Source organism: Companilactobacillus halodurans (assembly GCF_009600985.1).
Classification (GTDB): Bacteria; Bacillota; Bacilli; order Lactobacillales; family Lactobacillaceae; genus Companilactobacillus; species Companilactobacillus halodurans.
In genome coordinates this window covers 57,672-115,342 of the sequence record NZ_VDFP01000004.1, presented here as the reverse complement: position 1 = coordinate 115,342, position 57,671 = coordinate 57,672, and the positions used below count along the sequence as shown (strand labels likewise).

Here is a 57,671-nt window from a genome sequence, read left to right as displayed (position 1 = left end):
AAAGAATAACTCCTGAAATCATGGTTCATTGAACCTACAGAACAAATCTTGCCATCAAAGACTGATGTTTTAGCGTGCAAAAAGCCTTTCTGGTAGCTATAAATTTTAATCCCATAAGTTGTTAATAGATTAGCATAATATTGCGTAGCACGATAAATAAAGGGGTGATCAGGCATGCAAGGAATCATGATCCTCACATCAACACCGGAGCGAGCGGCAATCGTCAAAGCTGTAAACATTGGATCATCAGGCACCAAATAAGGCGATTGAATCCAGACGCTCTTTTTAGCTGCCACGATCATATCAATGAAGCCGTCTTTAAGAACTTCTTCACGATTGTCAGGTCCATCAGAGATAATTTGAATCGGCACGTTAGAAGTATTGTCGAATTTGTCAGATGGAAAGTATTTTTCCAAGAAAGCTAGAGGTTGAGCTTTGTTATCTAAAGAAGCATTCCAATCTCTAAAGAAACGTTCTTGCAAAAGTAAGGTAGCAGCACCAAAAATTCTTGAGTGGGTGTCACGCCAGTAACCAAACTTATCAGTCACATTAACGTATTGATCGCCAACGTTGAAGCCACCAATCCAACCAGTTGTCCCATCGACGACTACGATTTTACGGTGCAAGTGATAGTTCAAACGCGTTTTGGCAATCACATTTTTGGAAGTGATGAATGGTAAAACTTCGCCGCCAGCAGCCTGAAAATCTTTGAAGTATCTAGGCCTTGTCCCGCCAGAACCCCATGGATCATAGAGCAACCGGACTTCTAAGCCTTCTTTAGCTTTTTGGGTCAATAAGTCTAAGAATTTGTCTCCAATGTCACTTTTGATAAAAGCATAGTATTCAACATGAACGGTATCCTTAGCATTTCTAATGTCTTCAAACAGACGCTTGAATTTTTCCTGCCCATCGAAGAACAATTCGATTTCATTATGACGCGTCAAAGGAGCTTCTTCGGTCTCGTTGAAGAATTTAATGATATGGTCAGCATAATGCGTTTCATCATAGCGTGACGCATTTTGGGGCTTTTTTTGTGCAGCAATTGCCATTTTTTTCAATTGGCTTAAACTGTAGTGCTCCTGATTGCTGATATTAAAGATTTTCTCTTGAGCAATCCCACGGCCCAAGAATGCGTAAATTAGAAATCCTACGATTGGTAATAAGACAAGGACTAAAATCCAAGCCCAAGTAGTAACGATATTACGAGGTCTGTGAAAGACAGTAATTAACGCTGAAATTGTATTGACTACTAAGATAATGAAGATTAGCCAGATGATCCAAACATCAATCATAAAATAAATCCCCTCTATTATTCTTAATAGAAATTTTACTTCAAAATACTAATAAAATCTAATTTTATAAATTTATATAGAGAAACAAAAAAGATTCCCATCACGCTAGGCGAAATATGAATCTTCATTAAATTTAATTTTTATTAATTGCGATTGTCACCGAAGATAATAATCAAACGCAATAATTGTAGCGCAGTTGAAATAGCTGCTGCTACATAAGTCAAGGCCGCTGCAAATAGTACTTGCTTGACCATAGGAACTTCATCGCTATCTAATAAGTCGCCAGTCTTTAAAATGCTGACAGCTCGACCAGACGCATTGAATTCGACTGGTAAAGTAACTACTTGGAATAAAACGACTAAGGCAAATAACCAAATACCAATCGTAATCAAAGTATGGTTCATACCTAATAAAGCACCAACGATAATCAAAGGAATTGAAGCATTTGAACCAAGATTGACCGCTGGAACCAAGGCTGCTCTGAGCTGCATTGGCAAGTAATTTCTTTGGTCTTGAATAGCGTGACCACATTCGTGGGCGGCAACACCGATGGCAGCAACCGAAGTTGAGCCATAAGTAGATTCAGATAGACTTAAGGTTTTATTGCCCGGGTTGTAATTATCGGTCAATTTTCCACCGATTTGTTGAATTGCAACATCTTGTAAACCGGCATTGTCCAAAATAAATCTAGCAGCATCCGCACCAGTAGTCCCGTGATGGCTAGTAAATTGATCGTACTTTTTGAAATTATGATTTACGTACCATGAGGCCCACAAACTGATAACAAGACCAATAATTATCAGCAAGTAACTGGGACCAAAACCGTATCCATAACCATATCCAAACATTAAATTAGCTCCTCTTTAGAATATTCTCGTTAGAAGCATTATAACCATTATTTATGAATTTTTCTTGAACTACTTGATCTAAATCGTTGACCAAAATAGTTTTTAGTGAAATCTGATCACGAAGAAAGATAAGCAATCTATTTGATATTTCAACCTTTTCAGCTTCAGAAAGGTCTTTAAAAGTGACCATTAAAGCAGCTTGATGATTTTTTAAATCGACGTCGCTTAGACTAATCAAAGAGACAAGTTCTTTATTAGACTTTTTTTGAACGAGCCAATAAATACCATCGTTACGCATGATGATTTTGGCACTGTCAGAAATATATTTTGTCGTAGGGTCAATTTCTAATCCTAAGAACTCGCTAACGTCTTTTAAATTGAATCGTGTAGGAAAATCCCAAAAGAAATTTTCGGTGATGAAAGGTCGATAAGATCTCATTTTTATATCTGTCATTAAAATACTTTCTCCCTTGTGAACGAATTATTCGATGATCATACTCTTCTTAGCACTCTTGTGTAGTTTGTGCATCCATGGCTTCAACTTCTCTGTAGTCAAAAGTCCAAGTAGATAGAAAACAACACCAAAGGCTACTAATATAATAATATCTTTTGTAGCGTTAGGCCAATATACTCCTCCGACTGCTTCACGAATTAAATTGACGGCATAAGTAAATGGCAAGTAAGGATTGATAACTCTAAAGAATCCGTCTGATAGGACGACTGGGAAGTTACCCCCGGCACCAGAAATCGACAGAACTAAAATGATGATTCCTAGTCCCTTACCGACCGTTCCAAACATTTGTACCAGTGAATACAGAATCGATATAAAGACGAAACTGACTAGCATACAGAAGAGAACTAAGAGAATTTTTTCTTTCGTATAAGTATGCAAGATGAAAATATTACCAAGTGCTGCCGAAATGGCTTGTAATTGATTTAAAAAGCCAAAGGTCAAATAACGTCCATTGAAACGTTGTTTGAAGGTATAACGATACTTTTGACGGTCGCTTAACTTGAAGTGGACTGTGAAGACACTTGATAATAGTAAAGCACCAACCCAAATACATAGAGCCAAGTAGAATGGAGCACTGGCAGAACCGTAATTAGGGATGTCGTAGAGATTTTGTTGCTTTAACTTAACTGGGTTAGAGAAGAAGTCTGATTCCTTATTGGCATCTGATTTCATCAATTTAATCAAGGCACCAAGGTCAACATTCTTTTCACCCTTTTTCAAGAGCTTAGCAGAATGATGAATATCTTTCTTTAATTGAGGCCAATCGTTGACCGCAAAGTCATTGGCAGTTGAAAGAGCTTGCTCTAACTCAGGTGTTTTAGAATTGACCAAATTCAAAGTTGTTGTCAGTTCATTTTCAATTTGTGGCAATTGATATTGCACAAAGAAAGTGGCCGTTGAAAGTTTCTTCTTCAGATTTGGATAATCATTATTGTAGAAGTCATTGGCAAGATTGATACCAGTGGTGATGTTACTCATATTTCCATTGAGCAACTGATTGGCATCGTGAATCTCATTACCAACTGCAGGCAACTGTTTTTGATACTTCTGCAAGTATGTTAAAGCAGTTTGCAAAACACCTTTAGTGTTATTCAAAAGTCCCGGAATGGCAGGAATAACATTCGTATTGAGTTCTCCTAAGGTTGAACTAGCATCTTTTAAGAAAGTATTGATGTTATTGATGGTGTCCGAAACGCTATCCAAAATGTTCAGACCTTTAAGAGAAGTGATGCCGCTAGCAACTTGGTCAGCTTGATTTGAAAGGTCGGTTAATTTATCTTGCAACTGTGTCGTATCTAAATCGTCATAGTTGTTCAAAATATCGTTTGCTTTGTCTGATAAACTGTCGCCCAGGTTAGCAAGATCATTTAGATGCTGAATAGGTTGATCAAAAATATTTGTCCGATCGTTTCCTAATTGGTCAGCTAATTGGTTGAAAAGATTTTGTAAATCAGTTAATGATGAAGCAATTTGACGACTGATTTTTGACAATTGAGCAGCGTCTGAAGCAACGTTTTGAATAACAGTCTTTAATTGTTCCTTTAATTCTTGATTCTTAGGATCTTCTTTGACTTTGTCGATTAAGTCATTGATGTTATCCATAGAATTGCTGATTTGAGTGGCAATGTTGTAAACCATCGACAAACCAGTGTCGACCGTCGTTTTGATAACTGGCAGAGCTTGTTGAATCTTTGGAATCAAATCGTTTTGTGCTTTATCAGTTGCATTTTGTGCATCTTCGCCTAATTTTTGAATATCTGGAACAACAGCTTGGACTTTGTTAACAACTTCGATGCCGTTTTTAACTTGGCTAATACTGCTGTCCATTAAATTGGATATTTGGCCAAAATCATTATCGACCTGACTGATTTGGCTACCGGCACTTTGAATTTCTGGAATCTTATTTTGTAACTGCTTAGCAGCCGTGCCACCCGAGTCAACCAGTGGTAAGAAATTATTGAGATTAACTAGTTTTTGCGCATCAGAATTGAGTAATGGCAAATAACCATACATATTGTTGGCTTGTTGTAACTTTTGGTTTAGATTTGGAACGACCGTGTTAGCTTTTTGGACTTTATCCATAATATTTTGCAGTTCTGGCAAGTTGTCGTCAGAAGTAGTTAATAGGGAAGAAAGTCTTCGAAGCATCGGTAAATTGTGTTGAATATCGACACCAGATTTATTTAAGACTTTGGTGATAGTCTTACTGATCGTTCCAATAAATTCATCTGAGATAGTTCCTTGTAACGTCGTTGCACCTGTCTCAGTCAGCTTCGGGGCAATGGCGTTTATTTTCTGATTAACAGAAAAGACCAATTTTGGTTTTTTGATATTACCAGATAGGAAACTAACAATATCTTTAGAGAAGTTCTTAGGTACGTAAATACTGGCGTAGTAAGAACCGTCTTTAACCCCTTTATCTAGTTGGGCTTTTGAATCGACAAAAGTCCAGCCTAGTTTATGATTCTTTTTCAAGTTGTCGATCAATTGATCACCAATCTCGATTTTTTGTCCTTCAAGTTCGACTGATTGGTCATCTGAATAAACGGCAACCTTTAAATCACTCGTGTTTGAATAAGGATCCCATAGAGCCCAAACGTTGAACCAACAATAAAGACATGGCAAAATTATCATTGCCAACATCAAAAGTGTAGCGGGTTTGGATTGTAAGGTCCTTTTAAGATCTAGTTTAAATAACTCCCAAGCTTTGATAGAAATCCCCTCCAAATCTCTGTTAAAACTATATACGTAAGGTCATTATATAACGTTACGATAACGGATTATAGTAAATGAAATTGTTTACCATATCCAAGATTTCAGAATCATCATGTAACATTGAGTGTTCCGCGTTGGAACCCTTAATTAAATATTCTCGATATTCTTTAACTCGCGGTTTGAGTATGTAAGATATAGATTCTGCAGATGTAACGGAGATATATTTGTCACTATTAGAGTGATCTCCGACGTTGCCATAAATATTTATAACCCTTAAATCATCTGATATACTGTTACGATTAATGAAAATTCTAAAATAGGTAGGGCTCATAAAAGCTGGCCGTCCGTTGGGCGTGATTCGGTTGACGTTGGGAAGGTCACCCAAACCAAGAACACCATTGAACGGACCTGCGATGAGCACTAACTTTTTGAGTTTAGGCATATAAGGGCGCATTTTTTCTTTTAAGTTCACGAGCACTAAGGCTACGGCACCTAAAGAATGTCCGATGGCATCATATGTAGTAAATTTATGTTTTGAGCGCAAGTCAAATAGAAGTTTAGCTAACCAATATGCAATTTGGTTACTGCCAACCCATTTATTCTTAAAGACAACTTGAACAATGGGATGTTCATCCTCAGTTCAAGTCCCTTCATATGTAACTTTGCCTCTCCAGTCGATATTGGCTTTGAGAAATTGATCGTACTTCTTATTATTAGCTTTTAAAGCAGATGCAATCATTGTCTGTGTCGTATAATCTCCGCCACGAAAACCGTGGATATAGAGAATTGGCCATTGCCCATTTTTCATAAATTCACCCCAACAGAATATTATTATATAATTATTATCGAGAAAGTTTAACTAAATGAGGTATGACAGTGCAAAAATATTATGCAGTACGACGAGGCAAGAAGCTAGGAATCTATCAAACATGGGCCCAATGCAAGGCACAAGTCGATGGATTTGCTGGAGCCAGATATAAAAGTTTTTTAAATAAAGAAGAAGCACAAGCCTTTTTAGAAGGAAAAGATTCTTATAAAACTACGAAATCTAAAACTGCTTCTAAAAAGAAGGTTTCCAATATTAGTGATTTTGACGTGGTTGTTTATACCGACGGTGGGTCAAGAAATCACGGTAACTTTAAGGGTGGCCATGTAAAAGAATCAGATAAAGCCGCTTGGGCTTATCATATCAGTAACGATGGTCAGACATATGAAGGGACGAGCGGAGAATTTGGAGCAACGAATAACCGCATGGAGATAATGGCCCTAATTCAGAGTATTATTCGATTAAATGAGTTAAAAATCAACAAACAAAATGCGATATTTGTCTTAGATTCTCAATACGTCTTAAATGCAATCACGAAGAATTGGTTGACAGGCTGGAAAAAACGAGGTTTTAAAAAGGCTGATGGCAGCGTCCCAGTAAACGTTGAATTGTGGAAGCAACTCGATAAATTGTTGCCAACGGTTCCTAAAAAAACATTTGAGTGGACTAAAGGCCATGCTACAAATGTGGGAAATAATCGTGTTGATGAACTGTTGAATGAAACTATGGATAAGATGTAAAAAAATAGCTCTCAGTAATCAAAAAAAGATTACTGAGAGCTATTTATGTTTTGATTAAAAATTAAGGAATCGCCAAGACTGCTTAAAAAGTTTAAAATATAAGTAAATCGTTTTCAAAATTATAGTGTTTAAAAACAAAAATAGTGTTGAAAGAAGGTTGCTGGATGACAAAAGCAGTTGATAAAGTTTTGAAAATAATTCAAGATAAATATTCTAAGAATTGGGTCGATACAAAAACTATTGCTGAAGATGCAGGTTTAAGTAGAAGCGTAATCAGTATTTATCTATCGCAATTATATAAAGAGAATAAATTGACTAAAAAAAATGGCCGCCCAGTTCTGTGGAAACTTATCGCTGAGAAAAATCCTTTTCAAGATATGATTGGTTCAACTGGGAGTTTGAAAGAAATCGTTAAAAGGTGTCAAGAGTCAATAGTTTATCCGCCCAATGGCTTTCCTATCATTATTACTGGTCCCAGTGGCGTTGGAAAAAGTTTTCTTGCTAAAAATATTTATAAGCAGGCTAAAAGTATTAAAGCAATAGATTCGCAAGCCAAATTTATAACTTTAAATGCAGCCGATTATGCCAATAATCCGGAATTACTCTCTTCAGTCTTATTTGGATATAAAAAAGGCGCCTTTACAGGTGCTAATGAAGATACCTTAGGTTTGATTGATCAAGCAAATAATGGTTATTTCTTTTTAGATGAAGTACATCGTTTGCCAAAAGAGAGTCAGGAAAAACTCTTTTCACTCTTAGATTCGGGACAATTTTACCCATTAGGTGAAAATAAAATAGCTCATAAAGTTAAAGTAAGATTCATTTTTGCAACTACTGAAGAATTAGACAGCTTTTTACTCAAAACTTTTATGAGAAGAGTTCCATTACACGTCAAGTTGCCAGCCTTTAAAAAAAGACCATTAGTAGAAAGGCTGTCTTTAATCTTCGATGCCTTTAAAAATGAGGCCATTAGAACCAATAAGGAATATTTTATTTCTAATCAAATAATTGAAGAGTTATCACAAAATAAAGCGGCTGGGAATATTGGAGCTGTTGAAAATGCTATCAAACTCCTTTGCGCGGCTGTTTATACTGAACACACGAATGACAGTAAAATCTATATAGGAACTAAAGATAATAGAGATTCATATGTTGCAGTATCGAAAGATTTTGATGTTAATAATTATTCATCCTTACAAAAGCGTGATTATGACTTACTATCTAATGTTCATCAAGAATTATTGAATTCTGTTGAAAACAATAATAATATTTCAGACCAGGTTTTGTTATTGATGAAGTTTTTAAAGAAGATAGATTATTTAAAAGATGATGTTCTGATAGAGAATATTGAATTTAAAGTAAAACAGGCCATAAAAAATGTTTTAACACGTAAATACGGGGTTAAGTTATCATTATCAGATGATGAATTATATCAAATTAGCTTTGGGATGTCCTTGTATTACTTTATATCTAATAATGATTTTAAAATGGATCAACTCGTTAAAAAATTTGAAAATTTATATCCAAGAACAATGTATATTTATAATCGTTTCTTAGATGAAGTGAATTCTGATGAGAAATTTAAAGAACTATCGATTCCTTGGTTATTGCTATTATTTAAAGATAAAATCAAGATGATTGAGAGTATTAAATACACTGGAATTATATTAGCTCATGGTGATAATACAGCTACAAGTATTCAAAGCGTCGTCAATAATCTTTGTGGAAATTATATTTTTGAAGCATTTGATATGCCAATCGATGTTTCGATTCATGAAATAAATGAATATGTTCAAAAGTATATTAAGAGTCAAAAGGATCGTGAACATAAAGGGATTTTCGTCTTATTTGACATGGGTTCGTTGACACAAATGTTCACTGAAATTAAGAAGTATTCAAATTGTGAATTGCTTGTTATCAATAATGTCACGACTGCTACCGCCCTGGATACTGGCATACGAATTCAAAGAAATGATACTTTCAATGACATAACGAAGGCGGCTAATAGGTTTGGAAAGGCTTTTGGTACTCAATACTATGAGGGACTTTCTGATAAACTTAATATCATTGTGTCATGTATGTCTGGAGTAGGTTTGTCAGAAGAAATAAAACGGATGATGTTGGAAAGCTTATCTAATAAATTCGAAATTATCACAATGGATTATAAAGATTTGAAACAGACTTTGGAGAATCATGAACAAAAGTTTTTTGATAAAACAAAATTTGTCGTGACGACAACTGATATCGATACAAATCTAGATATAGATATTATTAATATTTACGACATTATGGAAAAGTCTGGATATAATTATTTGGAAAGATTGCTTTTAGATTCAGGAGAGCAAAAGCCCAATATTGAAGCATTAATGGATAAAATGTTGAAGTTCTTTACGATTGAGGGTATAAAAGACAGACTACAATTTCTCAATCCAGATGTAGTTATTGATGAAGTTCAATTAATTACTCAAAAATATCAAGAATATTATGATATTTCATTTGATGGTAAAACAAAATTGAATTTATATATGCATTTATCACTGATGATTGAAAGAATGTTAGTTAATGCGCGTAAAGAAGAAAACTCTAATGTTTCGTTTGATAGCGAGAAAGAAAAAGAGTTTTATTCAGTATCAAAGGCAATTTTTAAGAGTATCGAGTTGAAATATAATTTTAAAGTTAATGATTACGAAATATCATTGATGTATCAATTACTACATAGCTATATTTAATAATGTAAGTGCTTAATAAAAATTAAGCACTTATTTTTTTGGAAAATCAAAGCCTAATCTAGAGGCTTTTTTAAAAGTTGGCACGGAACTTGCTTATATAAAAGTGAGGAGGAAGAAAAGATGAAAAAAATAATTGTGGCCTCACATGGAAACATGGCTGAAGGCATGAAAAACACGATTGAACTTTTTGCAGGGCATAACAACAATGTTAGTTACATTTCAGCGTATACAAAAAAGGATGATGATCTTACTGAGACCATTGATAAATTATTTGATTCATTTGATTCAGATGATAAAGTGATTATTTTTACTGACTTGATGGGTGGAAGTGTAAATCAACGTTTGACTGTTAAGGCACAAGATAAAAGCAACGTGTTCATTATTTATGGATTTAATTTACCAGTTGTAATTGAAGCAATTTTGTCAAAAGAAGAAGTAAATAATGAATATATTAATAAGTTGGTCGACGTCGGTAGAACTAGCTTAGGAACTATTGATACGAAGAAAAACGCAGTAAGTTCAAAAAATGATAATTCAGATTTTTTCAATTAGGAGGAAATAAATAATGATTAAAGTTATGAGAGTTGATGAAAGATTAATACATGGACAAATTGCAATGGTTTGGTCAAAGGAAATGAGTATTGACGGAATCGTCGTAGCCAATGATGATACAGCTGCCAATCCAACTCAACAAATGGCATTGAAAATGGCTGTTCCATCAGGGATTAAGGTTATCGTTAAAACAGTTGAAGGAGCAATATCATTATTGAATGATCCTCGTGCAAAGGATATGAAATTATTTGTTTTAGTTAGAACTGTTGGAGATGCACAGAAGGTCGCTGAAAAGGTAAACGATATTGAGTATGTCAATTTGGGAAATGTTGGGAAAGCATCAACTGATCCAAAGACAACTTTGACTCAATTCGTAATGTTAACAAAACCTGAAATTGAATCATTGAAAAAGTTGGTAAAACTTTATCCAGATACAGCTTTACAAAATTTGCCAACTGATAAGAAAGAAAAAGCAACAGATTTTATTAATAAATTGAATCTATAAATTATTGCAGAAGAGGAGAAATGAACATGTATGAAGCATTTGCTGTTGCATTAGTTGTTTTCCTGACCGTTGGTGGTCAAGAATTACTAGGCTTTTCAATGTTAGGAAGACCAATTGTTATTGGTCCATTAGTAGGACTATTACTTGGAGATGTAAAGACAGGATTGATGATTGGTGCATCTCTTGAAACTATTTTTATGGGTATTGTAAATATTGGTGGTGCCAGTGCTGCAGAGCCTGGGCTTGCAAGTGCATTAGCTGTTGCCTTTGCCATTATGATGCATGGTGGTTTAGGTGTAGCTCTACCACTAGCTATTCCTTTAGGTATTATTGGATTACAAATTAAAACATTAATCTACGTTCTAATTGTTGGACCTTTCGCAAGTAAATTTGACAGTATGGCTGCCAAAGGAAATCAAAAGGGTATCGTCAGGTTGCATTATGGATTATGGACTCTTCAATGGTTCATTTATTCATTAATTCCATTCTTTGCTATGTTGTTTGGTTCAGAAGCAACTCAAAAAGTTTTAAAGATGATTCCTACAATTATTGTTCATGGTTTAACTGTTGCCGGAAATGTTTTACCGGCAGTTGGTATGGCAATGCTGATGAAGATACTTTGGGATAAAAATATCTCTGCCTTCTATTTCTTGGGATTCATATTAGTTGCTTATTTAAAGATGCCATTGATTGCTGTAGCTGTTATGGGAACAATTATCGCTATCTTAGTTGCCCAAAGAGATTATCAAATTCACAATATTGGACAAAAAGTTGCAGCTAAACCAGTTGCTACGAATACAAATACAAGTACGACTGAAACCAAAGATGAACAAGAAAACGATGATTTCTTTAGTTAATACTTAGGAGAGTAAGATTATGAGTAAATTTTCGAAAAACATGTCAAAAGATGAAAAGAAGTTAATGAGACAGATGTATTGGCGTTCGTTCACCTTGTACTCAGCTGTTACACCTGCTAAGCAAGGGGCTTCAGGATTTGAATATGCAATGCTTCCCTTCATTAATAAATTCTATAAAAAAGCTCAAGATAAAAAGGATGCTATGGTTCGTCATATGTCATATTTCAATACGAACCTAGCTATGTCGCCATTCGTTATGGGTGTTGTAGCATCCATGGAAAAACAAAATAGTGAATCGGATGATTTCAATGCTGAATCAATCAACGCTATTAAAACCAGTTTGATGGGTCCTTTAGCAGGTATTGGCGATTCAATTTTTTGGGGAGTTCTAAGAGTTATTGCAGCTGGTATTGCTATCAGTTTAGCTAAAAATGGAAATATTGCAGCACCAATAGTCTTCTTGCTATTATTTAATATCCCTGTGCAATTAGTACGTTGGTATGGCGGACAATTAGGTTACACACTTGGTTCAAATTATATTGGTGATCTTTATAAAAAAGGTCTTATTAATATTTTGACAAAAGCAGCCAGTATCGTTGGATTAATGATGGTTGGAGCTATGACAAGCAGTATGGTCATCTTCAAATTGAAGTGGAATATGGTTTTAGGTGGAAAGACGATTCTAAAATCGCAACAAATGCTTAACCAAATATTTGTTGGTATTTTACCATTATCAATTACATTACTATGTTTCTGGTTATTGAAGAATAAGAATGTTTCAATTAATTGGTTAATTTTAGGAACAATTGTTATTTCTATTGTTCTTGCCTTAGTAGGTGTTGTCTAATGACAAATGATTGGTGGAAAAATGCAGTTATTTATCAAGTTTATCCAAAAAGTTTCTTAGATACTAACGCAGATGGTATTGGTGATTTGAATGGGATTGATAAAAAATTGGACTATCTGAGTGATTTAGGGATTGATGCGATTTGGATTAGTCCAGTTTACTTGTCGCCACAAGTTGATAATGGTTATGATATTGCCAATTATCGAAAAATCGATCCAATGTTTGGTGACAATAAAGATATTAAAAAATTGATTCAAGATGCACATAGTAAGAATATTAGAATCATTATGGATATGGTTGCCAATCACACTTCTGATCAGTCTATTTGGTTTAGAGAAAGCTGTAAATCAAAGGATAATTATTTTAGCGACTTTTATATTTGGAAAGACCCAGTAGATGGCAAAGAACCGAATAATTGGGGTTCTAATTTTGGAGGGTCAGCCTGGACTTTTAATAAAACTAGAAATCAATATTACTTGCATTATTATGGTAAGCAACAACCGGATTTGAATTGGGAGAATCCTAAAGTTAGAGAAGCGATTTATGATGTAATGAGATATTGGAAAGCCCATGGAGTTGATGGTTGGAGAATGGATGTTATAACTTCAATTTCAAAAGATCAAAGATTTTTAGACAATCCTAATCCCCATAATTTACATTATGTAGTTGCTAATCAAAATAATGGTCCACGAATGCATGAATTTATCCATGAAATGAATCAAGAGGTTTTTAAACCATTTTCCATGATGAGCGTGGGTGAAGCTCCAGATAGCAAGAGCAAAGATGCTCGACTTCTAGTTGATCCAAAAAGAGAAGAATTGAATATGGTGTTTACCTTTGAGCACATGCATGTTGATAGGGTGCCTGGAAATGTTAATGGAAGATGGGCCATTCAACCGGTAGATATAGTTCAATTGAAGAAGACTCTAGCAGATTGGCAAGATAATTTAGATGGTCACGGTTGGAATGCACTTTACTTCGAGAATCATGACCGGGCCAGAACACCGTCAAGATGGGGCAATGATAAAGAATTTAGATATGAATCAGCCACAGCTTTTGCAACCGTCTTACATGGATTGAAGGGAACTCCCTTTGTTTATCAAGGCGAAGAAATAGGTATGACTAATCCTAAGTTTGACTTAAAGGATTATGAAGATATTGAATTAAGAACTAATTATCAAAAATTGGTTCTACAAGAAAAGACTATTTCTGAAACAGATTTCCTAAAAGCAGCTAGAAAGATTAGCCGCGATAATGCTAGAACCCCCATGCAGTGGAATGACAGTGAAAATGGCGGCTTTAGCGTTGTTAAACCTTGGTTCAAAATTAATCCTAATTATAAAGAAGTAAATGTAAAAAATGATTTGACTTCATCAAAATCGGTTTTCAAATATTATCAAAAGTTGATAAAAATAAGACACGACTATGAAGTCTTAAAAGATGGTGATTTCCAGTTATTGCTGCCAGATGATAAAAAAATCTTTGCCTATCTCAGAGATAATGGAAAAAACAAATGGTTAGTAATAGCTAATTTATCTGGTTATTCACAACAGGTAGATTTATTTGATAAGTTTCATATCAATAAAGTTATTATCGATAATTATAAATTAGATAAAAGAACCTCTAATGGTTTGTTGCCATATGAAGCATCAATATTAGAAATAGAGTAGAAAAATTTAACTTCAAAAATCAAAAAAATATTAAAAAAACTCTCGATATCATTTTTGATAACGAGAGTTTTTTGCAATTTCTACTTTCTCAAAACCTTAATCCGAATAAATTTACCAAATTCTGTCACTATCAGAACAATTACACCCATGATGATAGGGATGAGCCAACCGTAAGTAAAGTTGATACTTGTGGTGTGGAAGATGTCTTGCATGAATGGAAGATAGATAATTCCCATTTGCAAGAGTATCAAAATTCCGACAATGTAAAAGGCCATTTTATTTTGGAAGAAGTATTTAGAGATAACTGGATAATTATTTCTAAGATTAAATAGGTAAAAGATTTTACCAAAGATAATTATGTTTAGAGCCATCGTACTACCAACAATTGCTGGTAAACCACGACTAGTTAGAGCATCGAATGCCCAAATGCCTAGTCCAGAAATCAAAGCTGAAACGTAGACGATTTCGAATGTATCTAATTTCGTCAATATACCAGCCTTAACATCTCTTGGCCCACGAGCCATAATACCTGATTCTGGTGGTTCAAAAATAAAGGCAAATTGAATCGTTAGAGCAGAGACCATGTTTATCCAAAGCAATTGAGCAGGATAAAGTGGAAGTTCTTGGCCTAAAAGAATACTGATAACAACGATTAGACCTTCGGCAAAACTGGTTGGCAATAGGAAACGAATGGTTTTACGAATGTTATCGAAGACGTGACGACCTTCGCGGACAGCTACGACAATATCTGCAAAGTCATCGTCTGCCAGCACCATATTAGCTGATTCCTTGGCAACTTCAGTCCCCTTGATACCCATGGCAACACCAATATCAGCTTGCTTAAGAGCAGGGGCATCATTGACGCCATCACCAGTCATCGAAACAACGTGGTGGTTAGCTTGTTGAGCACGGACAATCCGTAATTTATCATCAGGAGTAGTCCGGGCAAAAACGTTATAGGAGTCAATCTTTTGAGCTAGTTCATCATCTGACATAGCATCAATTTCAGGTCCGGTGATAGCCTTAACGACCGAATCTAGATCCAGTTTGTTGGCAATAGCAGTCGCCGTGTCAGGGTGGTCACCAGTAATCATTTTGACTTTGACTCCAGCCATTCTCAACTCGTGGATTGAGGCTCTAGCTTCTTCTCTAGGTGGATCGATGATGCCGACCATACCTGAGACAGTTAAATCATTGATTTTATCTTTATCGATAGCATCAACTGATTCATCAACATCTTTATAGGCTAAAGCGACGACTCTTAAACCGTCAGAAGTTAATTCTTTGATTTTGTCGTTCCAATATTGTTTATCGGTTGAATTCTTCGATAAATCTAAAATTGTTGAAGGCGAACCTTTGACCATCAAAACTCGTTTGTTTTCCAAATTAGCTAAACGAGCTGAAAACGAAAGGCTGAATCAAATGGTAGGGAATCAACTTCATCGACTTCTGGGTTTTCACCAGTCATCTTACGATAAAGAGTTGTTAAAGCTCCATCAGTTGGTTCTCCGTTTAGTTCCCAACGATTATTTTCAAAGTGAAGCTGAGCATCAGTTGTTTGACCAGCAATGTTAACTAATTGACGCATACTGTCATCTTGTTGCCAATCGTATTTGTGTTGACTTAATTCCAAATCACCAGAAAAATCAACGCTACCGTCGGCATCATAACCGACGCCAGTGACATCAAAAATGTGTTGCGGCGTTACAACTTTTCTAACGGTCATTTCATTCTTAGTTAAAGTACCAGTTTTATCAGTATTAACGATATCAACTGCACCTAAAGTTTCAACGGCAGGTAATGACTTTACGATAACATTTCGTTTTGTCATCTTCCGTGTCCCCATAGCTAATACAACTGAAGTACTAGCGGGTAGGCCTTCAGGCATTGAACCAACGACCATCGTTATAACGGCAATCAATAAGGTAGGCAAGCTATAAGTATCAAAGAAGTATCCAATGATAAATAGCACTACCGCAGCAATAACGATTGCGACTGAAAGGCCAAATCCTAATGAATTCAAGTTCTTCATCAATGGAGTTGGACGTTCTTTAACTGTTTTAACAGAATCTTTAATTTGACCGATTTCTGTATCGCCAGCAGCGGCAATAACGATTCCTAGACCAGAACCACTGGTTACAGCAGTTGAGGCGAAGACCATATTCTTGCGATCGGCTAAATGCAAATCACGATCATAAATTGGTTCTTCAATTTTTTCAACTGGATTAGTTTCACCAGTTAAAACTGATTCTTGAACGCTCAAGTTATCAGCTGAAATCAAGCGCATATCGGCAGGTACTGCATCTCCAGCTTCCAAATTGACCAAGTCGCCAACAACTAATTGGCGTGAATCCAGTTCCAATTTTTCCCCGCTCCGAAAAGCGAAATTCTTGGAAACTAACAATTCACGAATTTTTTCCAAAGCGTTGCTGGCTTGTTGTTCTTGGATGTAACCGATAATGGCATTAGCGATAATTACTAGGCCGATAACGATTGAATCTGAGTAACGTTGCATCAAGAAAGTCATAATAGCAGCAGCAGCTAAAATATAGATGATACTGTTATTGAATTGCTTGATGAATTGTACAAATTTGGAAGTCTTTTTTGTTTCTAGTTCGTTTTTACCATCTCGATCTATACGACGTTTCGCTTCAACGGTAGTCAAACCATCTTCCAAGTTGGTTTGGTACTTTTGAGCTAATTGGTCATTATTCAATTGCCAAACTTTTTTAGAGTTTTGTATCGGGACCGCATCCGAATCAGAATTTTCGGATGAAGTTGGTTCATAGACATCTTTGTCTTGCATTAAATCAGTTCCTCCTAATTATTTAGAATATTTGTATATCCTATTTAAGTATAAAACGATATTATCATGATTATAAAGAAATTTGAATGAAAAAAAACCACATCTCTTAGTCAGAGCGTGGCTTTAAGTGCAAATTAGTTGAATAATCCGCTAAAGAAGGAAACGATGCTATCCCAAATTCTTTGCAAGAAATTACGATTTTCTTGAGTGTTGAGATTGTTAAAGATATTTTTAGCTTTGCTTGTAATATCGCTACTTAATTTTTGAGCTTGATCTTTAAAGTTTGAATTGCTCAAGGCACCAGAATTCTTGATTTGGACCATCAAATTAATGATTTTTTGTTTTTGATTGTCATTTAGAATGTTTTGCAAATCATTTTTTTGTAAGTTGTTGTTAACGATAGTTGTGATTTGGTTAACGGTTACGTTATTGCCTTTGTTAGCTAAATCAGATTTCATACCGGCAACAGCATTGTTCAATTGTTTATCGGAGTAACCATTAGTACCCTTATTCGCATCAGTTATTCCACTCAAAACGCCCATTTCCTTTTGCGCAGCGTTGACTTGGCTTTGATTCAAGGAATCGCCACTATTAGCATAAGCTGCATAAATTCCGGCTAAAGCACCAGAACCATCAATTGGCGTGGCAGAAGTTACATAGATGTTGGCATCGCTGATACCGGCAGTTACTGCGGCATTACGATATTGGTCGGCTGTAATGGTAGTGATGTTATTTTTACCATTGTAGTCGACAATTTTAACGTTGATACCAGAACCAGATGAAGTTTTTTGAATCAAAGCTGAGGACCAAACACCGGAGTTGCTAGTGAAAGAATCACCACTAGGATTCAAATATTTAACTAAGGTATCACCGTTGACAGTGATGGTTTTGTAATTACTGTCATTGATTTGTGATGATAAAGCACTGATAGTACCCTGACGTTGACTGTCAGTTAACGAAGTTCCTAAAGTCATTACGGGTTCGCTACTTAAATCGTCAGCTTTTACAGTCTGAACGGAAAAGATTCCTACTGTAATTAAAGATACTAGACTTAATAAAATGATATTTAACTTTTTCACGGTCAAAATACCTCCTTAACCCTAATTAAACCAAATATATATGAAAAATTCGAGAAGATGGGTCAATTTAGCATAAAAATTTAAGGATTTGAAGACTTAAAAACCGTCAAACCCTTGCAACAGCGACTGTTTAGAAAAATTAAAAATGGTTTTTTTTGGAAGTTTATGCTATTCTGTAGGTTCTAGGATTACGCTTAAATAATTTAAAAGGATTAGGTGAAACACAATGAAAATTGTCGTTCTTTCAGGTGGAAGAAGTACAGAAAGAAATGTTTCTTTATCTTCCGGAGTTAAAATCACCAACGCACTACGTAGTAAAGGTTACGAAGTAGCTTATGTTGATTCATTTTTAGGTAAGGATGTTAAAGAAGATGAAATCGATGATCTCTTTACGACAGAACCAGAGGGTGAAAGCAAGTTAGTTATTGATGATGAAGTCTTAACTGATGCTAAAATCAATGCATTACGTACTGATGGTACAAGAGGTTTATTAGGTAAGAATGTTCTTAAAATTTGTCAACATGCCGATATTGTCTATATGGGACTTCACGGTGAAGATGGCGAAAATGGTAAGATGCAAGCAGTCTTCGATGTCTTTGATATTAGATATACAGGAAGTGGCTCACTAGCTTCTGGACTTGCTATGGATAAGAAATACTCTAAAGAAATTTTTGTTCAAGACCAAATCCCAACTGCTAAGTACACAACTACTAAGACAGCCAAGATTTTGTCTGAAGATATTCCATTTAACTATCCAATGGTAGTTAAGCCATCTAATGGTGGTTCAAGTGTTGGAACACATATCGTCCAAAATGCGACAGAACTTAGAGAAAGCGTTGCTGATGCTTTGAGATTCGATAGCGAAGCCTTGATTGAAGAATACATCAAGGGTCGTGAATTTTCAGTTGCTATCGTCGATGGCTTGGTTCTTCCAGCTGTTGAAGTTACAGTTGATACTGGTTGGTATGATTTCCAACACAAATTCCAAGCAAACAATGTAACTCACTTCATTACGCCTCCAAACAATTTGGATGATGCTATTCATACGAAGATGCAAGCTTTAACTAAGAAGACTTTTGAAGCTTTAGGCATGAGCAATTACGGTCGTGTGGACTTCTTGTTGCGTGATGGCCAATTGTATGTCATGGAAGCTAATACTTTACCAGGAATGACTCCTTTGTCATTAATGCCTCGTGAAGCTGAAGCTGCTGGTATTTCGTACGCTGACTTGTGTGAGAGAATCATCAAAAGCAAAGTTAAATATTACGAAAATCAAAAATAATGCAATTTTAAAAAGTCGCCTTCTATGAGAGAAAGCGACTTTTTTGTTGGATTAAGCTAGAAATTCCTAAGGTTACGGTCAATCTATTATATAATTAAAGAGTAAGTGCTTTTTTAAAATTTTTGATTGAGAGGAATGTTTTTTATGACAAGAAAAATCGGAATCATCGGAATGGGCAATGTTGGTGCTGCTTGTGCTCACTACATTGTTTCAGGAGGTTTTGTTGACGATTTAGTTCTGATCGATAAGAATGAAAAGAAGGTTAAGTCAGACGCTTTGGATTTTGAAGACGCCATGGCTAATCTACCTTCACATACGAATATTTTTGTAAATGATTATTCTCAATTAGACGACGCTGATATTATTATTTCAGCTGTTGGTCATATTGATTTGATTGGTGGCGACCATCCTAACCGCTTTGGCGAATTAAAGCCAACTGGCGATGCTGTTACCGAAGTTGCTAAGAAAATCAAACAAACAGCTTTCAATGGCATTATGGTCGTTATCAGTAACCCTAATGACGTGATGACATCTATGTATCAACAGATTACAGGCTTTCCTAAAGAAAAAGTCATTGGTACTGGTACCTTGCTAGATTCAGCTCGTATGAAGCGTGCCGTAGGTTCTGCCTTTGATGTCGACCCAAGATCAGTTTCCGGTTATAACTTGGGTGAGCACGGCAATTCACAATTTACAGCTTGGTCAACAGTCAAAGTTATGGACCAACCAGTTTCAGAGTTGGCTAAAGAAAATGGCCTCGACTTAGATCAAATCAACGAAGATGTCAGAATGGGTGGATTCACAGTCTTCAATGGTAAAGGCTACACTAATTACGGCATTTCGACGGCAGCGGTTCGTTTATCGCTAGCTATTTTGAATGACGCTAAGATTGAATTGCCAGTTTCTAACTATCGTGAAGAATATGGCGTTTACCTATCATATCCAGCTATTGTTGGACGTGCAGGAATCCTTAAACAATTGAAATTGGACTTGCCTCAAGAAGAATTGGACAAACTACAATATTCAGCTGATTATATTAAAAAAAATCTAAAGAAATAATATTAGTTAAGTGATATCATACCACTATTTATTTATTAATGTGGGTGATATCGCTTTTTTTATGCCATTTAGGATATTTTTTTATAAATTAATTTATTTTTAATTCGATTAGAGTATAATGGCAGTCACATACTAAAAGTTCTTCATAAAAGAGCTTAGACAGTGAGGTAGATTAGATGACAAGAAAAGTAGCTATTATCGGAACCGGAAACGTTGGAGCAGCTTGTGCACATTATATTGTGTCAGCTGGATTCGTGGACGATTTAGTCTTAATTGATAAGAATGAAAAGAAAGTTCAAGCAGATGCCTTGGACTTTGAAGACGCAATGGCTAACTTGCCATTCCACACTAATATTTTTGTGAACGATTATTCACAACTTGATGATACAGATGTAATTATTTCAGCTGTTGGAAATATTAAACTTCAAGACCGCGTTAAACCAGACCGTTTTGCGGAACTTGGTTTTACTAGTAACGCCGTTTCTGAAGTAGCCGCAAAGATTAAAGAAACTGATTTTGATGGAAAAATCGTCGTTATCAGTAATCCTAATGATGTTATGGTTTCAATTTATCAAGAAGTGACAGGTTTGCCTAAAGAACACGTCATGGGAACTGGAACATTGTTGGACTCTGCTCGTATGAAACGTGCTGTGGGCAAAGCTTTGAATGTCGACCCCAGATCAGTTGCTGGATACAATTTGGGCGAACATGGCAATTCACAATTTACCGCTTGGTCAACCGTTTCAGTTATGGATCATTCAATTTCTGAATGGGCCCCAAAAGACGGCTTGAACCTCGACAAATTGAACGAGGACATCCGTATGGGCGGTTTTACCGTCTTCAGTGGTAAGAAGTATACGAATTATGGCATTTCAAGTGCTGCTGTGAAATTGACCTTGGCTATTTTGAACGATGCACTGATTGAATTGCCAGTTTCCAACTATCGTGAAGAATATGGCGTTTATCTGTCATATCCAGCAATTATTGGTCGTGATGGCATTGTTCAACAAGTTCAATTGGATCTACCTCAAGAGGAATTGGATAAACTCCAATATTCAGCTGATTTTATTAAGAGTAAGTTGCCTCAAGGTGTTAAGTAAGTTTTAGATTTTAAAAATGAATGTCCGTTATCAACAACTTTATTAAGTCGCTGATAGCGGGCTTTTTTGACGTTTTACAAATAAATTAAAAACATATACATATAAATAATTGGTTAGACCAATTTTTTAAGTGGTATCTTCTTTTAACTGGTTCAAAAAAGTACCACTTTATTTTTTTGCTTGTAAAACCCATGGCAATCCTATTTAAACCTGAAAGACCACCTTTCAACTGGTCTATTTCGGTTATTGTTTTGCTTAATGTAACCGGATACAATGGTCTTGTGGTTGATACCAGAAAGGATTCGATTCGTATGAAAATTACTCTTCAAGAGCAGTTAATCAACTTGCTGACTAATTACATTCAAACTTTACCAGCCAACGCTAAACTACCTTCTGAGCGAGAAATTGCTCAAAGATATGAGTTGTCTCGGACTACCGTTAGAGCAGCTTTAATGGAGCTCGAAGTTACTGGGATGATTCGCCGTGTTCATGGTAAAGGAACTTTTGTTAATAGAGTTGATCTTAATAGTGATTTGAATAGTAGTTATAGCTTCAACAAGCAAATGATTTCTCTGGGAAAGAAGCCACAAACCAAGATTCTTAGTTTTGAGAGAAAGGAGGCAAATTCGTACTTTGCTAAGAAATTGGAAACTGAAGTGGGTAGCCAAATCATAAAGTTAAAACGGCTTCGATATGCGGATGGTATTCCAGTCATGTTGGAGCGGACTTACCTACCGGTTAGTCATTTCAGTTTGCTGACTGAATCGATGTTGAATAATCGTTCACTGTATTCAGTTTTTTCAAAGGAGTTCAACGAACAAGTGTATTATGCTGATGAATATTTTCTAGCAGGCATTACCAGTGCAGATGACAGTAGATATTTGGACATAAAAGAGGGGACGCCTTGTTTGAATCTTCGCAGGCAAACTTATAATCCACACAATCAAATTATTGAATTCACTTTAAGTGTCGCTAGAAGCGATCAATTTGCTTATCACATTCGACACGATATCAGTAACAAATCCTAAAGAAGAGTAATGAAATTTGGAGGTATAAAGATATGGGTATTATTGCAGTAAGAATTGATGAAAGATTAATTCACGGACAAGTAGCTAATTTATGGACAACAAAGTTGCAAGCATCAAGAATCATGGTAGTTGATAACGAAATTATAAAAAATGATATTCAAAAAACAGCCCTGAAATTAGCTAAACCCGCTGGAGTTAATCTAAGTGTTTTAGGTACAAAGAAATCTTCAGCAAATATCTTAGCCGGTAAATATGAATCACAAAGAGTATTTTTGGTCGTTAAGAAGCCAGAAACACTTGTAGAAATGATCGATAACGGCGTTAAGTTCGATGTAATCAATGTTGGTAATATGTCGCAAAAAGATAATACGCAACATTTGACACAATCGATCAATGTTACAGATGAAGATTACGATGCATTTCAAAAGATTCTTGAAGCAGGGGCCAAAATCACTGCTCAAATGGTTCCAAACGATGACGCCAAAGACTTCACCGGTATCTTAAAAGACTACAAAAAATAGTATTTAATGGGGGATAGAACAATGGAATTTACAGTCGTTCAAATATTGCTTTTGACAGCATATTCTATGTACAACATTTATGATGAATTGCAAATGAACTCTTCATTGAGTCAACCCGTTTGGGCCGGAATGATTTCCGGATTGATCATGGGTGATATGAAGACCGGACTTATCATCGGTGCTGCTTTACAATTGACAGTTTTAGGTGTTGGTACTTTCGGTGGTGCTTCTAAAATCGATGCCAACTCAGGTACAGTTTTAGCCACAGCCTTTTCAGTTGGTACAGGTATGAAAGCTGCTACAGCTGTTGCTGCTATCGGTGTTCCAGTTGCCGCACTTCTTACATCATTTGATATCTTAGCAAGATTTGCTAATACATATTTCCAACACAAAGTTGATAAAGATATTGAAAACTTCAACTACAAAGGAATCGAAAGACACACTATTTTAGGTGCATTGCCATGGTGCTTGTCTCGTGGTATCCCAGTATTCTTAGCTTTAGCTCTAGGTCAAGGTGCCGTTAAGACAATGGTTACATATCTAAATGGCGATTTATCATGGCTCAACACTGGACTACAAACAGCCGGTGCTACACTTCCAGCCGTTGGTTTTGCTATCTTGCTTCACTACTTACCAGTTAAGAAACACATCGCTTACTTGATTCTTGGATTCACAATTACAGCTTTACTTTCAACAATCTTCACAAGCATTCAAACAGTTGGTACAGGTTTAGGTGCCGTAAGTAAATCATTTACAACAACATTCAATGCTTTACCAATGTTAGCTATTGCTTTAATCGGTGGTGCTTTTGCCATTATCCAATACAAGAAGTCAATGGCTAAATTGAACTCAGCTCCAGCTGCTGGCACGAAGAATGACTCAGGTTCTGCTGACGAAGATGAAGACGAAGACGATGAATTTGAAGACGCTGATGGGGAGGTTGAAGGCGATGAAGAAGAATAAAGAGTATCAACTAACTAAAAAAGATTTTAAACAAATCAATAAACGTAGCTTGTTTGGTTTCCAAATGGGTTGGAACTACGAAAGAATGCAGGCCTCAGGTTACTTGTACACAATCTTGCCACAACTTAGAAAAATCTATGGCGATGGTACTCCTGAACTAAAAGAAGCCATGAAGACTCACAACCAATTCTTTAACACAAGTAACTTCTTCAACACGATTATCACAGGTATCGATCTTGCCATTGAAGGTAAGGAAGGTGCTGATTCACTTGATACCGTTGCTGGTATTAAGACAGGTCTTATGGGACCATTTGCTGCTATTGGTGATTCGCTTTTCGCTGCTTTAGTACCAACAATTATGGGTGCTATTGCTGCTACGATGGCTTCACAAGGTAATCCTATTGGATTATTCCTTTGGTTAGCTGTCAACATTGCTATCATGGTTTTCCGTTGGAAACAATTGCACTTCGCTTATACAAGAGGTACAAAACTAGTTTCAGAAATGCAAGGTCAATTGAATGCTTTGACAGACGCCGCCACTTTACTAGGTGTCTTCATCGTTGGAGCTTTGATTGCAAGTATGATCAATATTCAAGTTCCACTGGTTGCACACTTAGGTAAAGTTTCATTAAGTGTTCAAAATAACATTGATATGATTCTTCCAAAGCTTGTTCCAGCTGCAGTCGTAGGTCTTGTTTACTGGCTACTTGGTAAGAAAGGCATGACTTCAACAAAAGTTATCTTTATCGTTATTATCTTCGCTGTTGCACTTTCAGCAATCGGCGTACTTGGTAAAATCTAGGAGGATTTAATTATGGCATTAATCTTGATGAGTCATGGAAACATGGCAATTGAAACTTTAAAATCAGCAGAATTAATTATCGGCGAACTACCAGAAACAACCGCCTTAGGACTTCAAAAGTCAGATGGACCTGAAACTCTTAAAGCTAAAGTAGAAACAGAAATCAAAAAGTATTATGGCAAAGAGCCAGTCTTCTTGATTGTTGACTTACTCGGTGGCACACCAGGAAACGTCGCTGTTAGTTTGACCCAAGACTATCCTGAAATGCATGTTATCTCAGGCTTGAATCTACCAATGGTCATTAACTATGCTAATCAAAAATTTATCGGTACAGATATTAAAGTAGACGACATTATGAAGGAAGGAAAAGATGGCATCGTCGATGTCAATGCCTTCATCAAAGCCGATTCCGATGAGGACGATGAGGATGAGTAATCCAAATCCATATCGTTATACTTTAAGACTCGCAATTGATAAAAATATTTATGATGCTGATAAAAAACAGAAATTAATTGATTTTGTCAAAAAAGCTCATATTTCTGATGTTGCCTTTTTCCTAAATCAAGAAGAGTTGTCAGATACACATATTACTTTAGATAAAGCCAAAGAGTTAATTAAAAATGTTGATGAAATCAGTCAACCAATTAAAGAATTAGGTATTACCGTCAGCTTAAATCCGTGGACGACCTTGAACCACTCTGATCGCGGGATTCCTTTGAAAAAAGAACTCGATATCAAACCAATGGTCAATTACCAAGGTGTAAAGAGTCTTTCAATGGCTTGTCCAGGATACGCAGGCTTTGGGGAATACATTAGTAAAATCTATGCCATTTGGGCTAGTATCAAACCACATGAATTGTGGCTTGAAGATGACTTTAGACATTATAAGAATGCACCATTTGCTTTGGGATGTTTTTGTGAAGATCACATGAAGCGTTATAACGATGCTTTAGGAACAAACTTGTCCCGTCAAGAATTCGTCGACTTGATGTTTAAAGGTGGCGAAAATAAATATCGTAATGCCTATTTAAAAGTTGCTCGTGAAGAAATTTTACAAGTAGCACACTTGATTGAACAAAGAGTTCATGAAGTGTCACCCGAGACTACTTTAGGATTAATGAGTTCTTGGCCAGAAGTTCACGCCTTAGAAGGTCGAGATTGGCAAAAATTGCTAGATGAATTAAGCGGTCCAGATACTCCTGCAGTATCAAGGCCACACTTGCCAGCTTATAACGAAGTTAGTCCACAACAATACGCACGTGATTTTGAAAAATATACCGTGGCAACCAGAACGGAAATTGGACCACGTCACAAGATTTATCCAGAGATGGAAAGTTTCTTGTATTCTCCCTACGCTAAATCTAACAAGTTTACGCAATTTCAATTAGATACCACAAGTTTAGTTCATGCCAATGGCGTCTTGTTGAATATGTTTAGCATGATGGGTGATGGGATAAATCAAACATACCACTACGATTCATTGCTCAATTCGGACAAGGAATTCCTAGACTTCTTGAATGAGTTTGGCATTGATTTAGAGAATCGCTGTGGAATCGTTATTCCAATGAATCAAGATGTTGTCAAAGCAAAAGTTGATACTACGGATACGTTAGAAGGGTTGATGGCTTCGCAGACGCAGTGGCTCGAATTGCTCTCAACAATGGGATTTGCAATGAAGCCAATTAATTTTATTGATCAGGAAATCAAAAATAAGACTGTAGCTGTGACCGGAAACTTTTTAAATACTTTAGCAAATGAACAAATCGAACAACTTTTTAAACGTAATTTTATTTTGTTGGACGGAGATGCTGTTGAGGTCTTAAATGAATGTCATTTGTTGAAGTTAATCAATGCTAGATCAATTGAAATTTTGAAAAATCGTAGCGGACAACAATCTTTTGAACAATTCGATAACGAAACGATATCTGGCATCAACAATCCTAGATTGACGATGCTTACACACACGGGTGATTACGTAAAAATTGATTATGCAATGCCGGTAACAGTTCACTCTTCAGCTTATAATCGCTTTGAAAAAAAGTTGGGTTCTGTCACAGTTAGCGATGACAAATTCTATTGTCTGCCAATGATGGATTCAGCAAAGTATGGCTGGCAAGCACAATATACGGATATCCGTGAGGGAGATTTGAAACAGTTTTTTGAAGAGCAATTGAGCGTGCCTCATCTTGTCGATATGTACAATTGCAAATTAGTGATTGATTCAGCACAAACGACGATGATTATTAGTAATTGGTCGATTGATGATGTTTCTGGAATCAATTTCTTCTTAAAAGATCGTAATGTGAAGAAGGTATCCCTAACTTATCGAGATATAGATAATCAAATGAAAAACAAAGTCTTAGATGTCCAACTGGATTCTAAAGGAATCTACCACATCGACTTTAATCTAAGGGAATTGATGGTCGTTCACATTAAATTTTTAGATTAAAAATTAATAGAGAAAGGATTCAAAACAATGTTTACAAAAACTGATGAAGAATTAGAAGAAATGGGTGCAAAAATTACGACCCGTGAAATTCAACAACAACCAGATTTATGGCAAGAAGCTTTCAAAAATTATACTGATAAAAAATCAGAGATAGATAACTTTATAGATAAAATCATTTCCACTTACCCCACTCAAAAAATTCGTGTTATCTTCACTGGTGCCGGAACTTCTGCCTATGTTGGCGATACTTTAAGACCATACTTGAATCGTGTTGGCGATACAGCTCATTTTGTTTTTGAGAGCATTCCTACAACAGATATTGTGTCCGCTCCTCTGGATAATCTAAGAAGTGACGACCCAACAATCCTGGTTTTATTTGCGAGAAGCGGCAATAGTCCTGAAAGTGTAGCTACGGTTGATTTAGCTGAAAAAATCGTGAAGAATCTTTTCCAAATCACGATCACTTGTGCTCCAGAAGGCCATTTAGCTAAAAAAGCTGAAAACGAAGATGCCAATCTCTTATTGCTACAACCAGCACTTTCAAATGATAAAGGTTTTGCCATGACAGGAAGCTTTTCTTGTATGACTCTCACAGCTGCTTTGATTTTTGACACAAATGATGAAGATAAAAAGTCAGACTGGGTCAAAACAATGATTAAAATGGGTCAAGAAGTTATCAGTCGTGAGGATGAAATTCAAGCTTATGCCGATCTTGATTACAACCGAATTACTTATTTAGGTAGTGGTTCATTATCAGGCTTGACTCGTGAAGCTCAATTGAAGGTTCTTGAATTGACGGCTGGTGAATTAACGACCATCTTTGATTCATCAATGGGCTTTCGTCATGGTCCTAAATCCTACGTTAACACCCGGACTATCGTCTTCGATTTCTTAAATAATGATAAGTACACACGTCAATACGACGTTGATATTTTGGAAGAAATCAAAGGTGACGATATTTGTGAAGAAGTTGTCGGTGTAGGTACGAGTGGTGATAATAATTTCTCTGGCAGCAACTTCTTGATTGAAAGTGGCGACAAAGATTTGCCTGAACTTTATCAAGCTTTGCCAGATGTTATCTTTGCACAAACATTTGCTTTGATGAATTCAATTAAAGTTAAGAATACGCCAGACACTCCTTCAGCAAGCGGAACAGTTAACCGTGTCGTTAAAGGTGTCACGATTCACGATTACGAATAATGATTTTTATCCAAAAAGGTTGAAACATTATGTGTTTCAGCCTTTTCTTTAAGACAGAAATTAAGGAGATTTAAAATGTCATATTATATTCATGCTAAAAAGTTCTTTTTGAAAAATACTACTGAAAATGGTGGCTATCTCGAAGTTACTGACGATGGCAAGTTTGGCCAATTTTATACAGCAGAAGATGAAAAGCCTGCTGGGAAAATCGTTGATTATGCTGATAAATTCATTGCGCCAGGTTTAGTTGATACTCACATTCATGGATTAGTTGGCCACGATGTGATGGATGATGATTTTGATAAGTTGAATGAAATGTCAGAAGGTCTTCTAAAGGCTGGGGTAACTTCATGGCTGCCAACAACTTTGACAGCTTCACATGATCAATTGCTAAGCATCTGTCATACGATTGGCGATAACTACAAAAAAGCTACTGGTGCTAAGATTCGAGGTATCCATTTTGAAGGACCTTTCTATACAGAAAAACACAAGGGTGCTCAAAATCCTAAGTACTTCAGAGATCCAGATGTTGCTGAATTCAATGACTGGCAAGATGCTGCTCATGGATTAATCAAGAAAATTTCTATTGCTCCAGAAAGAAAAGGCTCAGCTGAATTTGTTAAAGAAGTTGCCTCTGATGATGTTGCAGTTTACTTGGGCCACAGCGATGCTACTTTTGAACAAGCTAAAGCCTGTGTTGAAGCTGGTGCTACTGGATTTACGCACACGTATAATGGAATGAGCGGTTTAAATCACCGTTTACCTGGAATGGTCGGTGCAGCACTTTCCATGCATCTAGTAGATGACGAATTGATTTGCGATGGCCATCACGTTAACCCTTATGCTGCTCGAATCGTCATTGAAAAGAAAACACCAGAACATGTAGCTTTGATTACTGATTGTATGCGTGCTGGATTGATGCCAGATGGCGACTATGTTCTTGGTGAACTACCAGTTGTTGTCGCTGATGGGACTGCCAAATTAAAACAAGCACCACATAGTTTAGCTGGTAGTATCTTGTTGTTGAAAGACGCTATTAAAAATGTTGTCGACTGGAATATTGCCACAGATGAAGAAGCTGTTGAAATGGCAAGTTACACAGCAGCCAAGAGTTCAAAAGTTCTTGATAAATGTGGAATCATTGCTCAAGGTCGGGATGCTGATTTCATTGTCTTAGATGATGATATGACTTTGTCAGAAACATACTTGGACGGAATTTCTAGATATCAAGCTTAGAAGTGAATAAAAAATGGAGATGAGAATTAATTATCTCCATTTTTTAATTATCTTCGTGGTATAGACCGATATAAAATGCTATAATATACATGTTAAAATTAGTAAGGAGACTAGATTATGTCATATTATATTCATGCTAAGAAATTCTTTTTAAAAAACACAACTGAAAACGGTGGCTACCTAGAAGTTACTGATGACGGTAAGTTTGGTAAATTCTTTACTACAGAAGATGAAAAGCCTGAAGGCAAAATTGTTGATTATTCTGACAAATTTATCGCCCCAGGTCTTGTTGATACTCACATCCACGGTCTTGTTGGACACGATGTAATGGATGATGACTTTAACAAATTGAATGAAATGTCAGAGGGCCTTTTGAAGGCTGGTGTAACTTCATGGTTGCCAACAACTTTGACAGCATCACACGACCAACTTAAGCACATCTGCCAAACAATCGGCGATAACTACAAGAAGGCCACTGGTGCTAAAATCCAAGGTATCCATTTTGAAGGACCTTTCTACACAGAAAAACACAAAGGTGCTCAAAATCCTAAGTATTTCAGAGATCCAGATGCTGAAGAATTCAAGGATTGGCAAGATGCTGCTCACGGCATGATTAAGAAAATCTCAATTGCTCCAGAAAGAAAAGGTGCTCCAGAATTTGTAAAAGAAGTTGCCTCTGATGACGTTGCAGTTTACTTAGGACACAGTGATGCTACTTTTGAACAAGCAAAGGCTTGTGTCGAAGCAGGCGCTACAGGATTCACACATACATATAACGGTATGAGTGGCTTGAATCACCGTCTTCCTGGGATGGTTGGTGCAGCACTTTCCATGCATCTAGTAGATGACGAATTAATTTGCGATGGTCACCATGTTAACCCATTTGCAGCTAGAATCGTTATTGAAAAGAAAGGCGCAGAACATGTTGCCTTGATTACTGATTGTATGCGTGCCGGCTTAATGCCAGATGGCGATTACGTTCTTGGTGAATTACCAGTTGTCGTTGCTGATGGAACAGCTAGATTAAAGGATGAAACACACAACTTGGCTGGTAGTATCTTACTATTAAAAGACGCTATCAAGAATGTTGTTGACTGGAACATCGCTACAGACGAAGAAGCTGTAGAAATGGCAAGTTATACAGCAGCTAAGAGTTCAAAAGTACTTGATAAGTGTGGTATCATCGCTGAAGGTAGAGATGCTGATTTCATTGTCTTAGATAATGATATGACATTATCAGAAACATTCTTAGACGGTGTTTCAAGATACCAAGCCTAAGAAAAATAGTACACTGAAAAGATATGTTTAAACCGATATAAAAAAGCTTAAAAAGCAATAAAACCGAGGGTTACAAATTGTAACCTCGGTTTTTTAGCTCCTTGCTCTTTGATGTATACTCTATTTAATGGAGGATTATGATGGATAAAAAAATTATTGCTCATAGAGGAATACCGACTTTGGCGCCGGAAAATACCATGGCTTCATTTAACGTGGTAGTAAACCAAGATGTTAAATGGATTGAAACTGATTTAAGTATTACTAAAGACGAAAAAGTTTTTGTAATTCATGATGATAAATTGAACCGAACAACAAATCAATCTGGTTCAATTGAAACAGTAGATAGTTCAGATGTTTTGAATGCCGATGCAGGGTACTGGTTTGCGGAGAGATTCCGTGGCGAAAAGGTACCAACGTTGGATCAACTAATTGATTTTCTTAATATCCACAAAGTCAATGCTAATATCGAGCTAAAAGGAGTTGTAGGGGACAACGCTAATTATTTAGCTGATAAATTAGTTGAAAAATTTGCTGAAGCCTTAGATAACTTGGACGATCATGTAGATTTAATTATCTCTAGTTTTAATCCAATTATGCTCGAAAAAATGTATAAATTGCGTCCTAATTTGAAGTACGCTGTCTTATTCAGTCGTGAAACTTTGGGTGATGACTGGAATTTGGTTATGCAAGCTTGCCATGCCAAAATTGTTCATCCAGATAGTTCCGGCTTAACTCAAGCCAAATTGGAACAAATGAAAGATTATGGCTATGAAGTCAACGTTTGGACAGTCGATGATGTTAACCGTGCCCAAGAATTGCTTAAATGGGGTGCTGATGGAATAATTACTAATATTGCTGATCGCATGTTATTTTTAGAAAAGTAAAATAAAACTAAAAGACCTCGGAATTTCAGTTAAAAACTGATTTATTCCGGGGTCTTTATTGTCTAGACTAATTTGTGTTTTTGGAGGATTCGTTACGAAAATTAATAGCTTACTGAATTTAAAAGGGAGCAGAAGCTGACTCCAAATACGAGGTTTACGAATTAACATTGATTGATACTACAAAATCTAAATTTCTTTTGATTTTGTCTCATCTCGATTCAACCCAATTTTTTAGAACTAATCCCATTCGAATTGCATCTACCTTAATTACGATTAATTAATCGGTGACGTCTTGGTCGACGCAAGCTTACTTTCGTAAGGCTAAGAGAAACTGGAACTACTCTTAATAGTTTCTATTTCTCCTACCTTTTAGTATAAACATTCAAAGACTTTATCCAATGAAAAACTTGCCAATCGTACTCTATGTAAAGTTTTGTGCTAGATACTATCTTTGATAATCCAATTTAAAGTTGCGGAATAATTACCTTGTTTTGGAGTCCGTTCCTTTAAGTAAAGTAACAAGCCTTCTTCTTTATCCCACTTGATTGATTTTAAAGGCTGGTCTTTTTGAGATTTCGTAACTAAGACTTGAGTATTTAAGATATTTTGATAATTTTCTTTTTGATAAAAGCGCAAGTCAGAATTAAGAATCTTTTTATCATTAGTTTGTAAGGGTTCAGACTGGTTTAGAAAAATACTGACAGGACGTTTATTTCGCCGCTGATCATCAACATCGACAATATTTTCAGGAGCATTGTTTTGCTTGAGACGGTATTTTAGAGGACTAAATAAAGAATTATTTGAAATTTGAATTTGTTCAAAAAAGATATTTTTGAACTTTAATCCAATCTTATTGGTAGTGTAGTCAAAATGCAGTTGTTGACTACGATTGCTGTAAGATTCATCTTTTGTAGTTTTTCCGGAAAAATTGATGGTGGAATCAAAAGAAGTTTTTCGAGAAATATTGGGAGTAATTGTTGAAATTTCAATTTTTCTTTCTTTTGTACTAGGAATTGAGTTGATTTTCAAATGAAGGGTTCCATCTATTTGGCCTATTGAATAGTCTTCACTTGGAACTTGAATGTCATCTAATTTTATATAATTGATATTGGTATTAGGGAGAAGTGGTAAATCTAAATTTGAATTGGGGAAATCTGCAACACTGATGTTATTTAAGGCTATCTGATAAGTTATCTTGTCTCCAGTGGCAATGTTAGTCAATTGCTGATCAGTATCTTGTTGGTCTTGATATGTTTGGTTCAAAATTTTAGTAGAAATATCAACCTTAGGTTCTTTTGAGAGGAGAACAGTTAAAGTTGCTTCGTTTGTTTTGAAAGTTTTTTCGATTTTTTTATCTTTGATAGTAATTATTTTCTTGTTGATATTAATCTTTGCAAAATATTTATTCTGATTATTTTTTAAATCTGGATTTGAAATCTGTATAAAAGTTTGATTTTTTGAGGAGGGAATTGACTTGACCGTATTAGTTGAGTTATCTCGATAAAACCAATCAACAGTAAAATTACCATTAGTAATATTGTCTTTAAGAAATTGGCCAAGTTCTAAATTAAATGTTGCCGTTTGATTAACATTAACTGTTTTTTCATCCAATCCACCACCAATTTTTATATTAGTGGAAGCACTTTTTGGTTGATTTTGTTTATCTTTTCGTGAAATACGTTCAGAAGAATTATCGGCATCGTCAATCGTTCCAGTGATTTTGACTGTACCAGGTTTATTGTTTTTATTAGCAGTGATTTTACCATTTGAATCAATAGTTGCTAATTTAGGATCATCAGTCGACCATTTTATTTTCCCTGTAGCATTTTTTGGTGTTTGCATTCCAAAAGCTTTTGTCGTTGTGGGTAAAAAATCACTATTATGGTTAAGCAGGTAATTAGAATCAGTTGATATGGTTAAGCTCAATGTTGGAATAGGATTAGGTACTACATGAACTGTAGCAACTTTAGAATTAATAGAACCTATACTTTTAGATATGTAGAAAAAATCAGATTTAACTTGATATTTAAAGTCACCAACTTTATTGGTATCAACTTTTAAAGAACTAGTATTTTTAGATTGATTGATCTTTTTCCAATGAAAGCCATCTTCACTCATTCCCCAAGAATATTCGATAGATGGAAAAGGGTAAAAAAATGGATGTTTTCCTTGAACATTTAAACTTAGAGATTGACCAAGCGGAACATAATAATCGGATTTCAATTGTGGATCAAAATAAAAATGAAGAAATTCAAACCATGAATATTTCGGTGTTTCTGGATAAGGGAAACCTGCAGATTGTGATGCCTTTAAAATAGTATCTGATTTAGCAATATGAATCTCCGTAGTTGAAAAGCCTAAAATAACAATATGAAAAAATAATAAAGGCCAAAGAAATTTTCGCTTTTTAAAATATTTTGGCGATAACATAAAAATTCCTCCTAAGATGTCTATACCAATAAAGAGTATATCCAATTCAGGAGGAATTTATTTGCAAAAATGGAATTTAAGTTTTTATGTCGAAAAATTAGTAGAATTATAGACTGTTTTCAAAATTCCACGTTAGGGTAGTAGAATATTTGCCAGCTTTAAAACCGATTGAACTGTCATAGGATAATAAGAGACCATCTTTCTTATCCCAAGAAATAGATTCAAATTTATCATCTTGTTCAACTTGTTGCACAGGTACTTTATTGTTTAAAACATCTAGATAGTTTCCATTTTCATAGTACCGAAGACTTACAGGTAGAGTATTTCCATAAGCATCAGTAAACGGAGTATTTTGAGAGACGAAAACTTTCAATTTCTTTTTATCGCGCCGCTCGTCATTTCCATCAACGATATTATTGGGAGCGTTACTTTCACTAGGGCGGTATTGCAGGCCTTTTTGCCCATAAGCATGAATCGTTCCGAAGTCGATATCTTGAACGTCAGCTTTGATTTGGTTGGACAAATAGTTGATTGTTTCTGAAGTTCCTTCTTGACGATAGACGACGCCATCATTGTCAGTTCCATAAACGTATGGCGTGAATTGGAAACTGGAACTTTCGGTAATGTTTGTAGCACTTGTCGAAACTTGAATGTCCTTATTCCCACTGACAGGGATATCACCAATATCAATTACTAAATTATCATTATCGCCTTGATTAACAATTGAATATTGGTCGGATGATATAGCTTTGTCGTCGACTTTAACTGAGTTTACAACAGTTCCTTTTTTCAATGGCAAAACGTAAAAACCATCTTTTAGTAATCCTTCAGTACTTTTATTAGTCAAAGTATCATGGTAAGTAACTTCATCATCAGTAATTACGTCGTGCAGTTCATGTTCTGTATTGTCTTCATGAGAGTAAGTTTGATTGAGCATAGAATTATTGATTTGAATATCAGGTGTTCCTGCCGGGATGACGGTTAACTTAGCTTTGTTTGAGGTAATAGTTTTAGTTATTTTACCGGTTTTCAAAGTAACGATGGCTTGGAAATATGAACCGTCGTCACTAATAGTATTTTTATCGGTCGTATAACTTGTATCTTGACCGCTGGATACAAGTACTTTCGTATCAGAATTTGGAGCATACTTGTACCAATCAACGGTTACGGAACCAGAGTTCTCATCTTCATCATCGCTACTGCCACCAGTATTTCCTCTTAAAGTGAAAGTAGCTGTTTGACCTGATTTAACAGTTTGATCATCGAGTCCACCACCAATGTGAACCATTACTGAATCACTGATATTTGGACTATTGGTGTTGGTCATTGTGGCTGTAACTTTTACATCACCAGATAAACCCTTATTATTGGCGGTGATTTTACCATCTTCATCAATTGTGGCTAAAGAGGTATCGTCAACTGACCAAGTTAGTTCGCCAGTAGCATTATTTGGCGTTGGCTTAGCATGAGCAAAAGTTGTATTTGATAACTCGTCGCTAGTGTTGTAGAGGTAATCATCATCAACTGTCACATCTAATGACCGTGCATCAACTGGTTCTGGTAAAGCATGAACAGCGGCAACTTGTGAGTAGATATGCGTTTTAAACAGGGGCGTAAGTAATGTGTAGTATTGAGTATCCAGTTGATACCAAACGGTTCCCACTTCTGTTGGCGTGACAGTCATATTTTTCTTATAACCATTATCGCTTTTACTAACTTCAGTCCATTTCTTGCCATCAGTCGATTTCCACCAGCGATAATGGGCACTATCAAATAGCCCTAAAAGAACTGACCAGACAGATCTTCCAGCATCGGTTCTTAAGGTAACAGGTGAATTGACCGTGGTATAAGAATCGGCATTAGGTTGAAGTCCATAACCATTAGAAAGCCAAATTCCTAAAAATTTCACGGGATCGTTATTTGGCTTAAATTTAGGTGTCACGACGACTTCTTCATCATCTGCCTGAACGGATTTTTGTGATGATGAAGCTGACGAAGCGATTAAAAGTATCAAAGGAATCAACAATAGTAAAAATAATTTTAATTTATTACTTTTATGATTTTTCTTCATAAAATAACCTCCGATACACTTATATAAAATAAGTATATCAGAGGATAATTAGGTAATGATTCTAAATATTATGAATTTATTTATTAAAAAGTGAATAAAAAATACCTTTTCATTATTAAATTAACAATGAAAAGGTATTTTATTAAATTCGTTTTGGACGTAATGAGTACGCCATTACTAATGAAACTACTGAAGTGAGAATTAGAACATAAAAACTAGTTCCAAAAGAACCACTTGTTGTTACAGCAACTTGGCCAGTGATAGCACTTGAATTTACTACTCCGGCATAAAGAATTGCATAAAGAGCGGCGTAGAGAATCGTTGGCAATAGAGTGAAGATTCTTGTTATACGAATACTTCCACGTGATCTGAAACAACCAGCAATCAAAGCAATAACAGGCGACATAAAGCAAATCAAGCGAATTGCTGAAAAACCATTAGTAATCCAAGTGTTTTGAGCACCAAGGTTAGCTGTATAGTTAGCAGCGTTGGCAATGGTACTTGATAGTGAAAGGCCATCTAGAAATGGACCACTGATTGAAGCAACAAAACCAATGATTGAGGCTACAATAATGACTTTTTGCCGAGTTGTTTTTCTATTAGGCTTCAATCTTTCAGCTGCTCGGTCGTATTTTTCATGTTTCTTTTGATGAGCAGGGCGTGCTTGATAATCAGAATTTGGTGTTTGGGAATTGTCAGGATTTGAATTAGAGTCTTTTTTAAGAGAAGTCTCTTTTTTCAAAGCCTTATTCGCACCTAATTCATTACCATGTCCTAATTGCGATAAGAGGAACCAAGCAATAATAGCAATTGCTAAACCAACAAAACCATAATTTCTTTTTACTACCAATAAAATTGCAAGGATAATTACTACAAAAATACTGATATAAGCGTTATTCTTCGCAAATTTGATCATGTTATGGATGAGACCATCATTAGGGTCGACCTCTTCAGCTTTTATCTTAGCTTGTGCGGCACGACGTTCACTTTCTGTTGGTCCAAAAGGATCTTTGATTGGATCCTTGATGGGGTCTTCATAAGTATTATGATGTGTTTCTTCTTGAGCTTTTTTGTATGGCTTTTGTGAAATTGGATTGAAGTCATTTTTACTATAGACTTGAGTCTTATCATCAATTGGTTCATCAGCACTTGTCTTGCTGAAAGAAGAACGATTTGAAGTGGTTGTTGATTTGTTAAAAGTCTTCATTTCAGGTTCTGGATCAGGACGAGGTGTTGAATTGTGATTTGGATGGTCAAAAGATCCATATTCACGTTGTTGAGCAGGGGCTTGTTGTAAAGGAGCCTCTTTTTTAGTGTCCTTTTTTTCAGGTTCTTCTTGATTTAATTCATTTTCGATTTCAGACAATGAACGAATGGTGTCATCATCTTTTGGTTCACTAGTAGTTTTTGTATCTTGTGTAGATTTCTTTTTTAGGGCGTAGCCGCAGTTATCACAAAATTTCTGATCTGGATCGACTTTATGGCCACAATTTGGACAAAACATTTTTTGCATTCCTCCATTATGTTGACAAAATAAGTATACAAGACAACCCATTTTATAGGAAGACATTCAGCGAAAGTTCACAGAAATGTCACATGTTGTATATCCGAATCTTAATTATACAAAATATTCTTAGAGTTTGCTTAAAAAAATAAAATTATATAATAAAAAACCTCACCTATCGGGAAGAATAAGTGAGGAAAACGATTGTTGGTTTTGTATTAGTCAAACTTTTAGGTATGGAAAATGTTAGATATTGGTCATTGCAGGGAGAACAGCTGGATTTTGAGGTAAGAGGTGAGATGTCCTCCCTGCACGTTTATTATAGCTAAAAGCAAATCGGCTTTTCCAATCTAGTTTGATATAAATTAATATTAGAAAGGTGATTATTCTGTATAAATTGCTTTTAGTTTAGCCAATTTATCTTTATCGATTCCCATAGCAGTATTTAAATAATTTTCGAAATCGCCATAGTAATGGTCGATGGCAGAAAAAATTGAAGTAATACTTTGGAAGTCACCTTTGGTCATATTCATTTTATTGATACTTTGATTACCGTTTTTATCATTTAAAGTCTTCTCGATAGTTTTGGTATCTTCATACATTAAATTAGTTAGAAGATAGTCTTTAGTGATGGTCTCGTAATCGACGTTCAGAGCTTTCAAGATGAGCAAAGCTCCAATTCCCGTCCGATCCTTTCCGGCAGCACAATGAAAGAGTAACGATTGTTTATCTTGGTCATTATCTAACATCAAGTTGAAAAGAAACCGATAAGCTTGTTGACCATGAGCATCTAAAACGACGCTTTGATAAATTGCTCCCAAATAGGAATATTCATCGTGCTTGACTAAATTTACTAGTTTTTGCCCGTTGCCTCGAAGTGGGTAAACGGGGTCAGAATAAATTTTATAAAAATTTGAGGTCGTATCGGCCCAAGTCCTTTGCTCGCTAGTGGAACGGAAGTCGACGACGTACTTCAATCCATAATTTTTAAGGTATTTTAAAGACTTATTTGTTAAGTTACTTATATCTCCTGAACGAAGGAGTTTATTATATTTAATTGTTGTACCATCTTTAGTGGGGTATCCACCAAGTTCACGTAAATTTATGGCACCTTCAAGATTTAATATGCGCTTCATTTTAATCCTCCCCGATTCATTGCGTATTTAGGTCGTTATAGTATTATATTACTAAGGTGATATATGGTGAAAAAGAAACTTTCAATTATTATGACAGCTTATAACGTAGCTGATTATATTTCTAGTGCGATTGATTCAGTAATTGCTCAGACTAATCAAGACTTTGATTTAATTATTGTGGACGATTGCTCGACAGATTCTACCCAAGAAATAATTCGTTCTTATGAGCGAAACTATGATTGGATTGATGTAGTTTGCCATACCGAGAATTTTGGCGTTTCCACAGCTCGTAATACCGGTTTAGCAAAGGCTGACGGTGAGTTAGTGACTTTTATTGACGGTGATGATTGGGTTGAACCTAATTATGTTGAACACTTCTTGTCGATTTTTGAACAAGAGAACGTCCAAATGGTCACTTGTGGTTTTTTCAATGAAAATGAGAACGGCAAGGTCAAGAACAAGTTCACAAAACATAAAACGTCAATCGTCGGTCGCGATGAGGTCGTCAAACAAATTATCAAGATGACTGGAACCGTAATGGGTTACACGTGGAACAAAGCTTACGTCCGTTCAATTATTGAAGAGAATCATTTGATTTTTCAAACCGATCTCGATTTAATGGAAGACCAAGTTTTCAACGTCGAATATGCGACCTTGGCTAAGAATTTTTATTTGGACAATCAGCCGCTCTATCATTACATCTCTCGAAAAGATAGCATTACCAATCGATTTGCGATGGAGAATGTCAGAGATATTGGCGTTGCCAGATTGAAAGTTCACAGAACACTAAAGGAAAGTTCTCGAAATGAGAAAGACAAGATTTAATATATATGAAATAGGCTAGTCGAGCTAAAAACTCGGCTTTTTTTGTACCTGCATTCAAGTTAAGAGTACCATTTAATTGGGTAAAGATGCTTTCAAAATATTTTTGAAAAAATAAATTTCTCGGTTGAGATGCTATAATATTACTATCTTAATACTCGTCATCGAAAGGAAAAATTATGCGAATAAATGTCTTGCAACACACCCCAAATGAAGGTCCAGGAATGATTCAACAGTGGTCAAATGAGCATGACCACCAAATGTACGTTTATCATCCTTATCAATATGGATTTTTACCAACAGCCAAAGAAACTGATATGTTGGTAATTTTAGGCGGACCAATGAGTCCTAATGATGATTTGGATTGGATCAAACAGGAGCGCAGTCTAATTAAAGAACTGTTAGACCAAGATAAACCAATTTTTGGAGCTTGTTACGGAGCTCAACAAATCGTGAAGACAATGGGATATGAAGTTAAAAAAGCTCCCGCTAAAGAAGTCGGTTGGGGACCAGTTTATCGTCGTGATACGAGAATTTTAGATATTCCCGAAGAATTGACAGTTTTGCACTGGCATGAAGAAATGTTTGAAGTTCCTGATGAAGCCCAATTGCTCTTTTCAAATGATAACTTGGAAAATCAAGGTTTCGTGATGAATCATCGTGTCATTGGCTTACAATTTCACATTGAACCAGCTGCTGATAATGTCCGGGAAATGGTCGTCAATGATTTTCCTTATATCAAGGGTTCCGTTCTTAACCAAACAGCTAATGAAATTCTAAGTGAGCCAGTCCCCAATCAAAATAAAATCACCTTATTCAGATTATTAGATTACATCACTGCTTATCGGAATAATTAATAATTTTTGAGAGAAGGCTAATGAAACTGAAAAAAGTAATCTTATACATTCATGGAATGGGCGGCAGTGCTGCTGAAGCCAGACGGTTTCAAAGAGATTGTCCAAAAAGTGAAGTTATTGGCATTGATTATGATGGATATCTGCCTTGGCTAGCTCCTAAAAAAATTCGTGAAGTTTACGATGAAATTTCTAAAAAATCTGACCAGATTTCGATAATCGCTAATAGTATCGGCGTTTATTTAGGGATGTTAGCTTTGCAAGATTGTGAACTTGACCAGGCGTTGTTTATCTCTCCAATGCTAGATATGGAAAAATATGTGTTGGATAAATTAACCGCAGCTGGTTTTAGTGAAGCTGATTTGAAATCTCAAAAGGAAATCAAAATCAATCAAAGAGAAATTTTGTCTTATAAGTATTTACAATTTATCAGAGAACATCCTTTGAAATGGGAAGCTCCTACGCAAATTCTTTATGGAGAAAAGGATGATCATACACCGATTTCGGTTGTGAATGAATTTGTAAATAACCATTCGGCTGTTTTGACGGTGATACCAGATGGACAGCATTATTTCCACAATCGGCAGCAGTTGATGTTGCTTGATAAGTGGGTTAAGGAAGTTAATGATGACAACTAATAAAGAAGTCGCACAGAATTTAGAAAAAGTTTCTACTAAATTTTGTGATGAAAACAATGCCGATTCAACAGGCAAAGGTAAGTAAGTCCATATGAGCAGTTTCGGATCTTTTTTAGTATGCGAAAAGGGCCTGCCCGATAATGAACAAATTAAAAAAGATTTTGAACAAGACGATATAAAGCCTAACAAATTGCGTGAAAAGTATGATTTAGACTTAAAATTCAAGGAAGACTTTTTAACGGATAGTGGTGAGGGGCAGAATAAATTTAATCGAGATTTTATGTTTGTAGATCTTAATGTGGCTGCACGTGCAAACGAACAACTTGTAACCGGATGGAAAAATTTCCATGAGAATCCGATAAATAATAAAAGAGACCAGAATATGGTGAAGTTATATCTTCAAATAAATGATCCTAAGTTTCGAGGGTGCTATGCGACTGAAGTGATTAAGCGGGTTGTTGATAGCGATTCTTCTAATGTAGCCAATGATTTTTTTGCCTCCAGAAAAAAAGATAAATCCTTGATATTTGTTGATGATTCAAAAAAATTAGATGAAAAGAGAGCTAAGCAATATATAGCTTGGGATAAAGCAAAACAAGCTAAATCCAAAAAGGGTACTAGAAAGTATCATGATTTAGATGAAAGTCCTGATGTTAGAAAGAATAATATAGAAGTATTTAAAGCTATTGAAGATAATAGGGAAATATTTCAAAAGTCAGCTAATATTTTTGTAGAAGAATGGAAGATAATTCAGCCTAAGCATTTAGTGTTGTTTGGTGGAACGGCTAGAAAATTATTGGTATCTATGAAGGAAACGGATGCTTTTAAGAAATACCCTGAACTTTGTCAATTAGTTGATGATAGCATCGGTGTTTATCATTATTCTTATTTTGGAATTAATTTTGAGAAATGGTTTACCACTCAATGTAAAGATTTGAACGATAAGATTGTTAAAAAGGGTTGGTAATAAGAAATTTAATAGGCATGGCAATCAAACGAAAAATTGATTGCCATGCCTATATTTAGTTTCTACGTTTATATTTTAATAACTTTTTCGCGTTCTATTTTTATAGTGGAAACGAGCTGCGCAGGACAGACACTTCCGGTTAAATCTATTTCACGAATTGCTTTAATCCTCGGTGTCTAAGCGGTCCTGCTCCGCTCTCTGATTTGCTCTAGATTTTTTTCTTCAAATGATACTGTACAACGCCTTTATCAGTATCTTTAACTTTTGATTTTTCATCTTTTGCAAAATAAACTGCGAAGCTTTTATTATCAGTCATATCCTGTGCAATGACTAGGGATGACTCATAGGGATCTTTTGCTTTATAAATTTGTGCTCCACGGACTGCCTCGCCATAATCTTTTGAGTTGGCAATTGCATCACCGGGATTGAAAAATACCATTTCGTCCATAAGTAACACATCCTTTCTCTTTACAAACATTATACAATTATGTGAGCTAATAGAGAAAACAATAACTCAGTTTAGTTGCTTTTATCTTGTTCAAATCTCAGCTATACTATGACATATGGAGGGGTGAAAATGACTAGCGTTGAAGACTATATAAAACAAAATGTTTTCGGTAAGCCACAATTGAAACCTGACGAAAAGAATAAATTTCTTGGTAATTTTGCTGAACGTGTGGCGATTGCCTTAACGGTTGCTCAGTTAAAAAATGATGATAATGAAAAGGTAGTCGAGAATATTATGAAGAAGTATCCTGATTATCATCTTTATCTTAATGGAAAAATAGATTCACATATACTGGATAAATACCTACGTTTGAGTGTAAAATTAAAGTATAAGTTTACAATAGTTTCACAATCGGGTATGCGGAATAAAAACAGTGCCTTAACTGATAATGACATGGGTTTAGTCATCGCAAACGAGGGTAAACCTGTTGATAGACCAGTGCTTATATAATTTTGGAGGACAAATATGTCTAATAATGCATTAGATGAAATTGCTTTACTTTCTTTAAATGGTAACAAGCCATTAGCTAAAAGAATTTCTGATTACATGGGCATTCCATTGTTGGATGCCACAGTTTCACACTTTAGTGATGGTGAAATCAACATCCAAATGAATGAAAGTGTACGTGGGAAAGACGTTTATATCATTCATTCAGTTGCTGACCCAGTTAATGACAACTTCATGGAATTGATGATTGCTGTTGATGCCTTGAGACGTGCAAGTGCTCAAAGCATTACATGTGTCTTGCCATACTTTGCTTACACACGTTCAGATAGAAAGTCTCGTGCCAGAGAACCTATTTCAGCTAAACTGTTCGCAAATATGTTGGAATTAGGAAAAGTTAATCGCGTGATTGCTATCGACATGCATGCCGATCAAATTCAAGGATTCTTCGATATTCCTGTTGATCACTTACGTGCAATGCCAATCTTCGCTAGTTACTTTGAAAAGAAAATCAAGAATCCAGATGATTTCGTTTTTGTAGCCCCTGATCACAATTCAACTAAACGTGCTCGTGCTTTGGCTGAAGTATTTGGTTCACAAATTGCTATCGTTGATCAAAGATCAACTGAAGATGACGACGTTGTTCCTGATATTATCGGTGATGTCGATGGTAAACAATGTGTTATCGTTGATGACTTGATTGATACAGGTACTAGAATGATCAATAGTTCTGAAGCACTTCAAGCTGCAGGCGCAAAGACTATTTCAGCTGTTGCGACGCATCCAATCTTCTCAAAAGATGCTGCTAAGAGACTAGAAGCATCAGATTTGATGGAAGTTCTCGTATCAGATTCAATCGTTATTCCAGATGATTGCAAATTTGATAAATTGAAGATTCTTTCTGTGACAGATCTTGTTGGCGATGCCATAAGAATGACAGAAATGAATGAATCAATCGATTCATTATTTGATGTTCGTAAGAGCTTTACTGTAATTGAATAATTGTTAAAACAAATAGGGTTGATAATCATAAAGGGTTATCAATCCTATTTGCTTATTTATATAAAAATCTGTAAATATTTTATTACTGAATTGAATACTTAATATTGGAAAAAATAATTATTTGTTGCTAAAGTGATGGTACACGAGGAGGCTTTATACGATGAAAGTACTTATTATAGGTGCCCACGGTAAAGTGGGACGTTTGCTAGTAAATGAATTACAATCAAATAAAATTGATTTTGTGGCTGGATTACGTAGTCAAGATCAAATTAAGACTTATGAAGCTGAAGGTTTTGCAACACAACACATTGATTTAACTGCTTCAAAAGGCGACATCATGCAGTCAATTGCATATTCTGGAGCTGATACAGTTGTCTTTTCTGCCGGAGCTGGTGGAGCAAGCGATGCTCTAACAATTGAAATTGACCTTGATGGAGCGATCAAGACGATGGCCGCTTCACAAGAACTAGGAATCAAACGTTATATTATGGTCAGTGCCATTTATAGTGATGACCCAAGCAAGTGGGAAGCAACAGGAATCAGACCATATTACATTGCTAAACACTATGCTGATAAGTATTTACGTGGGACTGATTTGGACTACACAATCATTCACCCCGGAACTTTAACAGAAGATGAAGCAACGGGTAAAGTTAGGATTCAAAGCAATTATGAAGGTGGAAGTATCGCAAGAGCTGATGTTGCTAAAGTTATTGCAGAAGCACTTGAAACTCCTTCAACTATTAAAAAAGATATCAATATTGTATCTGGTAATGAAGATATCACTGACGCAATTAAATAATCATATTAAAAAAGCTGAAACCCCTTGAATTTTCAAGAGATTTCAGCTTTTTTGTATGCAATGAAATTATAAGTTATCAGTAATTTCTGCAGTAATTTGTTCTGGTGTCAATTTGAATTCGTGCCATAGTTCATCAGTGGTTTCACGGTCATTGAATCGTTTAGCTGCGCCAAAGTTAAGAACTTTCATGTCGGCGTTATTGAAGAAGTGGCTGACTTTTTCACCAAAGCCACCGCTTAGACTAGCTTCTTCCAAAGTAACAACTAATTGATGACTATTTTTGAGTGCTTCAAGAGTTTTTCCATCGAGTTCAGAGATATCACGAGGATCAATCACAGTTGCATCGATATTTTTAAGAGCTAATTTTTGTTGAACAGTTTCTGCTAGTGGCAAAAGACTGCCAACTCCTAAAATAGCTACTTCTTTTCCACGATGTAAAATATTCATCTTGTGAGCATCGAAATCAGTCAACTCAGCTGAATGAACATTATTGCTTGGAACTCTGATTGCAACTGGACCATCATTTTGGTGCAATGCATAATGCATCATGGCTGATAGCTCTTCTTTAGTTGTGGGAGCTAGATAAGTTAATCCGGGGATATTACTCAACATGGCGATGTCAAAAATTCCCTGGTGAGTAGGGTCGCCGGCTGTGATACTGCCACCTTGGACCATGATAGTTACAGGTAACTTGTTGATACCGAGGTCATGTGACAATTGGTCATAAGCTCTTTGCAAGAAAGTTCCTGATTGAAAGGCAATGGGGCGCAATCCTTGTTGGGCTTGTCCAGCGGCAAAGGTAATAGCTTCTTGTTCAGCGATACCAACATCAAAGTAGCGATCAGGATGCTTCTTACCAAAGCGTTTCAAATCATAACTTCCGGGGATGGCGGCAGTGATGGCTGTAATTGGAGTTTGATAGTCTTTGATTTCTTTTTCGAGTTGTTCATGGATTACGTCGTTGTATGTCTCGCCAGTTGTGGGGTGAAGCGTCTTGCCGGTTTCAAGGTCGAAAGGAACATGCCAGTGAAAGGCTTCTTTGTGGTCCATTGCTGGTTGATAGCCGAGTCCCTTTTGTGTGTGGACATGCAAAACGATTGGATGGTCGATATCTTTAACTTCTTTAAAAGCATCGAGCATCGTTTGAATATCATTACCATTTTCAACGTAACGATAATCTAGACCCATTGCTTTAAAGAGATTATTCTTACTTTGACCGTTAGATTCACGGAGCTCTTTTAATCCTGCATAAATTCCGCCATGATCTTCAGCAATCGCCATTTCATTATCGTTAACTAAGATAATCAAATTTGATTTTAAGGTAGCGGCAATGTTCAAGCCCTCAAGAGCAAGGCCACCTGATAATGAGCCGTCACCAATGACAGCCATGACATTGCCAGATTTATTTTGGAGGTCTCGAGCAGAAGCCATTCCAGTTGCTAAAGCAATTGAAGTTGAAGTGTGACCGATATTGAAATAGTCATGAGGACTTTCTTTAGGGTCGGTAAAACCACTGACGTCATCATAATGTTTGGGGTCTAACCAAGCTTGTTTACGACCGGTCAAAATTTTATGTGGGTAAGATTGGTGGGATACATCCCAAACAACTTTGTCGATTGGGGAATTAAAGATTGTGTGAAAAGCAATCGTTAGTTCAACGACGCCCAAGTTTGGACCAACATGTCCACCAGTTTGGCTGACTTTGTTGAGCAAAAGATAACGTATTTCTGATGCTAATTGTGTTAATTGCTTTACATCAAGCTTTTTTAAATCTTTTGGTTGATTAATGGTATTTAAAATTGGTGTTTCCATAGATTATGACTCACTTTCTGTTTACGGTTAATTAAAGTATCTTAATCCATGAAGTTAACTTTAGGTCAAGCATTTTCGCTTTAAAAATAAAAAACCTCTCCTGAGCGTTATCTCAGAAAAGGTTTCTAGGCTAATGAGTTCTTAGCAACATATTGATGTTCATTAGTTAAGTTAGGTAAAATTTTGTTTTTTAATTGATTGTTTTCAAAAATTACTTGATCATAATTATTTTTCTTTAAGTATTTTTTAGCATGTTTAGTAAAATAGTTGAATGTAAAAATATCTCGTTTGGTTGATTTCTTGAAGAATTTCTTGATGAATGAATTAAGCAATGAATCGGCTAATTTGATGCGTTTGGGTACCGTAATTGCTTTGGTACTAGTAGTGTACCAAATTTTTTGAGTACCTAAAGTAAGAATAACTTCAGGATTTGTAACATAAGGAATTTTATTAATATCTAGAGCAATTAAAATTGTTTTAGTCATTGTCTAGGCTCCTTTCTCATTCATTAAAAGAATCTTAGCATAATAAAAATCATTCTTTTTAAAGAATGATTGATGATTTTGTGAAGAATTCAAAAGAAAGCTTGATAAAGCACTTAATTAGGCTTAGACAATCCGTCAAGCTACGTTATAACGGTACATATTCCAAAATATCACCAGGCTGACATTTTAAAACTTGGCAGATTTTTTCTAAAGTTGAAAAACGAATTGCCTTAGCCTTGCCAGTTTTTAAAATTGAGATGTTAGCTTGCGTGATACCGACTTCTTTTGCTAGTTCAGTGACAGTCATATTTCTTTTTAAAAGCATTAAATCTAAATTTATTTTTATCATAAAAACACCTAAATTGTTAATTCGTTTTCTTGCTTGAACTTGCTTGAATTGATCAATATCTTTTCCATTGCTGAAATAAAAGCAGCAATTGCTAGAGGAATAAAGGCAATTGCAAGTGTAATGACAATTAATCCCGGAGCATCCCCTAAATCAGCTGAATGATAAACAAAGGGCATGATTCCCATAATGGCTAAGAACAAAAGCGTAAATAAATAGCGAACGTTTTTAACAAAGCGTAAAGCCTTAGGACTGAAGAAGTCATGAATATCAATCAAATGAAAAATTCGATATAAATAGTGACTGATAAATAAAATAATCAAGCAAGCAATATATAAGAAAACACTCGTCATAATTTGTAATTTGAAAAGAGAGTGTGTTTGAAATGAATTGATTAATCCCATCATTAACATAAAAGCAAATAAAAGTGTAAAGCCATCAATTATTAATGTAACTAATTTCAAAAGAGTAGTTTTGATTTGCATGTTTTGAATCTCCTAATAGTTATTAAAATAATTGTAGCTCTCTATTTATTGATAAACAATATATTTTTATCGTTTATCAATAAATAATTAAAAAACTAAAAATAAACTTTAAAAAAATATTTGACAGCGCTTACAGAAGAAGCTAGTATAAAAAGCGTAAACGAAGCGTGTTACTGATTCGATCAGGCATAAACCTACTATAATACACTGTATAAGTGTGTACTTAGTAGGTATTTTTTTGGAGGGGTCGATTTTTGAAATTTGAAAAAAATTATAATAATAATGCAGCCCTTGTGATCGATGACCGTGACGTTGAGTGGATAGTTATAGGTAAGGGCATTGGATTTGGAAAAAAAACAGGCGATTTGGTGGACGCATCAAAGATAACCCAACGATTCAAATCAGAAGATACTCATGATATTGATACATTAGAAGATTATGATGAGGAGATAATCAACGTGACAGCAGATGTCGTTAAAGATGTTGAATTATTTCTCAAGTTAAAATTCAATGATTATCAATTTCTTATTTTAGCTGACCATCTTAATTTTGCTCGGACACGAGCTAAGGAACACATTGAGTTTACGGATCGGGCAGTCAATTGGGAAGTAAAGAAATTATATCCCAAAGAATACCAGGCTTCAGTGAGAGCTTTAAAAATCATTAATAAGGATTTAGAATTGAATATTCCTAAGGATGAGCTGACATTTTTAACATACCACTTTGTAAATTTGGAAAATGAGAAGGAAAGTCTTCAAGACACAATTCAAATTTCTAAAATGATGTCAGATATAATTAATATTATTCAATTAAGTTATCATTGTACTTTGGATGATGAGTCATTCAGTTATAGTCGCTTGGTTTCACATTTGAGGAATTTCTTGATTCGGAAAATAAAATCAAAAAAATCAACGGACGAACAATTGGATCCAAGTTTGTTGAAATTGATAATTTCCAAATACCCTCAAGAAAATTTGACCGTTCAAAAGATTTGTACATTTTTAAGAAATACTAAAGGTTGGGCACTAACGCAAAATGATCGAGTTTATCTAATCTTGCACGTTTGGCGTGTGACCCATCGCAGCAATTGATTTTTATAAAAGCGTGTTACTGTTAGGCAGGCATCAGCTCAAGAAATCACATTGTTAGTTTAACTATTCAACTAATGGTGTGTTGTCTTGGGCTTTTTTGTTTGCCAAAAGGAGGGAAATTATGATTAAGGACTACGATGGTTTAGCAAAGAAAATTGTTAAACTCGTTGGTGGCAGTGGCAATGTTAACAGTGTCGTCCACTGTGCTACAAGATTACGTTTTAGATTAAAAGATGATAAAAAAGCTAATACAGAAGAACTAAAAGATACTGACGGCGTCGTCACAGTTGTTCAAAGTGCTGGTCAATATCAAGTTGTTATTGGTAATGAAGTCGCCGATGTTTACGACCATGTTTTAAAAGTTGGTAATTTAGCTGGGGGTGGAACCGTTCCCGATGATGACGGCGAAGATGAAAAGCATATGAGTTTATTAGATAAACTTATTGATTTGATTTCTAGTATCTTCGCTCCAACTTTAGGTATCTTAGCTGCTACCGGTATGATTAAAGGACTAGCTACGATTCTTTTGTCAGCTGGACTAGTTACAGAGAAGTCAGGTACATATGTAGTTCTATATGCTATTGGTGATTCATTCTTCTACTTCTTGCCGGTTGTTTTAGGTTCTTCAGCCGCAAAGAAGTTCCACTTGGATGGATTTATCGGAATGACAATTGGTGCTTCTTTGGTTTATCCAACAATTGTCGCTTTAAATCCAACAGCAGTTACTGGGAAACCATTGTATACGTTGTTTTCAGGTACCATGTTATCTTCACCAATTCACCTAACATTCTTGAAGATTCCGGTAATTATGATGAATTACACTTCATCAGTTATTCCTATTATCGTAGCTGTTTGGGTAGCTTCTAAAGTCGAAAAGTACTTGAAGAAGATTATTCCAACAGTTGTTAAAACTTTCTTGGTACCATTCTTTACTTTGCTGATTGTTGTTCCATTGACACTATTGATTATTGGTCCTATTGCTTCCTGGATCAGTGATGCCTTAGCTGCTGGTGCTACAGGACTTTACAATTTAACACCAGTTGTAACAGGAATTGTACTTGGTGGTTTATGGCAAGTTCTTGTTATCTTTGGTTTGCACTGGGGAATTGTTCCACTACAAATGTTGAATTTACAATCTATTCATTATGATCCAATTCTAGCCATGATTATTGGTGCTTCATTTGCACAAATCGGTGCTGTTTTGGCTGTTATTATGAAAGTTAAGAGTAAGAAAGTTAAGGGTCTTGGTTGGTCCGCTTTCTTGTCAGGTATTTTTGGAATCACAGAACCAGCTATTTATGGTATTACTTTGCCACGTAAAAAAGTCTTTGCAATGAGTTGTATTGGTGCCGCAATTGGTGGTGCCTTCCTCGGATTATTTGCTACTAAATATTATATGACTGGTGGTCTAGGAGTCTTCGTTTTGCCTAGTTTGATTAGTCCTAAAGGTATCGATATGGGATTTTATGGAGCTTTGATTTCTATGCTTATCTCATTTGTTTCCGGTTGGGGACTTTCAATGCTATTTGGTTTCAGTAAAGAAGATTTAAAGAATGAAAATTCTAAAGTAAAAACAGTTAATAAAACAAATACTAATTCAGAACCACAATTAGCAACAGCTATGGCTGATTCAAATGTAGCCACAACAACAGCTGCTCCAGAAACAGTTGAAAAAGAAGCAGTTACACCAGAAACAATCGTCAGTCCAATCAAAGGTTCGCTTGAACCATTAAGTGAAGTTAAGGATGAAGTGTTTGCTTCCAAAGCATTGGGTAAAGGTATTGCTATCTTGCCTGATGAAGGGAAAGTTTATTCACCAGTTGATGGTAAAGTCAGCGTTGTATTTCCAACGAAACATGCCATTGGACTCAACTCTAAAGATGGCGCTGAACTATTGATTCACATTGGAATGGATACGGTTCAACTTGAAGGTAAAGGCTTTACTAGTCATGTTGAACAAGATCAAGAAGTTAAAAAAGGTCAGCTTTTGATGGAATTCGATGTTGATGAAATTACTAATAAAGGTTATGACGTAACGACGCCAATAATTGTTACAAATAGTAAGAATTATAACGATGTTAAAGTCTTAACTGATGGTCGAGTCGATCATGGAGATAAAATTATTGATTTGCAATGATTGATGGTCCGATTTATCAGAAAGCGTTACCATGTAAATATAGTCAAAAAAGAAGGAGTAATGAAAATGACAGAATTTCCAAAGAACTTTTTATGGGGTGGAGCTACTGCCGCCAATCAATACGAAGGTGCCTGGAATGTTGATGGCAAGGGTGTCAGCACGGCCGACCTTTTGTTAGGTGGTACTTATGATAAAGCACGTGTCTTCACAAAAGACATTAAGCCCAATGCTTATTATCCATCTCACGAAGGTAGTGATTTTTACCACCACTATAAGGAAGATATCAAGTTGCTTGCTGGCATGGGATATAAGACATATCGGATGTCAGTTGCTTGGACGAGAATTTTCCCTAATGGCGATGATGAACAACCTAATCAAAAAGGTTTGGATTTTTATCGCAATGTTTTTGAGGAATGCCACAAGTATGGCATTGAACCTCTAGTTACAATTTCTCACTACGAAATGCCTTACCACTTGACTGAAGCTTATGGTGGCTGGGACAGTCGTAAAGTTATCGACTTCTATGTAAAATACGCAAAGACTTTATTTACAGAATATAAAGGATTAGTAAAGTACTGGTTAACATTTAATGAAATCAATATCGGAATGTTGTTTGGCGGCTATATGTCACTTGGACTTCCTATTAAAGACGGTGGCGCCCCATTCAACGGTGAAATGACTGATGAAGATATTCAAAATAATCTTCAAGGACTTCACCACCAATTCGTTGCTAGTGCTTTAGCAGTTAAAATTGGTCATAAGATTAGTTCTGACAATATGATTGGTTGCATGATTGCTGGTAACGTCAACTATCCATTAACATCTAATCCAGATGATGTCTTGAAAGCTCAATTAGCTAATGAAATCAATAATTACTATTGTGGAGACGTTCAAGTTCGTGGAGCTTACCCACATTTTGCTCAACGTTTCTGGGATGAACACAATGTTAAATTGAATATCACGGCCGAAGATGCTGAAGTATTAAAGGAAGGAACTGTTGATTACTATACCTTCAGTTACTATTCATCAAATACTTTAACAACTGATAAGAGTAAAGGCGAATCTGCTGGTAACTTCTCAACTGGTGTTAAGAATCCTTACCTCAAGTACAGCGAATGGGGCTGGAGCATGGATCCTAAGGGACTTCGTTGGTATCTAAATGATGTTTATGGTCGTTATGGAATTCCTATCATGGTCGTTGAAAATGGACTTGGTGCTCGTGATAAAGTCGAAGCCGATGGTTCGATCAATGATGATTATCGTATCGACTATCTCAAAGGTCATATCGAACAAATGAAAGAAGCCATCAAAGATGGCGTTGATTTGATCGGTTATACTCCTTGGGGTTGTATCGACTTAGTTTCTGCTGGTACTGGTCAAATGGCTAAACGTTACGGCTTCGTTTATGTAAATCGTGACGATGACCAAAAGGGCGACTTCAGTCGGACACCTAAGAAGAGTTATTACTGGTATAAGAAAGTCATCGAATCAAATGGAGACGAATTGTAAAATTTTAGGATGTCTTGATTGCGTGATTTAACAAAATCTTTCATAATGTAGTAAAATCTCATGGCGAAGAGGTAATAATTATGAAAGATAAAGTACCGTGGCTAACTTTGGGAATATCTATTTGTAGCTTAGTTGTAATAGCAATTATCTTGCTTTTCTTAAATCAACCTAATGCCATTTTGACGCTGTTTGCGGTCGTTATTCTCTCAGTTGTCTACTTATGTGGTATGGAAAAAAATCACAATACATTTATGAGACATCGTAAACGTTAAAAAAGTAATCATATATATGCAAAGAGTGATATCATTTGGGAATTTAATTGATATCACTCTTTTTTCTACACATTTTAGATGTTAGTATTTGTTTGATTAGATGGATTGAAGTAGTTGGAGGTATTTGGATGAAACAGCTGATTAAATTGATTCTTGCTGCAGTTGTTGCTGCTGGAATTGTCGCCGTCGTTGCGGCTTTTCCAATTGGGGCGGTTTTGAAAAGTATTATTTATGCGATTGTCCTAATTATTTTTATTTATGTTATTTCATTAATTATGAAAGTTAGTCGTTAAAAAAAGCCGTTCCCCACGTAATTTGTGGAAAATGGCTTTTGTCTTACTTCCAATTGATTTTTGAAAAGACCCGCCGACCTAGAACCTCACGCATGAACATGAAGAGCGGCCAAGCAATTAAGAAGATGGCAATGTATAGATAAGTGTAGTTTAAATTGAGAATGCTCTGTAAACCAAAGGCTTTTTCACTAAAAATGAAAGTGACGATAAACAAAGCAAAGGAAATTCCAATCATAATCTTCTTGCGATTGTAGAGCGGATTGCTGATGGAAATTAAAGCATAATAACCGATGATCCCAATCGTGAAGACCGAAAGCGTCGAAGTTGTCTCATAAGAAAAGTTAAAGTGATTGCCTAGAATTGAAATAGCTACGATAAATAAAATATTGCAGATTGCTGCTGGTAGAGCAATTTCCATGACATTTCTCATAAAACGACCAGCTGGTGGCGTATAGTTTGGCTCTAAAGCTAGTAAGAAGGTTGGAATTCCAACTGTCAAAGCGTTGATAGGCGTTAATTGAGAAGGCTGGAAAGGATAGCCGGTTCCTAATATTATGAAGAGAATTGAAAGAACAACTGAATAAATCGTTTTAATTAAGAACAAAGAAGCAACTCTTTCAACATTATTGATAACTCGACGTCCTTCATTGAGCATGAAGATCATTGAATCAAAATTGCGATTCAATAAGACGAAATCAGCTGAAGCCTCTGCAGCATCACTTTCACCAGCAATTGCCACGCTACAATCAGATTGACGCATTGCTAAGACATCGTTGACTCCATCGCCAGTCATACCCACAGTCAGACCATTATCTTGCATGGCTTGAATCAAAGTAGCTTTTTGGCTGGGACGAACTCGACCAAAAATTTTATATTTTTTAACTAAATCACGATAGTCGACTTCATCGCCAAGCTGGTTCATGTCGATATAGTCATGTCCTGAGGCGATACCAGCCTGTTTGGCGACGTTTGCGACTGTTACTGGATTATCACCCGAGATGATTTTTAAATCGATTCCTTGGTTCTTGAGGTACTCAAAAGTCGAGGGAGCATTTTCTCTGACTTCATCGGAAATCAGCAACATCCCTAAAATCTCTTGTTGAGGTTTTTCTTTTAAGATGGCGATAATTCTAAACCCCTTTTGGGCAGCTTTTTCTAATGTTTCTTTAGTTTCGTTTGTTGGTTCTTTAATAATGAATTCGGGAGCACCCATTAAATAACGGACACCATTTGTATCAACGAATCCTGAATACTTTGTTTCTGAAGAAAAAGGAATGACTTCCTTGATTTCTTTTTCAAGTGGTTTTGATTTTAAGGCCAAGACTGCTTGAGCAGTGGCATTAGTTTCTTTTGTTACATCAACGATTTTTTGGGCGATGGCTAAAACTTTTTCTTTGGATGTTTGGTAAGTCAGAATTTTTTTAACAGTCAACTTGCCGGTGGTAATGGTTCCGGTCTTATCTAAGCAAAGCGTATCGACTCGAGCTAAGGTTTCAATGGCATTCAAAGAACGAACGAGGATTTGACGCTTTGATAAATTGTAAGCACCAGTTGCTAAAGCCACGGCGGTCAATAAGACCAACCCTTCGGGAATCATCCCAATAACTGAAGCGGAAGTTCCTAGAATTGATTTTGCGATATTGCCGTTTTTTAGATAGGAACGGAAAAACAACATTAGTCCGATAGGGATGATAGTGTATGTTAAAATCTTAATAATATTATTGATGATTTTCATCAAGACACTGACAGAACGCTTTTCTTTACCAACGGCCGATGATAGTTTAGAAACAAAACTTTCATGGCCTACTTGAGTTAGTTGAATTTTAGCTTGTCCAGCAATGGCAAAACTACCTGAGAATACTTCGTCATCTTTAGTTTTACTAATAGTGTCAGCTTCACCAGTGATGCTTGATTCATTAGTTTGGAGACCATTTGAATAACGTACTATTCCATCAGCGGGAATAGTATCGCCACGTTTTATCAAAACGATGTCGTCTTCTACTAAGTCAGAGATATCAACATTTTTCACTTGGCTATCTCGCGTGACATCAAAATTTGCCGAAGAAACCAGACTAATTTTATCAACGGTGATTTTGGCACGAATTTCTTGATAACTTCCGATAATAATATTGGCAATCACTGGTCCTAAGAAGAACAGGTTACGATATGAGCCTGTCCAAAAGATGAGGATTGCAATTACTAAGTTTAAAAGATTGAATAGTGTGAATAAATTATCAGCCAAAATTCTTGGTATTGGCCGGGATAACTTTTTAACTTGAACGTTTATAAGGCCCTTTTGTACCTGAGAATTAACTTGCTTTTGAGTCAATCCTGAATCGAGATCAGTATATTTTTCAGGTCGTTTGATTTTTACCATACTCTACCTGCGACTGTTAGTTATTTTCTATTGAATGCTATATACTCTTTACATAACTTAAATTTAACATAAAAGGATGAATTTAATTTGAACAATTTATTTTTTGATTTAGATGGAACTATCATTAACTCCGAAATTGGTATCATGAAGAGTTTAAAGTATATGTACAAGCATACTTTGGGATACGTTCCACACGATGATGCCACATTGCACTCTTATATTGGACCAACGATTGGTGCATCTCTCCAAAAGTACGACCATGTGGCGGCAGATGATCCTTTTATTACACAAAGTATAAATGCTTTTAGAGAATATTATCAAGAAGAAGGCTGGGAAGAGTACAGCGTTTTTGATGGCGTTTATGATATGATGGAGTCCTTAAAGGCAGCTGATAAAGAAATCTTTATTGCGACTTCTAAACCAGAGATTTTTGCAAAGAAAATCATTGATCAATTAGATATGAAAAAATATGTTAGACATGTGTTTGGCGCTGCTGAAGATGAATCAGTCCGTTCTTTAAAAGAAGACGTAATTTCTTACGGAATCGATAAAACTTCAGTTGAGTTGAACACTAATAATCTTGTTATGGTTGGGGATCGTAGCAGTGATATTGTGGGGGCACATAAGAATAATTTGAAAGCCATTGGCGTAACTTATGGCTTTGGAGATTTTGCGGAATTAAAGTCGGCAAAATCAGAATGGATCGTTAATAAACCACAAGAAATTGCTAAACTAGCTATGGAGAAGTAATAATTATGAGTAAGTCATTGTCGTATAACAGACACGGTTTTACCTTGATTTTGTTGTCGATATGTTTAATGGTAATCGTGTTTTTGGGCATTACGCTTTCGACAGTTTTGAATAGCAATTATGTAAAAAAAGTCGTTAGCAGTGAAACAAATGTTACTTTAATCAAAAATTATACAAATCAACGATTGGGCAGATTGGTAAACAGTTATTCAATTTCGAGTAACCTTTCTTCAGTCGATTTGACGAATCAAGATGTAAAAAAGATTATCAATACTTCTGTGAATGAAGTTTACAATGATGATCCCAAATTAACGATTGGCAGTACTATTTTGGCTACTATCAGCAGCAAAATGAAAAACGAGGCTAGTCGTTACGGACTGGATATCGATAGTGAAATTGACACAGTTATTAATAGCAACGAAAGCATTATGAACCAAATCGTCGATAATGATTTAGGACCGATTGAACAGGTAATTGTTAAGATTCAGACAATCAAACGTTTGATAAAAATGGGCATCATCGTCGCTGGAGCAATCTTTGTTCTCTTGGCGATTCGTTTACGAGTCAAAGTTAGATCGAATATGTTATTTATGCATCATATTGGAACTGTCGGCATTTGCACGTCAATTCTGTTATTTTTGTTGCTTGGCTGCACGTATTATCCATTGCAAGATTTAATTGTGAGCAATATAGATTACAATACTAGGGATGTATTATACAATGTCCTTAATGGAATTTTCCTCAGTTATGTTTCCATTATATTTATGGTCTTTATCGTAAGTATTTTGGATTGGGGAAGTACCATGAAATATAAATATTGAGGTGCATATCTATGGAAATAAAAGTGAGTGAACAAGCAAAGGACAAGTTACAAAAGTATGTTGATGCAGGAAAGAAACTTCTTTTGGACCTTGATGATGGGTTCGGTCGTTTTTCCAATGAGGGTGACTGTGCCTTGATAACAAAGTTCCGTGTTATTGCTGTTGACAGTAATGAAGATCTTTCTGACTATTCAGTTCAATTGGATAGCAGCTTGGGCAAAATCTATTTCAAAGATAGTGCCAAAGATTTTCTTGATGATGGCTTAACTCTAAAAGTTGATCCTAAAACACAATTGTTGGTCTTTTCTAATGCTAAGGAATTAATCGACAAGA

At 35.8% G+C, this 57,671-nt stretch carries 50 protein-coding genes and 2 pseudogenes (2 of these 52 cut by a window edge); 35 read left to right on the top strand and 17 right to left on the bottom strand.

The window, feature by feature from the left end:
* The 5 genes and pseudogenes from cls to FHL06_RS03460 form a co-directional block, all read right to left on the bottom strand.
* On the bottom strand, positions 1–1,292 hold the 5' portion of the coding sequence (gene cls / locus FHL06_RS03480) for a cardiolipin synthase (protein ID WP_153384852.1). 175 nt of this gene lie to the left of the window's left edge; the window shows 1,292 of its 1,467 coding nt (coding positions 1–1,292); the start codon lies at positions 1,290–1,292; its stop codon lies off the left edge, out of view.
* A 143-nt stretch (positions 1,293–1,435) separates the two neighbouring features.
* Entirely contained in the window at positions 1,436–2,140 is a 705-nt protein-coding gene (locus FHL06_RS03475; protein ID WP_153384851.1) for a zinc metallopeptidase, read from the bottom strand.
* Between the two features lie 4 nt (positions 2,141–2,144).
* Positions 2,145–2,594 (bottom strand): hypothetical protein, encoded by a 450-nt coding sequence (locus FHL06_RS03470; RefSeq protein WP_153384850.1) that lies wholly within the window; start codon positions 2,592–2,594, stop codon positions 2,145–2,147.
* Between the two features lie 27 nt (positions 2,595–2,621).
* On the bottom strand, positions 2,622–5,381 hold the full coding sequence (locus tag FHL06_RS03465; RefSeq protein WP_153384849.1) for a YhgE/Pip domain-containing protein: 2,760 nt from the start codon (positions 5,379–5,381) through the stop codon (positions 2,622–2,624).
* 40 nt (positions 5,382–5,421) lie between these two features.
* Positions 5,422–6,177: pseudogene (locus FHL06_RS03460) on the bottom strand (alpha/beta hydrolase).
* Positions 6,178–6,245: 68 nt separating this feature from the next.
* On the opposite strand from FHL06_RS03460, the gene FHL06_RS03455 reads away from it, so the two are divergent.
* The 7 genes from FHL06_RS03455 (at position 6,246) to FHL06_RS03425 (ending at position 14,095) form a co-directional block, all read left to right on the top strand.
* Positions 6,246–6,935, top strand: coding sequence for a ribonuclease H family protein (locus tag FHL06_RS03455; protein ID WP_420360958.1), 690 nt, complete (start codon positions 6,246–6,248; stop codon positions 6,933–6,935).
* Positions 6,936–7,099: 164 nt separating this feature from the next.
* Entirely contained in the window at positions 7,100–9,664 is a 2,565-nt protein-coding gene (locus FHL06_RS03450) for a sigma 54-interacting transcriptional regulator (RefSeq protein WP_153384847.1), read from the top strand.
* A 120-nt stretch (positions 9,665–9,784) separates the two neighbouring features.
* The gene (locus FHL06_RS03445; protein WP_153384846.1) at positions 9,785–10,216 is read left to right on the top strand and encodes a PTS sugar transporter subunit IIA; all 432 of its coding nucleotides are present in this window, start codon (positions 9,785–9,787) and stop codon (positions 10,214–10,216) included.
* A gap of 13 nt (positions 10,217–10,229) precedes the next feature.
* A complete protein-coding gene (locus FHL06_RS03440; RefSeq protein WP_153384845.1) occupies positions 10,230–10,721 on the top strand; it encodes a PTS sugar transporter subunit IIB in 492 nt (163 codons plus the stop codon).
* Between the two features lie 26 nt (positions 10,722–10,747).
* A complete protein-coding gene (locus FHL06_RS03435) occupies positions 10,748–11,578 on the top strand; it encodes a PTS mannose/fructose/sorbose/N-acetylgalactosamine transporter subunit IIC (RefSeq protein ID WP_153384844.1) in 831 nt (276 codons plus the stop codon).
* A 19-nt stretch (positions 11,579–11,597) separates the two neighbouring features.
* A complete protein-coding gene (locus FHL06_RS03430; protein WP_153384843.1) occupies positions 11,598–12,425 on the top strand; it encodes a PTS system mannose/fructose/sorbose family transporter subunit IID in 828 nt (275 codons plus the stop codon).
* A complete protein-coding gene (locus tag FHL06_RS03425; protein WP_153384842.1) occupies positions 12,425–14,095 on the top strand; it encodes a glycoside hydrolase family 13 protein in 1,671 nt (556 codons plus the stop codon). The genes FHL06_RS03430 and FHL06_RS03425 overlap by 1 nt, the downstream gene beginning before the upstream one ends.
* A gap of 80 nt (positions 14,096–14,175) precedes the next feature.
* Here the strand turns inward: FHL06_RS03425 and FHL06_RS03420 are convergent.
* Both FHL06_RS03420 and FHL06_RS03415 read right to left on the bottom strand, forming a co-directional pair.
* Positions 14,176–16,901, bottom strand: a pseudogene (locus tag FHL06_RS03420) (HAD-IC family P-type ATPase).
* A gap of 134 nt (positions 16,902–17,035) precedes the next feature.
* Positions 17,036–17,980 carry a DUF1002 domain-containing protein gene (locus tag FHL06_RS03415; RefSeq protein ID WP_162000219.1) on the bottom strand — a complete coding sequence of 315 codons (945 nt, stop codon included), beginning with the start codon at positions 17,978–17,980 and terminating at the stop codon, positions 17,036–17,038.
* Positions 17,981–18,206: 226 nt separating this feature from the next.
* On the opposite strand from FHL06_RS03415, the gene FHL06_RS03410 reads away from it, so the two are divergent.
* The 13 genes from FHL06_RS03410 to FHL06_RS03350 all read left to right on the top strand — a co-directional run bounded on the left by FHL06_RS03410 (position 18,207) and on the right by FHL06_RS03350 (position 31,782).
* Positions 18,207–19,262 carry a D-alanine--D-alanine ligase family protein gene (locus FHL06_RS03410; protein ID WP_153384840.1) on the top strand — a complete coding sequence of 352 codons (1,056 nt, stop codon included), beginning with the start codon at positions 18,207–18,209 and terminating at the stop codon, positions 19,260–19,262.
* A 144-nt stretch (positions 19,263–19,406) separates the two neighbouring features.
* On the top strand, positions 19,407–20,321 hold the full coding sequence (locus FHL06_RS03405) for an L-lactate dehydrogenase (RefSeq protein WP_153384839.1): 915 nt from the start codon (positions 19,407–19,409) through the stop codon (positions 20,319–20,321).
* A 176-nt stretch (positions 20,322–20,497) separates the two neighbouring features.
* Positions 20,498–21,421, top strand: coding sequence for an L-lactate dehydrogenase (locus FHL06_RS03400; RefSeq protein ID WP_153384838.1), 924 nt, complete (start codon positions 20,498–20,500; stop codon positions 21,419–21,421).
* A 311-nt stretch (positions 21,422–21,732) separates the two neighbouring features.
* Entirely contained in the window at positions 21,733–22,449 is a 717-nt protein-coding gene (locus FHL06_RS03395; RefSeq protein WP_153384873.1) for a GntR family transcriptional regulator, read from the top strand.
* 32 nt (positions 22,450–22,481) lie between these two features.
* Complete coding sequence (locus tag FHL06_RS03390; RefSeq protein ID WP_153384837.1) at positions 22,482–22,970, top strand: PTS sugar transporter subunit IIB; 489 nt, start codon at positions 22,482–22,484, stop codon at positions 22,968–22,970.
* 21 nt (positions 22,971–22,991) lie between these two features.
* The gene (locus tag FHL06_RS03385) at positions 22,992–23,933 is read left to right on the top strand and encodes a PTS mannose/fructose/sorbose/N-acetylgalactosamine transporter subunit IIC (RefSeq protein WP_153384836.1); all 942 of its coding nucleotides are present in this window, start codon (positions 22,992–22,994) and stop codon (positions 23,931–23,933) included.
* The gene (locus FHL06_RS03380) at positions 23,920–24,735 is read left to right on the top strand and encodes a PTS system mannose/fructose/sorbose family transporter subunit IID (RefSeq protein ID WP_153384835.1); all 816 of its coding nucleotides are present in this window, start codon (positions 23,920–23,922) and stop codon (positions 24,733–24,735) included. The genes FHL06_RS03385 and FHL06_RS03380 overlap by 14 nt, the downstream gene beginning before the upstream one ends.
* Positions 24,736–24,747: 12 nt before the next feature.
* Positions 24,748–25,170 (top strand): PTS sugar transporter subunit IIA, encoded by a 423-nt coding sequence (locus FHL06_RS03375; protein WP_153384834.1) that lies wholly within the window; start codon positions 24,748–24,750, stop codon positions 25,168–25,170.
* Complete coding sequence (locus FHL06_RS03370) at positions 25,163–27,184, top strand: hypothetical protein (RefSeq protein WP_153384833.1); 2,022 nt, start codon at positions 25,163–25,165, stop codon at positions 27,182–27,184. The genes FHL06_RS03375 and FHL06_RS03370 overlap by 8 nt, the downstream gene beginning before the upstream one ends.
* Before the next feature lie 27 nt (positions 27,185–27,211).
* Positions 27,212–28,384 carry an SIS domain-containing protein gene (locus tag FHL06_RS03365; RefSeq protein WP_153384832.1) on the top strand — a complete coding sequence of 391 codons (1,173 nt, stop codon included), beginning with the start codon at positions 27,212–27,214 and terminating at the stop codon, positions 28,382–28,384.
* Between the two features lie 75 nt (positions 28,385–28,459).
* The gene (gene nagA / locus FHL06_RS03360; RefSeq protein WP_153384831.1) at positions 28,460–29,620 is read left to right on the top strand and encodes an N-acetylglucosamine-6-phosphate deacetylase; all 1,161 of its coding nucleotides are present in this window, start codon (positions 28,460–28,462) and stop codon (positions 29,618–29,620) included.
* Positions 29,621–29,737: 117 nt separating this feature from the next.
* A complete protein-coding gene (gene nagA, locus FHL06_RS03355) occupies positions 29,738–30,898 on the top strand; it encodes an N-acetylglucosamine-6-phosphate deacetylase (protein ID WP_153384830.1) in 1,161 nt (386 codons plus the stop codon).
* Positions 30,899–31,038: 140 nt separating this feature from the next.
* A complete protein-coding gene (locus FHL06_RS03350) occupies positions 31,039–31,782 on the top strand; it encodes a glycerophosphodiester phosphodiesterase family protein (protein WP_153384829.1) in 744 nt (247 codons plus the stop codon).
* A 438-nt stretch (positions 31,783–32,220) separates the two neighbouring features.
* On the opposite strand, the gene FHL06_RS03345 is transcribed toward FHL06_RS03350, so the two are convergent.
* The 4 genes from FHL06_RS03345 to FHL06_RS03330 all read right to left on the bottom strand — a co-directional run bounded on the left by FHL06_RS03345 (position 32,221) and on the right by FHL06_RS03330 (position 38,923).
* Entirely contained in the window at positions 32,221–34,212 is a 1,992-nt protein-coding gene (locus FHL06_RS03345; protein ID WP_153384828.1) for an Ig-like domain-containing protein, read from the bottom strand.
* A gap of 106 nt (positions 34,213–34,318) precedes the next feature.
* Complete coding sequence (locus tag FHL06_RS03340; protein WP_153384827.1) at positions 34,319–36,283, bottom strand: Ig-like domain-containing protein; 1,965 nt, start codon at positions 36,281–36,283, stop codon at positions 34,319–34,321.
* Between the two features lie 142 nt (positions 36,284–36,425).
* Positions 36,426–37,787: a zinc ribbon domain-containing protein gene (locus tag FHL06_RS03335; protein ID WP_162000218.1), complete on the bottom strand. Its 1,362-nt coding sequence runs from the start codon at positions 37,785–37,787 to the stop codon at positions 36,426–36,428.
* Between the two features lie 383 nt (positions 37,788–38,170).
* On the bottom strand, positions 38,171–38,923 hold the full coding sequence (locus FHL06_RS03330; RefSeq protein ID WP_153384825.1) for a tyrosine-protein phosphatase: 753 nt from the start codon (positions 38,921–38,923) through the stop codon (positions 38,171–38,173).
* Positions 38,924–38,989: 66 nt separating this feature from the next.
* On the opposite strand from FHL06_RS03330, the gene FHL06_RS03325 reads away from it, so the two are divergent.
* The 4 genes from FHL06_RS03325 (at position 38,990) to FHL06_RS03310 (ending at position 42,204) form a co-directional block, all read left to right on the top strand.
* Complete coding sequence (locus FHL06_RS03325; protein ID WP_162000217.1) at positions 38,990–39,748, top strand: glycosyltransferase family 2 protein; 759 nt, start codon at positions 38,990–38,992, stop codon at positions 39,746–39,748.
* Positions 39,749–39,924: 176 nt separating this feature from the next.
* A complete protein-coding gene (locus tag FHL06_RS03320; RefSeq protein ID WP_153384823.1) occupies positions 39,925–40,602 on the top strand; it encodes a type 1 glutamine amidotransferase in 678 nt (225 codons plus the stop codon).
* Positions 40,603–40,622: 20 nt separating this feature from the next.
* Positions 40,623–41,237, top strand: a complete 615-nt coding sequence (locus FHL06_RS03315) for an alpha/beta hydrolase (protein ID WP_238333952.1) — start codon at positions 40,623–40,625, stop codon at positions 41,235–41,237.
* 91 nt (positions 41,238–41,328) lie between these two features.
* Positions 41,329–42,204 carry a hypothetical protein gene (locus FHL06_RS03310; RefSeq protein ID WP_153384822.1) on the top strand — a complete coding sequence of 292 codons (876 nt, stop codon included), beginning with the start codon at positions 41,329–41,331 and terminating at the stop codon, positions 42,202–42,204.
* 208 nt (positions 42,205–42,412) lie between these two features.
* On the opposite strand, the gene FHL06_RS03305 is transcribed toward FHL06_RS03310, so the two are convergent.
* Complete coding sequence (locus FHL06_RS03305; RefSeq protein WP_153384821.1) at positions 42,413–42,652, bottom strand: hypothetical protein; 240 nt, start codon at positions 42,650–42,652, stop codon at positions 42,413–42,415.
* Positions 42,653–42,781: 129 nt separating this feature from the next.
* Between FHL06_RS03305 and FHL06_RS03300 the strand changes: the two genes are divergently transcribed.
* The 3 genes from FHL06_RS03300 to FHL06_RS03290 all read left to right on the top strand — a co-directional run bounded on the left by FHL06_RS03300 (position 42,782) and on the right by FHL06_RS03290 (position 44,960).
* Entirely contained in the window at positions 42,782–43,162 is a 381-nt protein-coding gene (locus tag FHL06_RS03300; RefSeq protein WP_153384820.1) for a YueI family protein, read from the top strand.
* 15 nt (positions 43,163–43,177) lie between these two features.
* Entirely contained in the window at positions 43,178–44,158 is a 981-nt protein-coding gene (locus tag FHL06_RS03295) for a ribose-phosphate diphosphokinase (protein WP_153384819.1), read from the top strand.
* 160 nt (positions 44,159–44,318) lie between these two features.
* Positions 44,319–44,960: an SDR family oxidoreductase gene (locus FHL06_RS03290; RefSeq protein ID WP_153384818.1), complete on the top strand. Its 642-nt coding sequence runs from the start codon at positions 44,319–44,321 to the stop codon at positions 44,958–44,960.
* Between the two features lie 66 nt (positions 44,961–45,026).
* On the opposite strand, the gene FHL06_RS03285 is transcribed toward FHL06_RS03290, so the two are convergent.
* From FHL06_RS03285 to FHL06_RS03270, 4 genes are all read right to left on the bottom strand, one after another.
* On the bottom strand, positions 45,027–46,772 hold the full coding sequence (locus FHL06_RS03285) for a 1-deoxy-D-xylulose-5-phosphate synthase (protein ID WP_153384817.1): 1,746 nt from the start codon (positions 46,770–46,772) through the stop codon (positions 45,027–45,029).
* Between the two features lie 125 nt (positions 46,773–46,897).
* Positions 46,898–47,257: a hypothetical protein gene (locus tag FHL06_RS03280; RefSeq protein ID WP_153384816.1), complete on the bottom strand. Its 360-nt coding sequence runs from the start codon at positions 47,255–47,257 to the stop codon at positions 46,898–46,900.
* 145 nt (positions 47,258–47,402) lie between these two features.
* Positions 47,403–47,606: a helix-turn-helix domain-containing protein gene (locus FHL06_RS03275; protein WP_153384815.1), complete on the bottom strand. Its 204-nt coding sequence runs from the start codon at positions 47,604–47,606 to the stop codon at positions 47,403–47,405.
* An 8-nt stretch (positions 47,607–47,614) separates the two neighbouring features.
* Positions 47,615–48,088 (bottom strand): DUF2975 domain-containing protein, encoded by a 474-nt coding sequence (locus FHL06_RS03270; protein WP_153384814.1) that lies wholly within the window; start codon positions 48,086–48,088, stop codon positions 47,615–47,617.
* Positions 48,089–48,342: 254 nt separating this feature from the next.
* Here FHL06_RS03270 and FHL06_RS03265 point away from each other — a divergent pair, with 254 nt between their 5' ends.
* The 5 genes from FHL06_RS03265 (at position 48,343) to FHL06_RS03245 (ending at position 53,390) form a co-directional block, all read left to right on the top strand.
* Positions 48,343–49,179 carry a PRD domain-containing protein gene (locus tag FHL06_RS03265; RefSeq protein WP_153384813.1) on the top strand — a complete coding sequence of 279 codons (837 nt, stop codon included), beginning with the start codon at positions 48,343–48,345 and terminating at the stop codon, positions 49,177–49,179.
* Positions 49,180–49,300: 121 nt separating this feature from the next.
* Positions 49,301–51,316 (top strand): beta-glucoside-specific PTS transporter subunit IIABC, encoded by a 2,016-nt coding sequence (locus tag FHL06_RS03260; RefSeq protein WP_153384812.1) that lies wholly within the window; start codon positions 49,301–49,303, stop codon positions 51,314–51,316.
* A gap of 66 nt (positions 51,317–51,382) precedes the next feature.
* Entirely contained in the window at positions 51,383–52,825 is a 1,443-nt protein-coding gene (locus tag FHL06_RS03255; protein WP_153384811.1) for a glycoside hydrolase family 1 protein, read from the top strand.
* Positions 52,826–52,905: 80 nt separating this feature from the next.
* Positions 52,906–53,097, top strand: coding sequence for a hypothetical protein (locus FHL06_RS03250; protein ID WP_153384810.1), 192 nt, complete (start codon positions 52,906–52,908; stop codon positions 53,095–53,097).
* 128 nt (positions 53,098–53,225) lie between these two features.
* Positions 53,226–53,390, top strand: a complete 165-nt coding sequence (locus FHL06_RS03245; RefSeq protein ID WP_153384809.1) for a hypothetical protein — start codon at positions 53,226–53,228, stop codon at positions 53,388–53,390.
* Between the two features lie 43 nt (positions 53,391–53,433).
* Here FHL06_RS03245 and FHL06_RS03240 read toward each other — a convergent pair whose 3' ends face one another.
* Complete coding sequence (locus FHL06_RS03240; RefSeq protein WP_153384808.1) at positions 53,434–55,767, bottom strand: HAD-IC family P-type ATPase; 2,334 nt, start codon at positions 55,765–55,767, stop codon at positions 53,434–53,436.
* Positions 55,768–55,854: 87 nt separating this feature from the next.
* Here FHL06_RS03240 and FHL06_RS03235 point away from each other — a divergent pair, with 87 nt between their 5' ends.
* The 3 genes in view from FHL06_RS03235 to FHL06_RS03225 are tightly spaced (at most 11 nt apart) and all read left to right on the top strand, a layout consistent with a single transcriptional unit that may run on beyond the window.
* Positions 55,855–56,517 carry an HAD hydrolase-like protein gene (locus FHL06_RS03235; RefSeq protein ID WP_153384807.1) on the top strand — a complete coding sequence of 221 codons (663 nt, stop codon included), beginning with the start codon at positions 55,855–55,857 and terminating at the stop codon, positions 56,515–56,517.
* Positions 56,518–56,522: 5 nt separating this feature from the next.
* Complete coding sequence (locus FHL06_RS03230; protein WP_153384806.1) at positions 56,523–57,338, top strand: hypothetical protein; 816 nt, start codon at positions 56,523–56,525, stop codon at positions 57,336–57,338.
* Positions 57,339–57,349: 11 nt separating this feature from the next.
* Positions 57,350–57,671, top strand: the 5' portion of a protein-coding gene (locus FHL06_RS03225; RefSeq protein WP_153384805.1) for an iron-sulfur cluster biosynthesis family protein. The gene runs 38 nt beyond the window's last position; only the first 322 of its 360 coding nucleotides appear in the window; it begins with the start codon at positions 57,350–57,352; its stop codon lies beyond the right edge, outside the window.

Coding starts and splice junctions, on each gene's coding strand:
- FHL06_RS03470 (WP_153384850.1), bottom strand. CDS start 2,594: ATGACAGATATAAAAATGAGATCTTATCGACCTTTCATCACCGAAAAT.
- FHL06_RS03440 (WP_153384845.1), top strand. CDS start 10,230: ATGATTAAAGTTATGAGAGTTGATGAAAGATTAATACATGGACAAATT.
- FHL06_RS03370 (WP_153384833.1), top strand. CDS start 25,163: ATGAGTAATCCAAATCCATATCGTTATACTTTAAGACTCGCAATTGAT.
- FHL06_RS03315 (WP_238333952.1), top strand. CDS start 40,623: ATGAAACTGAAAAAAGTAATCTTATACATTCATGGAATGGGCGGCAGT.
- FHL06_RS03250 (WP_153384810.1), top strand. CDS start 52,906: ATGAAAGATAAAGTACCGTGGCTAACTTTGGGAATATCTATTTGTAGC.
- FHL06_RS03330 (WP_153384825.1), bottom strand. CDS start 38,923: ATGAAGCGCATATTAAATCTTGAAGGTGCCATAAATTTACGTGAACTT.
- FHL06_RS03255 (WP_153384811.1), top strand. CDS start 51,383: ATGACAGAATTTCCAAAGAACTTTTTATGGGGTGGAGCTACTGCCGCC.
- FHL06_RS03340 (WP_153384827.1), bottom strand. CDS start 36,283: ATGAAGAAAAATCATAAAAGTAATAAATTAAAATTATTTTTACTATTG.
- FHL06_RS03310 (WP_153384822.1), top strand. CDS start 41,329: ATGAGCAGTTTCGGATCTTTTTTAGTATGCGAAAAGGGCCTGCCCGAT.
- FHL06_RS03400 (WP_153384838.1), top strand. CDS start 20,498: ATGACAAGAAAAGTAGCTATTATCGGAACCGGAAACGTTGGAGCAGCT.
- FHL06_RS03280 (WP_153384816.1), bottom strand. CDS start 47,257: ATGACTAAAACAATTTTAATTGCTCTAGATATTAATAAAATTCCTTAT.
- FHL06_RS03305 (WP_153384821.1), bottom strand. CDS start 42,652: ATGGACGAAATGGTATTTTTCAATCCCGGTGATGCAATTGCCAACTCA.
- FHL06_RS03425 (WP_153384842.1), top strand. CDS start 12,425: ATGACAAATGATTGGTGGAAAAATGCAGTTATTTATCAAGTTTATCCA.
- FHL06_RS03350 (WP_153384829.1), top strand. CDS start 31,039: ATGGATAAAAAAATTATTGCTCATAGAGGAATACCGACTTTGGCGCCG.
- FHL06_RS03445 (WP_153384846.1), top strand. CDS start 9,785: ATGAAAAAAATAATTGTGGCCTCACATGGAAACATGGCTGAAGGCATG.
- FHL06_RS03345 (WP_153384828.1), bottom strand. CDS start 34,212: ATGTTATCGCCAAAATATTTTAAAAAGCGAAAATTTCTTTGGCCTTTA.
- FHL06_RS03390 (WP_153384837.1), top strand. CDS start 22,482: ATGGGTATTATTGCAGTAAGAATTGATGAAAGATTAATTCACGGACAA.
- FHL06_RS03435 (WP_153384844.1), top strand. CDS start 10,748: ATGTATGAAGCATTTGCTGTTGCATTAGTTGTTTTCCTGACCGTTGGT.
- nagA (WP_153384831.1), top strand. CDS start 28,460: ATGTCATATTATATTCATGCTAAAAAGTTCTTTTTGAAAAATACTACT.
- FHL06_RS03275 (WP_153384815.1), bottom strand. CDS start 47,606: ATGATAAAAATAAATTTAGATTTAATGCTTTTAAAAAGAAATATGACT.
- FHL06_RS03380 (WP_153384835.1), top strand. CDS start 23,920: ATGAAGAAGAATAAAGAGTATCAACTAACTAAAAAAGATTTTAAACAA.
- FHL06_RS03270 (WP_153384814.1), bottom strand. CDS start 48,088: ATGCAAATCAAAACTACTCTTTTGAAATTAGTTACATTAATAATTGAT.
- FHL06_RS03475 (WP_153384851.1), bottom strand. CDS start 2,140: ATGTTTGGATATGGTTATGGATACGGTTTTGGTCCCAGTTACTTGCTG.
- FHL06_RS03335 (WP_162000218.1), bottom strand. CDS start 37,787: ATGTTTTGTCCAAATTGTGGCCATAAAGTCGATCCAGATCAGAAATTT.
- FHL06_RS03295 (WP_153384819.1), top strand. CDS start 43,178: ATGTCTAATAATGCATTAGATGAAATTGCTTTACTTTCTTTAAATGGT.
- FHL06_RS03285 (WP_153384817.1), bottom strand. CDS start 46,772: ATGGAAACACCAATTTTAAATACCATTAATCAACCAAAAGATTTAAAA.
- FHL06_RS03300 (WP_153384820.1), top strand. CDS start 42,782: ATGACTAGCGTTGAAGACTATATAAAACAAAATGTTTTCGGTAAGCCA.
- FHL06_RS03450 (WP_153384847.1), top strand. CDS start 7,100: ATGACAAAAGCAGTTGATAAAGTTTTGAAAATAATTCAAGATAAATAT.
- FHL06_RS03290 (WP_153384818.1), top strand. CDS start 44,319: ATGAAAGTACTTATTATAGGTGCCCACGGTAAAGTGGGACGTTTGCTA.
- FHL06_RS03410 (WP_153384840.1), top strand. CDS start 18,207: ATGAAAATTGTCGTTCTTTCAGGTGGAAGAAGTACAGAAAGAAATGTT.
- FHL06_RS03405 (WP_153384839.1), top strand. CDS start 19,407: ATGACAAGAAAAATCGGAATCATCGGAATGGGCAATGTTGGTGCTGCT.
- FHL06_RS03430 (WP_153384843.1), top strand. CDS start 11,598: ATGAGTAAATTTTCGAAAAACATGTCAAAAGATGAAAAGAAGTTAATG.
- FHL06_RS03395 (WP_153384873.1), top strand. CDS start 21,733: ATGAAAATTACTCTTCAAGAGCAGTTAATCAACTTGCTGACTAATTAC.
- nagA (WP_153384830.1), top strand. CDS start 29,738: ATGTCATATTATATTCATGCTAAGAAATTCTTTTTAAAAAACACAACT.
- FHL06_RS03375 (WP_153384834.1), top strand. CDS start 24,748: ATGGCATTAATCTTGATGAGTCATGGAAACATGGCAATTGAAACTTTA.
- FHL06_RS03365 (WP_153384832.1), top strand. CDS start 27,212: ATGTTTACAAAAACTGATGAAGAATTAGAAGAAATGGGTGCAAAAATT.
- FHL06_RS03260 (WP_153384812.1), top strand. CDS start 49,301: ATGATTAAGGACTACGATGGTTTAGCAAAGAAAATTGTTAAACTCGTT.
- FHL06_RS03240 (WP_153384808.1), bottom strand. CDS start 55,767: ATGGTAAAAATCAAACGACCTGAAAAATATACTGATCTCGATTCAGGA.
- FHL06_RS03320 (WP_153384823.1), top strand. CDS start 39,925: ATGCGAATAAATGTCTTGCAACACACCCCAAATGAAGGTCCAGGAATG.
- FHL06_RS03245 (WP_153384809.1), top strand. CDS start 53,226: ATGAAACAGCTGATTAAATTGATTCTTGCTGCAGTTGTTGCTGCTGGA.
- FHL06_RS03385 (WP_153384836.1), top strand. CDS start 22,992: ATGGAATTTACAGTCGTTCAAATATTGCTTTTGACAGCATATTCTATG.
- FHL06_RS03230 (WP_153384806.1), top strand. CDS start 56,523: ATGAGTAAGTCATTGTCGTATAACAGACACGGTTTTACCTTGATTTTG.